Source organism: Kitasatospora sp. NPDC002551 (genome assembly GCF_040296005.1).
Classification (GTDB): domain Bacteria; phylum Actinomycetota; class Actinomycetes; order Streptomycetales; family Streptomycetaceae; genus Kitasatospora.
Window position 1 is genome coordinate 168,830 of record NZ_JBEOWI010000003.1, and the last position, 56,061, is coordinate 224,890.

The window sequence follows — 56,061 nt, forward strand, 5'->3', positions numbered from 1 at the left end:
CCCGCAGGTTGGACTTGTAGTGACCCATGGCCGTTATCTCCGGTTCGTCGCTTGCGGGACACCTCCGCGTTCGGGCGCCCGTACCCACCAGTAGGCCTCATGATGCTACCCAGCGGTAACTTGTTTCAAGCCCCCGTCGGCGAATCCTCCGCGGATTCCGGTATGAACGTGGTCACGTCCCACAAGGCGGGACGGCCCGCTCTTGTCAGGATCGGCGCCCGCGCGGCGGCCCGCGCTCCCGATAGCCTGTCCGTGTGTACGGCTATGACCAGAACGCGTACCCGGGCGATCCCTACCAGCAGGCGGGGCCGCAGCCGGGCATGAACGGCATGCCCGGCCCCGGCCCGTACGGCGAGCAGCCGCCGAGCGCGCAGCAGTCCCTCTACCCGGAGCCCTCGCCGCCGTCCCTGGCGGACGCGGTCAGGGCCTTCACCACCGGCTCGATGGCGGTGGAGGACTTCCAGGCCATCTTCATCACCTCCAAGGTGCACTGCCCGCGCGGCGACCGGCCGGGCTTCCTGGCCCTGCACAACACGCCGACGCCGGTCATCCCGATGTTCAGCTCGCTGAAGGAACTGCGCCGGTACGCCGGCAAGGACTCCAAGCACTTCACCGTCACCGGCGCCGAGGTCCTCGACCTGCTGCCGACCGGCTACGGCTTCGCACTGGACATGGAGGGCGAGCACCGGATGGTGTTCGACGCCAAGGCGGTCGAGCAGATGGTCGACTTCACCATGCGCCGGATGTACGGCTGACGGAGGATGGACGGGGGCCCGGCGGGCACCCCGTCCACGGGTCCACCGGTCGCACGCACGTTTGGTTCAATTTTCAACTTGCTTCTTGTTGAGCATTGAACTAATCTCGTGGACACAGGCCAGAGGAACATCCCCCGAAGGAGGCCGACATGCCCGCCGTGACCGTCGAGAACCCGCTGACCCTCCCCCGCGTCGCCACCCCGGACCCCGCCGCCTCGGCCGCCCGGCCGGTCCTCACCGTCGCGACCGCCCCCGAGGGCTTCGAAGGCGAGGGCTTCCCCGTCCGCCGCGCCTTCGCCAAGATCAACCAGAAGTACCTCGACCCGTTCATCATGATGGACCAGATGGGCGAGGTGGACTACGCGGCCGGCGAGCCGAAGGGAACCCCCTGGCATCCGCACCGCGGCTTCGAGACGGTCACGTACATCATCGACGGCACGTTCATCCACCAGGACTCGCACGGCGGCGGCGGCACCATCACCGACGGCGACACCCAGTGGATGACCGCCGGCTCGGGCCTGCTGCACATCGAGACCCCGCCGGAGTCGCTGGTGAGGTCGGGCGGCCTGTTCCACGGCCTCCAGCTGTGGGTGAACCTGCCCGCCTCGGACAAGATGATCGCCCCCAAGTACCAGGACATCCGCGGCGGCAGCGTCAAGCTGCTCAGCACCGGGGACGGCGGCGCGCTGCTGCGCGTCATCGCCGGCGAGCTGGACGGCCACCAGGGCCCGGGCACCACCTTCACCCCGATCACCATGATCCACGCCTCGGTCAGCCCCGGCGCCCAGATCACCCTGCCCTGGCGCTCCGACTTCAACGCCCTCGCCTACGGCCTCGCCGGCAACGGCTCGGCCGGCACCGAGCACCGCCCCTTCCACCGGGGCCAGGCCGTCGTCTTCGGCGACGGCGACTCCCTCACCATCCGCGCCGACGAGAAGCAGGACTCCCGCGACAACAACTTCGAGGTCGTCCTCCTCGGCGGCCTGCCGATCCGCGAGCCCGTCGCCCACTACGGCCCGTTCGTCATGAACAGCCACCGCGAACTCCAGCAGGCCATGGAGGACTTCCACGCCGGCCGCCTCGGCACCATCCCCGCCGACGGCCACTGATCCCCACCCGGCCGCACCCGCGCCGCCCTCCGGCGCTCCGCGCAGCGACGACGCCCCGGCCCTCCCCGTCCCTCCTGGAGACGGGCGTAGAGGGCCGGGGCGTCGTCGTACGTCGTGCCGCGCGGCCAGCGCTCGCAGGCGGCGTCCGCCCGCTCCACCGCCCGCACCCGGGCGGTCAGCCCGGCCGGGCCGGACTCCGCGAGCAGCCGCAGCGCGTCGCCCCAACTGCCCGGGCCGAAGCGCTCGGTGAACCGCGCGGCGCCGTCCGACAGGGCGGCCACCGCGCGCAGCCCGGCCGGCGGGACGAAGCCGGTCTCGGCGTGCCCGGCCGCCCGCGGGCCGGCGGCGGCGATCCACGGGCCGCGGCCGGAGTTGCGGGCCGCCCGGACCGCCGGCGCGTACCGCAGGTGCAGCGCGGCGCGCTCGGCGCGGCCGGGCACGGTCGCCCGCACCTGCCGGCGCGGCGCCTCCCCGCCCGGGAAGCGCCGGCTGTCGCCGATCGCCCGGGGCGGGCCCTCGGCCGGCTCCGGCACCGGCAGCGAGTCGCCGGGCACCAGGTACTCCAGCGCCGACCCGTGCCGACGGGCCGCGACCACCGTCGCGGCCGGTGTGTCGGGGTGGGCGAGGTCGCAGCGCCCGCCGTGCAGGGCGGCCGTCTCGGCGATCGCGTCGGCCAGGCACCCGGCGATCGAGCGGTCCGCGCGGTCGGTGAGCCGGGCCGGCCGGTGCACCCCGCGTCTGCGGACGTACCAGGCGGTGCCGTGGCGGCAGCCGGACTCCGGACCGGCCGGCGTGCTCGACCCGTCGAGCAGCACCGGCGCCTCGGAGGTGGATCCCGAGAGTGTGCGCGCCGGGTGCGGCGCACGCCCAGCCCCGTGCACGCGCCGCGCCGCCCGCCCCGGTGGCAGGGCGGGGGATCCGGCCCTACCGTCGGAGCACGAGCGGACGTTTCGGACGAAGGCGAGGAACGGGATGTTCTGGCAGTTCATCGTGGTGACGGTCGCCTCGTTCGGCTTCCCGACCGCCGCGCTGCTCTTCTTCATCGGCGGGCCCCGCTTCCCCGACGAGCGGCGCGAGGACCGGTAGACGGCGCGCGGCGGGGCGGGCGGTTCAGCGCGCCGCGACCGCCCAGGCCGTGTCGCGGCCCAGCAGGGCGAGCGCGCGCCCGAACGGCCCGGCCTCCCCGTCCACCGCCCGGACGGCGGCGAAGGCCCGCCCCGGCGCCCGGTCCGGGGCGGCGGCCGGCACGGCCCCGGCCACCGCGAGCAGCGCCTCGGCGAGCGGCGGTTCGCCCTCCACGGCGGCCACCAGCCGGTCCGGCGGGCCCAGCGCGACCGCCACGTCCCAGGCGTGCACCAGGGTGTCCAGCAGATGGAAGCCGACCGCGCGCTCGAACGGGACCGGAGCGCCGTCGCGGACCTCCGGCAGCCGGAGCGGGGCGGGCCGCGGCGCGGCGGCGGCGAGGGCGAAGGCGGCGGTCAGCCGCGCGGCCGAGTGCCGGAAGGCCCCGCCCGGATCACCGTGCACCGGATCACCGTGCACCGGGACGCCGTGCACCGGGACGCCGTGCACCGGGACGCCGTGCCAGAGCGCGGGGTCCGGCCCGGCCCCGGCGGCGGCCGCGGCGAAGCCCCGGTGCAGGCCGACCATGTGCTCCACCAGGTGCCGCAGCGACCAGCCGGCGCAGGGCGTCGGCAGCACCAGCTGCTCCGGCTGCACGGTGTCCACCACGGCGGCGGCCAACTCCAGGGAGCGGGTGTGCAGTTCGAGCAGGCTCATGCCGCGCCCAGCTCCGTCGCGGGATCCGCCGCCGCGCCGGCCGACGACGCCCCGGCCTGCGACACCCCGACCTCCGGCGCTGCGGCCTCCGGTGCCCCGGCCGCCGCCGTCCCGGCGGAGAGGAATCCGATCACGTTGTCGATCACGGTCGGCTCGGTCAGGATCCGCCGGTGGCCCAGCCCCCGGGTGGCCAGCAGCTCCAGCCGGTCCCCGTACGCGGCCCGCAGCCGCCGGGCCTGGGCGAACGGGACGACGTCGTCGTCCTCGTCGTGCGCCACCAGGATCGGCACATCGATCTCCTCGGGAGCGCGGGCGGCGTCGAAGTGCGTCCGCACGTCGCAGACCCCGGGGAACATCGCGCCGCTCTCCGCCCGGCGCCGCAACTCCCGTTCCACGGTGGCGTTGAGGCCGAGCACCGCGCAGAACCCGGCGGGCAGCCAGGACACCTCGGCGACGCCGGCCACGGCGACCAGCCGCCCGGCCCGCAGCCCCTCGCGCAGCGCCAGGAAGGCGGCGTTGACGCCCAGCGAGTGGGCGATCACCGCCTCGAAGGCGCCGTACTCCCGCTGGAGCCGCAGGGCGATGGCGCGGTGGTCCAGCACCGTGGCGGTCCGGCCGCCGGAGTCACCGTGCCCGGGGGCGTCGTAGCCGACGGCGCTCAGGCCGAGCGCGCGCAGCCGGGGCACGAAGTCCGCGAACCGGGAGGCCCGGGACTGCCAGCCGTGCATCAGCAGGACGGGCCGGCTGCCGTCGCCCCAGCGGTGGACGACCACCGGCACGCCGCCGTGGTGCAGCGTCCGGGTGACGGCCCCGGCGTGCGCCTCGCGCTCGCGGGTGCGGACGCGGGCGCGCCGCAGGGGGTGGCGGTAGAGCTCGAACGCGGCCCGGCCGGCGAGGCCGGGGGCGACCAGCGCGGTGGCGTTCAGGGTGGTGCGGATCAGTGCGACGGCCGGGTCCATGCGGAACTCCCTGTGGATGCCGAGGGGCAAGAGCCGAACTGGGCGGGATATTAGCACGACCGTTCGTGCTTTTTTATGTCCAGTACCGCCCGCCCGTTACCCTGGCCGCACGGACAGGGGCCGGAGAACTGGGGTGAGCGGTGGCCGGATCGAGCAGGTCGAGCACGGCGGGCAGGTCGGGCACGTCCAGGACGGACGGACGGGTGCTGCGCGGCGAGGAGACCCGCCGGACGGTCCTGCGCCGCGCCGTGGAGATCGCCTCCGTCGAGGGCCTGGACGCCCTGTCGATCGGGCGGCTCGCCACCGACCTCGGGCTCAGCAAGAGCGGGGTCTTCGCCGGCTTCGGCTCCAAGGAGGAGCTCCAGCTCGCCACCATCCGGGCGGCCCGGCGGATCTTCTCCGACGCGGTGCTCGACCCGATCGCCGCCGAGCCCCCCGGGCTTCGCAAGCTCCGCCTGCTCTGCGAGTCCTGGCTGGCCTACTCGCGCGCCCGGATCTTCCCCGGCGGCTGCTTCTTCTACGAGGCCAACGCCGAGTACGACGCCCGCCCCGGCCCGCTGCGCGACGCCCTCGCGGCCAACTGGCGGGAGTGGCACGCCACCGTCCTCGGCCTGCTGGCCGGGGCCCGCGACACCGGCGAACTGCGCGCCGACGCCGACCTGGAGGACATCGCGTTCACCCTGATCGCCGTCCTGGAGAACGCCAACCCGCAGGCCCTGCTGTTCGACGACCACACGCCGTACGAGCGCGCCCACCGCGCCGCGCTGCGCCGGCTGCGCGCGGACGCCGCCGATCCGGACACCCCCGCGCTGCGGGCGGACTGAGCCCGCGGCGCCCGGACGGCGCTCAGGCCGCGTCCAGCACCCGCTCCAGGACAGCCGCCCGGGCCAGCAGCAGCTCGTCCGCACCGGCCTCGCCGACCACCTGGAGGCCCAGCGGCAGGCCCCGCGCCGTCACCCCGGCGGGCAGGCTCAGCGCGGGCAGTCCCGCACAGCTCCACGGCAGCGACATCACGGCGCTGCCGGTGCTGTCCAGCCCCAGCGGGGCCGGACCGGTCGCCGAGGGGGCCAGCAGCAGGTCCACCCCGGCCCGCCGGCGCTGCTCGGCGAGCCGCTCCCGGAAGGCCGCGAGGGCGCGCAGCGCCGCCCGGTAGGAGGCCCGGTCGACGCTCCGGCCGTGCCGGATGCCCGCCACCGTCTCCGGCCGGTACAGGGCGCCGAAGCGGTCGAACCACTCGGCGTGGGAGGCCGCCATCTCGAACCGGTTGACCGTCCGCACCTGCCGCTCCAGCTCGCCGAAGTCCGGCAGCAGATCGACCTGGCGAACCGTCAGGCCCCGGGTGGACAGCAGCTCCAGCTGCCGGCGGAAGGCCCGCAGCGCCTCCGGCTCGACCCGCTCCAGGTACGGGCCGACCGGGACGCCGAGCACCGGCACGTCGTCGTCCCCGCCCCGCGGCAGCCCGCGCCCGGCGTCCCAGTCGTCGCAGAGCAGCGCGGCGGCCAGCGCGGCGCCCGCCAGGTCGGCGGTGAACAGGCCCGGGGTGTCGTAGCTCGGCGCGTTCGGGATCACGCCCGCCGCCGGGATCCGGCCGTGCGTCGGCCGGAAGCCCACCACCCCGCAGTAGGCCGCCGGGCGCACCACCGAGCCGATCGTCTGGGTGCCGATCGCGAGCGGCACCAGCCCGGCCGCGACCGCCGCCGCCGAACCGCTGCTGGAGCCGCCCGGGGTGTGGCCGCAGTGGTGCGGATTGCGGGTCGGTCCGGGGGCGCTGCCCGCGAACTCGGCGGTCACCGTCTTGCCCGCCACCAGCGCGCCGGCCGCCCGCAGCCGGTCCACCACGGCGGCCTGCGGCCCGGCCAGCACGCCCGGCGGCAGCGCCGAACCGGCGTGCGTGGGCAGGCCGTCCACGTGCACGATGTCCTTGACCCCGACGGCCACCCCGTACAGCGGCGGCGCCCGGTCGGGATCGGGGTGGCGGGCGGCGAGCGCCCGGGCCTCGGCGTGCAGCCGGTCGGCGCGGCCGGGCTCCGGCACGAAGGCGTGGATCAGCGGGTCCACCTGCTCGATCCGGGCGCAGAGCCGGTCGACGTGGACGGCCAGGGCGGGTACGCCCGCGCGCAGCGCGGCGGCCTCACGGGTCAACGACCGCGGCCGGACCGGGGATTCCTCCATGACGACCACGGTAGCCCCGGCCCCGCGGGCCCGGTCCACCGCATCACCGGTGGCGGGCGTTCACCCCGTCGGCCAGGCGGTCTCGCGCTGTTCGCCGGGCGGGCGCGGCCGGTGCTCCTCGGCCAGCCAGGGGGCCTCGCGCAGCAGGTAGGCCCCGCAGGTGTGGCAGCAGAGTTCGGGGGTTCGCCCCCAGTCCACCGCCTCCCGGGCGGGCGCGCGGGCGTCCAGCTCCCGGCCGCACATCGCCACGCTCCCGCCGCCGCGGACCAGGTGCCACAGCCGCACCCCGGCGGAGGCGCCGCCGGCACCGTACTCGGCACGCATCTGGTGCATCATCCCCCCATCGTCCGGCGGCCCGCCGGGCCCGGCAACCGGAAGGCCGGGCCCGGGGGCGCTCAGACCAGGGCGCCCCAGAGCCGCAGCCGGGCGATCCCGCCGTCCGGGAAGACGTCCAGCCGGACGTGGGTGGCCGGGCGCGGCGCGCCGATCACCAGGCGGTGCACGGCGTCCGGCTGCAGCCGGGTGCGCGGCACCAGTTCGAACCACTCCCCGGGGTCCGCGCCGTGCTCGTCCCGGCCGGACAGCGCCGCCCAGCCGGCCGCGTTGCCCACGTAGTAGCCGGTGTCGATCTCCACCGCCCGGACCGCGCCCCGACCGGCCAGCCGCAGCCGGACCCAGTCGTGGCCCGCGTCCCGGCGCCGGCGGTTCTCCCAACCGTCTCCCATCGCACGGGACTTGCCGGGAAGCACGAGGCCGACCGGAGAGGAGTAGAAGCGGTCCGAGGTGTCCTCGACGGCGCCGCCGTTCTCGGCCGCGGCCAGGTCGAAGGTGCCGAGCGCGGCCAGCCAGGCCTGGTCCGGGCGGGCATCGCCGTGCACCCGGAAGCGCGCGATGCCGCCGTCGGGGTACTGGCGCAGCCGCAGATGGGTGACGCGGCGGCGGTCGGCGACGGCGAAGCCGTTGGCGGCGTGGCCGCGCACCGGTGAGCGGGGGACCAGCGGGTGCCAGACCGTCCCCGCGGCCAGCAGCTCCTCCGGGCCCGGGGTGCCGGGGAGTTCGGCGCCCTCGACGCTGATCCGCTGCGGGTGGTTGCCCCGGAAGTGGGCGGTGTCGACGACCACGCCGTGCACGACGCCCGGCACGCCCAGGCGGACCAGGGCCCAGTCGTGGTCACCGTCGGCCGGGTGCGGGCGGTCGGCGGCGGCGCCCCGGCGCCGCCGGGTCTCCCAACCGTCCATGAGCTGCCCCTTGTTGCCGAAGGTGTGCGGGCGGAACTCGGCGCGCCGGGGCAGCAGGAGGTTCTCCCGCTCGGCGAACAGCTCGTCGTTGGCGGCGACGACGGCGCCGCCCAGCCGGCGGTCGGCGAGGTCGACCAGGGCGGTGAACGGGAAGTCGGCGGCGCGGTAGTCCGCGTACGGGTCGCCGCCCCCGTACGGCGGGGCGCCGGCGTCGGACACCCGAGCGGGGTTCGGGCTGGAGTTCGCTTCGGTGGTCATGCCCGTCACCCTCGCGCCGGGCGGCCGGCCGGGTCCATCGCGAAGAACCGGGCAAACCGTTCAGCCGGCCTGAACGGTGCGGGCCACCGCCGCCAGTTCGGCCAGTACCCGGCGCAGCGGCGGCGTGCGCTCCGTCCCGGCCCGTACCGCCGCCACCACCCGCCGGGCCGGCAGGTCCGCCGGCAGCGCCCGGACCACCGCTCCGGCGCACCGCCCGGCCGAGGCCAGCCGGGGCACCAGCGCCACCCCGAGACCGGCCGCCACCATGGCCAGGATCGCCGTCCAGTCGGCGGCGGTGTGCGCCCGCTCCGGTACGAACCCGGCCTCGGCGCAGGCCTCCCGGGTGATCTCCCGCCACGGCCCGGCCGCGCCGTAGATCCACGGCTCGCGCGCGAGGTCCGCCAGCCGCAGCCCCGGCGCCCCGGCCAGCGGGTGCCCGGGCGGCAGCGCGACGTCCAGCGGGTCGCTGAGCAGGTGCGTCCCGACGATGCCGGGGCCCCGGCCGAACGCGCCGACGGACAGCGACAGCGCCAGGTCGACGTCCCCCGCCGCCAGCAGCCGGAGCGTCCCGTCGGCCTCCGCCTCCACCACCCGCACCGCCAACTGCGGTGCGGCCACGCGCAATCGGGCCACCGCGGGGACGAGCAGCCCGCTGATCGCGGTGGGGAAGGCGCCCACCCGGACCTCGCCGGCCTCGCCGTGCAGATAGCCCGCCAGCTCGGCTTCGGCCCGCTCCAACTGTCCGAAAACCACCGCCGCGTGACGCAGCACCAACCGGGCCGCCGGGGTCAGCCGCACCCGCCGGCCGTACGGCTCCAGCATCGGCGCGCCCACCTGCCGGGCCAGCGCCGAGATCTGCTGGGAGACCGCCGACGGCGAGAGATGGAGCCGTTCGGCCGCCGCCGTCACCGTCCCGCACTCGTCGACCGCGCGCAGCACCCGCAGCCGCCGCAGGTCCCAGTCGCCCACCGCACCCGCCGCACCCATCGGGCCAGGGTAGGGCGTCCGGGGGCGCGATCCGGCCACCCCGGGGGAGACCCTTCGCCCACGTCCCGGTAGGGTGCCGCTCCTGCGACGCCACCGGACTTTCGGATCCGGTCGCCAAGTCGCCCATATTCGGACAGACTTCATCACAATACGCTGGAGCCAAAACCTTGCGCTCTTCCCGCCTCCTGGCCGCGTCCACGCTGCTCGCGCTGTCCCTCGGCGCGACCGCGGGCACGGCCACCGCCGGCGCCGCCGCCGTCTCGCCCACGCCGACCCCGCCGGCCACCGCGACCGCCGAGCCGAGCACCACGCCGACCCCGACCGGCACCCCGAGCGCCACCCCGACCGGCACCCCCTCGGCCACCGCCTCACCGTCGGCGAGCACCTCCCCGAGCGCCACCGCCAAGCCCAGCGGCACCGCCACGAAGCCGCCGGTCCTCCCCACCCCGTCGGCCCCCACGAACCGCTGCCAGGGCGGCGTCCACGGTGGCGACATCAAGGTGACCGGCACCGGCCTCTGGGACACCACCCTGGTCAAGGGCGGCCCCGCCCAGGAGGTGCAGGTCACCTTCGAGAACACCACCGGGGTCGACATCTCCACCTTCTCGTCCAGCATCTACATCACGGACGAGTACAACGACCATCCGCTGGACTGGCGGAACGACTTCTTCACGGTCCAGCTCCGCCTGCCCGGATCGGACTGGAAGGCCGCCGAATTGGTCGGCCGTCACCTCGACACCGGCACCCACAAGCTGGCCAAGGGCGAGAAGCTCACCATCCAGTTCCGGATCGCCGCGAACACCGCCCCGGTCGGTGCCTACGGCGGCAACCTCAGCGGTGGGTCGGAGCCCTTCGACAACACGCCGGCTCTCCCCAAGCCCGGCTCCGAGCTGAAGGACAGCTGCACCCAGTACCGCAACGAGTACCAGGGCGACTTCAAGGTCACCGACAAGGCCGGGGCCACCGCCGCCAGCAGCACGGCGGCGAGCCACTCCGCCTCGCCGACCGCGGTGAGCGGCCCGCACCTGGCCGAGACCGGCTCCAGCTCCACCACCCTGCCGATCGCCGTCGGCGGTGCCGTGGTGCTCGCGGCCGGCGCCGGGACGCTGCTCGCGCTGCGCCGCCGCAAGGCCGGCGCGCACGGCTGATCGCGGACCGGAAAAAGTGCGGGGGATACGCACAACCGTTCGCATCCCCCGCACGTCCACCTAACGAAGCACTGACCTACCGTCACCACCAACGACCGCCGGAGACCTGTATCGTGCGCACCTCCCGCCTCACCGCCGCAGCCGCCGTGCTGCTGCTCACCACCGGCGCGTCGATCGCCGGCACCACCGGCGCCTTCGCCGCCGACGTCACGCCGAGTGCCGCGGCCACCGCGACGGCCGAGCCCACCGCGACCGCCGACTCCACCGCGACCCCGACCGCCGAACCCACCGCCACCGCCACCGCCGGACCCACCGCGCCCCCGACCGCCGAACCCACCGCCACGGCGACGGCGACGCCGTCGGCCACCGCCACGCCGACACCGACCGGCACCCCGTCGGCCACGTCCACCCCCACCTCGACCGTACCGACCCCGATCCCGCCGTACGGCTGCCTCGGCATCTCGCAGTCCCCGATGCCCGTCACCGGCAGCGGCCCGGCCGGCGGCCTGGTCGTCGCCGGCGGCGCCCCGCAGGACTTCACCGTGGTGTTCGAGAACATCAGCACCACGAAGGTCCAGAAGCTCCTCGTCAACGCCTGGCTCGCCGCGCCGATGGGCCCCGACGCTCCCGGAGTGCAGGCCCGCGTGGGCGACTCCGACTGGCAGACCGTCTTCTACGGCGGCCACCCGACGGCCCTCGGCTCCTTCCCGGTCGAGCGCGGCGCGAAGCTCACCGTGAAGCTCCGGGTGACCGCCGGCGCGAAGACCCCGCTCGGTTCCTACGGCTTCACCCTCAGCGGCCAGTCCGAGATCCTTCCGCCCGGCTCGGCCCAGGCCTACAAGTACGACTGCCCCCAGCTCAACGGCTCGTACACGGGCAGTGTCAAGGTCACCGACAAGGCGCCGGCCACCACCGCGCCCCCGGCCACCGGCGAGCCCTCGCCCACCGCCACGCCCACCGCGACCGGCTCCCCGAGCGCCTCGGCCTCGCCGTCGCCGTCCCGGACCGCCGGCACCACCGGCACGGGCACCACCCGGAACTCCGGCGGCACCACCGGCGGCCGCCTCGCCGAGACCGGCGCGAGCTCCAGCACCGCCCCGCTCGCCGTCACCGGCGGCGTCGCCGTCCTGCTCGGCGCCGGCGCGGTCGTGATTGCCCGCCGCCGCAAGGCCGCCGCCCGCGGCTGAGCCATCGCCCCGTCCCGCCCGCGCGCACCGCCGCCCGGGCGGGACGCCGCGTTCCGGGCCCGCACCACGGCGCCCGGGGCTACGAGGCCCGGGGCAGCAGCGCGTCGTCCTGCCACTTGAGGATCTTGTCGAAGCTGACGATCGCGCCGCGCAGCGGATGGTTGCGCAGCCGGACGTGGTCGGTGAGGGCGTGGATGAGGAAGAGGCCGCGGCCGGACTCGGCGGTGAGGTCCGGGAGGGCGTCGAGGTCCAGCGGCCGCAGCAGGGGCGGCGGCGCCGGCTCGGCGCCCGGCGGCAGGACGTGGGTGTCGTACGGGCGGCCGTCGCGGCGCGGGCGGTGCGCGGTGAGCAGCGGCCCGGGGACGGTGGGCCGCCCGCGCCGTGCGCGGGGGCGGGGCTGCGGACGGCCGGCCGGACGGGCCGGCGGGGCCGGGGCGGGGGCCGGACGGCGGGCCGCCGGGGCGGCGGGGCCGGGCAGGCCGGGGCCCGAGTCGGTCACCTCGATCCGCAGCAGGTCCCCGCTGATCGACGCGGTGACCTGGTAGCCGTCGTCGGGCCCACCGCCCGCGCCGTGCTCGACGGCGTTGGCGCAGGCCTCGCTGAGGGCGACGCCGAGGTCGTGGGCGATCTGCGGGTCGACACCGGCGGTCGCCATCGCGCCCAGCAGTATGCGGCGGGCCAACGGCACGCTGGCCGGGTCGCGCTTGAGGTGCAGAGTCCACCAGATGTCCACGGGAGGTCCCTCCTGGCTGCGGCTCCACATATAACGAGGTATCTCCGGACGGTGCGCAGGTGAACCGTGCCGGGGGTGCGCCACCACCCGTTCGGCGGATGGACGGGGGGACGGGCATGTGCCGGGCGGCGCATGTCCGGGGTGGTGCGCGGGGCCGATCGGGGCATTCGTCGGGATTTCCCACCCTGCCGGTCCGGCGGGTGTGCGCGATGAGATGATGGCCCGGCCATGACTGCCCCAGCCGCCGCCCCGCACCCGGGCGCCCCCGCACCGGACGCGCCGGTGGGGGCCGCCGCCTGGGACCTGCGGCTTGCCCGGGCGGTCCCGTTCGCCCTGGTGTGCACGCTGATCGCGGCCGCCGGGCACGCGCTGGCGGGCGGCGGGGACGTCGCCCTTCCCGCACTCGCGACCGGGTTCGCCGCCGTCCTGGTGCTCGCCGCCGCCTTCGGCGCGCGGGAGCGCTCGCTCGGCGCGATCGCCGGGGCGCTGGCGGCGGGCCAGTTCGGGCTGCACTGCCTCTTCCACTCCTTCGGCGGCCACGCGGCCGCCGGCGCGGCCGGCGCGCACCACGGCGGTCCGCTGGGCTCCGGCCCGCTGACCCTGCCGCAGGTGGCCGGCCGGCTGGTCTGCAACGAGGCCCGGCCCGGCACCCTGATCGGACTGCCCGGCAGTCCGACCGCCGAGCAACTGGTCGCCGGCGCGGGGCTGGACCCGCAGGCCTACGCGGCCGCGCCCTGGTGGCAGGGCGGGGTGCTCGGGATGACGCCGACGATGCTGGCGGCCCACCTGGCCGCGGCCCTGGTGGCCGGCTGGTGGCTGCGGCGCGGCGAGGCGGCGCTCTGGCGGCTGGTGCGGATCGCCGCGTCGACCGCGCGCGCCCGCGGCCAGGCGCCGCTGCGCACCGCCTGCGCGCTGGCCGCGGTGCTGCTGCGCGGCCTGTTCGGCCTGCCCGCCGGCCCGGTGCGCCGGTCCGGCGGCCGCGGCGGGGACGACCCGCTGCCGGCCGGTGCCGCGCTGCGGCACAGCGTGGTGCGGCGCGGTCCGCCGCTCGGGGCGCTCGCGTACTGACCCGCGCCCGCCACGCCCCGGTGTCCCCCACCGGCGGTGGCCCGACGGACGGGTGTACGCGGCAGCAGCGCCGTACCCGCCGACTCGCGCGGTCCTGCGGCCTCCCCCACGTCCTCCCCGCCGCGCGGCCCCGCCGCGGCACGGATCCTCCCGTGCCCGGGAGCGGGCCTGCCCGCCGAGCCTCCGAACGGAGACACCAACCCCATGCGTTCCCTCTCCCCCCGCCGTACCGCCGCCGTCGCCCTCGCCGCAGCCGCCGCCGTGGTGGCGCTGGCCGGCCCCGCCTCCGCGCACGTCAGCGTGAACCCGGGCAGCGCCGAGCAGGGCGGCTACACCGCCGTCGACTTCCGGGTCCCGAACGAGAACGACACCGCCGGCACCGTGAAGCTGGAGGTCAACCTCCCGCTGGACCACCCGCTGGCCTCGGTGCGCACCCAGCCGCTGCCGGGCTGGACCGCCACCGTCGAGAAGGCCAAGCTGGACAAGCCGATCAAGGTGCACGGCAACGACGTCAACGAGGCCGTCTCCAAGATCACCTGGACCGCCGACGCCGGGGTGAAGATCGCCCCCGGCCAGTTCCAGGAGTTCCGCGTCTCGCTCGGCCCGCTGCCGACCGACACCGACACCATGGTCTTCAAGGCGCTGCAGAGCTACGACAACGGCGACATCGTCCGCTGGATCGACGAGGCCAAGGACGGCCAGCCGGAGCCCGCCAAGCCCGCTCCGGTGCTGAAGCTGACCAAGGCCACCTCCGCCGACGGCCACGGCGTGTCCGCCACCGCCTCCCCGTCGGCCGCCGCCGGCGGGCACGGCGACGCCGCCAAGGCCGAGGCCGCCTCCGACGACAAGGCCAGTGACTCCACCGCCCGGGTGCTCGGCGTCGTCGGCATCGTGGTCGGCGTGATCGGCACCGCCGTCGGCCTCCTCGGCCTGCGCCGCAAGAGCGGCGGCTCGGCCTCCTGACCCCCGCACCGGCGGGGGCCGCGCCCGGCACCCGCCGCGCCGCGCCCGCGTTCCGGGCGCGGCCCCCGCCGGTGATCCACCGCACACGATCGGACCTCTCCCATGCCCCGCTCCGCCCGTACCGCCCGCACCGCCCGTCCGGCCCGGCTGGCCGGCGCCACCGCCGTCGCGCTGGCCGCCGCGCTCGCCCTGACCGCCTGCGGCTCCGACGGCGGCGGTTCCGCCTCGCCCGCCAAGGTCGTCCAGCAGAAGTCGGACTCGCCCTACGAGGGCACCGTGCTCGGCAAGAACTTCGAGAAGCCGGACCTCCAGCTGACCGACACCTCCGGCCAGCCGTACGACCTGCGCCAGAAGACCAACGGCAAGACCACCCTGCTGTTCTTCGGCTACACCAGCTGCCCGGACGTCTGCCCGACCACCATGGGCGACGTCGGCGTGGCGATGAAGAAGCTCTCCCCGGAGGAGCGGCAGAACGTCAACGTCGTGTTCGTCTCCACCGACCCGCAGCGCGACACCCCGCAGGTGCTGCGCACCTGGCTGGACTCGATGGGCAGCGACTTCATAGGCCTGACCGGTGACCTGGAGAAGGTGAAGGCCGCCGCCAAGTCGCTGGGCATCCTGATCGAGGACCCGGTCGTCAACGGGGACGGCACCGTCACCTCCACCCACGGCGCCCAGGTGCTGGCCTTCCTGCCCTCCGACGACAAGGCCCACGTGCTCTACCTGAGCGGCACCGAGGTGAAGACCTACGAGCACGACCTGCCGCTGCTCGCCAAGGGGGTCGCCGCGTGAAGGGCACCCTCGGCTTCCGCCGGACGGCACTCGCGGGGGCGGCTGTGGCGACGGCACTGGGCGCCGGCGCGTTCCTGGTCGCCTGCGGGGCAGGCGGCCAGGACGGCGCCGGCGGCCCCTCCGGCGGCGCCGCGGCGAAGCTGAGCATCGCCGACTCCTACATCCCGATGCCGCCGGCCGGCGGGATGGCGGCCGGTTACCTGACGGTGCGCAACGACGGCGGCCAGGGCGACGAACTGCTCAAGGTCTCCAGCCCCGGCGCCTCCTCGGTGACCATGCACCGCTCCACCGCCGGCTCCATGGAGCAGGTCGAGAAGCTGGACGTCCCCGCGAACGGCACGCTGCAGCTCGCCCGCGGCGGCACCCATCTGATGATCATGGGATGGCAGAAGGCCCCCGCCCTCGGCGACGAGCTCGAACTCGATCTGACCTTCGCGCGGACCGGCACCGTCTCGGTCAAGGTACCGGTCAAGGAGCTCACCTACCGCCCCGGCCAGAGTTGAGGGACCCTCGCACCATGCTGATCGCACCGGGACTCATGGGACGGCGGATCGCCGGGCTGCTCGGCGTGCTCGGCGCCGTCCTCGCGCTGCTGCTCGCCGGCGCCGGGCCGGCCGCCGCGCACGCCGCCCTGCAGTCCACCGACCCCGCGCAGAACGCCGTCCTGCCCACCGCGCCGCCGTCCGTCACGCTGACCTTCAGCGAGGCCGTCTCGCTCTCCGCGGACTCGGTGCGGGTGCTCGACCCGGCCGGAAAGGCGGTGGACGCGGGCAGCCCCGCGCACGCCGACGGCAAGGACAACACCGCCCGCGTCGGGCTCGGCAGCGGGCTCGCCGACGGCACCTACACCGTCGCCTGGCGGGCCGTGTCGGACGACTCGCACCCGATCGGCGGGGCGTTCACCTTCTCCATCGGCGCCCCCTCGGCGACCACCGTCTCCACCACCGAGCTCCAGAGCGCCGAGGCGGACGGCCTGGTCGCCGCGCTCTACGGCACCGGCCGGGCCGTCGCCTACGGGGCCTTCGCGCTGCTCGCCGGCGCGGCCGCCTTCGTGCTGCTCTGCTGGCCGGCCGGGGCGGCCCGGCGCCCGGTGCAGCGGCTGCTGATGAGCGGCTGGGTGGCGCTGCTGGTGTCCACCGTCGCGGTGCTGATGCTGCGCGGCCCGTACGAGCGGGGCTCGGGGATCGGCAAGGCGTTCGACCTGTCGCTGGTCCGCGCCACGCTGGACGAGCGGATCGGCACCGCGCTGGCCGCCAGGCTGCTGCTGCTCGCGGCGAGCGGGGTGTTCCTGTCGCTGCTGGTCGGCCAGCTCGGACAGCAGCCGGCCGCCCGTGCCGCCGGGACCGGTACGGCCGGTACGCCCGGTGCGGCCGGGCCGGCGGAGGGCGACGCCGAGGAGGCCGAGCTGCGGGAGCTGGAGCGGCGCGCCGCCGAACGCCCGCAGCGCGATGCCCGGCTGGGCCTCGGGGTGGCCGGGCTGGTGCTGGCCGTCGCCCTCTCGGCGACCTGGGCCGGCGCCGACCACGCCTCGGTGGGCATCCAGGTCTGGCTCGCGCTGCCGCTCGGCATGCTCCACCTGGTCGCGATGGCCCTGTGGCTGGGCGGCCTGGCCGCCATGCTGGTCGGGCTGCGCGAGGGGATCGGCGCGGACGTCGCCGACCGCTTCTCGAAGATCGCCTTCGGCGCCGTCGTGGTGCTGGCCGGCACCGGCCTCTACCAGTCCTGGCGCGGCCTCGGCACCTGGGGCGCGCTGACCGGCACCGACTACGGCCGGATGCTGCTGGTGAAGACCGGCTGCGTGATCGCCATGCTCGCCGCCGCCTGGATGTCCCGCGGCCGACTGGCCCGGCTGCGGGCCACCCCGGAGGAGGCGGCCGAGGTCGTCCCGGCGGCGGTCGCCGTCGCGGCCGGTACCGGTCCGGACCGCGGAACCGTCACCGACGGGGACGCCACGGGCGGGGACGTCACCGACGGGGACGCCACGGGCGGGGACGTCACGGGCACGGACTCCGACGACCCGGTCCGGCGGGCCCAGCTGGCCCGGCAGCGGGCCGCCCGGGAGAACGCCGACCGGGACCGCGGGCTCACCCCGGCCCGCGCCGCGCTGCGCCGTTCGGTGCTGATCGAGGCGGCCGTGGCGGTGGCCGTCCTGGTCGCCACCACCCTGCTCACCAACTCCCCGCCCGGGCGGGTGGCGGGCGAGGTCGGGGCCGCGGCGGCGAACGGCACCGCCCCGGCGGCGGCCGGCGGCACCGGCGGCGCGCCCGCGCCGCAGACGGTGCCGGGCCGGACCGTGGAGCTCACGCTCCCGTACGACACCAAGGGCCGCACCCCGAACGCCAAGGGCACCGCGACGGTCACCCTCAACCCGGCGGGCACCGGGTCGAACGAGGTGCACCTGAAGCTGGACGGCACGGACGGACAGCCGGTCGAGGTGCCGGAGGTGGAGCTCGCCTTCACCCTGCCGGACCGCGACCTCGGCCCGCTCACCGTCCCGCTCACCGCCGAGGGCACCGGGCGCTGGGCCGGGACGGCGCAGCTGCCGCTCACCGGGAACTGGGTGGTGTCGGTGGTCATCAGATCCTCCGACATCGACCAGACCACGGAGATCAAGCAGCTGAAGATCGGATAGGGCGGACCATCCCCATGGAGACCAGCACCGACAGCACCGGCGCCACCGGCGCCACCGACGCCACCGCCGCGCCCGGGGGCACCACCGGGGGCACCGCCCCCGGCTTCACCCGGCGGGCCCTGCTGGGCACCGCCGGGGCCGGCCTGGTGGTCGGCGCGGGCGCCGGCGCCGCCGCCGCCCTGACCGCGGAGCGGCGCGACCCGCCGGCCCCGGCCGGCGGCGCCGCGCCCGGCCCGGCCCTCGGGCTCGCCCGGGTGGACTTCCACGGCGAGCGCCAGGGCGGGATCCTCGAACCCCAGCAGGCGCGGGTCCAGCTGGCCGCCTTCGACCTGGCCGGCGGGGCCGGCCGGGACGGCCTGCGCACCCTGCTCCGGCGCTGGTCGCGCACGGCCGCCCGGATGGCCGCGGGCGAGCCGGCCGACGAGTTCGACGACCAGGTCGCCCTGGACGCTGGCCCCTGCTCGCTCACCGTCACCTTCGGCTTCGGCGCGGGCCTGTTCGACAAGACCGGCCTGGCCGACCGCCGGCCGGCCGGACTCGAACCGCTGCCCGCCTTCCCGGCCGACGCGCTGGACCCGGCGCGCGGGGACGGCGACCTGTTCGTGCAGGTCGGCGCGGACGACGCGCTGGTGGCGGTGCACGCCCTGCGGGTGCTGCAGCGCCAGGCGGCCGGCACGGCGGCGCTGCGCTGGCAGATGTCCGGCTTCGCCCGGACGCCCGGCGCCACCGCCACCCCGATGACCGGGCGCAACCTGATGGGCCAGATCGACGGCACCAACAACCCGCGGCCCGGCGAGGACGGCTTCGCGGCCAAGGTGTTCGTCGCCGCCGGGGGAGAGCAGCCGGCCTGGCTGGCGGGCGGCTCGTTCCTGGTGTTCCGGCGGATCCGGATGCTGCTGGACAACTGGGAGGCGCTGCCGGTGGAGCGCCAGGAGCGGGTGATCGGACGGCGCAAGGCGGACGGCGCCCCGCTCGGCGCCCCCGCCGGCGCGGGCGAGCGGGCACCGGTGGACCTCGCGGCCCAGGGGCCGGACGGCTCGCTGGCCATCCCGGCGGACGCGCACGTCCGGGTCGCCGCACCGGCCGCCAACGGCGGGGCGGCCATGCTGCGGCGCGGGTTCTCGTACCACGACGGGCTGCTGGCCGACGGCTCGCCGGACGCCGGGCTGCTCTTCCTCGCCTTCCAGGCCGACCCGCGCACCGGGTTCACCCCCGTGCAGCGCAAGCTGGCCCGGGGCGACGGGCTCTCCCGCTTCCTGCGGCACGAGGCGAGCGGCGTGTACGCCGTCCCGCCGGGCGCGCCGCAGGGCGGGTACGTCGGGCAGCCCCTGCTCGACTGACCCGCCCGGCCCGTCCGGTTGTCCACCGGTCGTCCGTCCTCCTCCCACGGATCGGAACGCGGTCACGGGAGGGGGACGAAGTGGCTAAGGTGACTTCTTTCGGCGATCCGCCGTTGTTCCCACCGGTCCCGTTCCCCTTGGAGGCGTCATGTCGGCCACCCGCTACACGTACCTCGGGCCGGCGGGCACCTTTACCGAGGCGGCCCTGCGCACCCTGCCGGAGGCGGCGACCCGGGAGCTGGTGCCGATGTCCTCGGTGCAGCTGGTGCTGGACGCGGTGCGCGCCGGCGAGGCGTCCGGCGCGTTCGTGCCGATCGAGAACTCGGTCGAGGGCGCCGTCACGGCGACCAACGACGAGCTGGCCTCCGGCGCGCCGCTGATGATCTACCGCGAGGTGCTGCTGCCGATCACCTTCGCGCTGCTGGTGCGGCCGGGCACCGCGCTGGCCGACGTGAAGACCGTCACCAGCCACCCGGTGGCCCAGGCGCAGGTCCGCCGCTGGCTGGCCGCCAACCTGCCGGACGCGCACTGGGAGTCCGCCGCCTCCAACGCGGACGGCGCCCGGCTGGTCGCCGAGGGCCGCTACGACGGGGCGTTCGCGGGCGAGTTCGCGGCGCCGATCTACGGCCTGGACCCGCTGGTCAAGGACATCGTGGACGCGCAGAGCGCGACCACCCGGTTCGTGCTGACCGGCCGGCCCGGGCGGGTCTCCTCGCCGACCGGGACGGACAAGACCTCGATGGTGGTCTGGCTGCCGGACGACCACCCGGGCGCGCTGCTGGAGCTGCTCCAGGAGTTCGCGGTGCGCGGGGTCAACCTGATGCGGATCGAGTCCCGGCCGACCGGGGAGGGGCTGGGCAACTACTGCTTCCTCATCGACTGCGAGGGGCACCTCAGCGACCGCCGGGTCGGTGAGGCCGTGATGGGGCTGAAGCGGATCTGCCCGCAGGTGCGATTCCTCGGTTCCTATCCGCGCGCCGACCGGCGGGCCTCGGAGCACCAGCGGCCCGGCACCTCGGACGCCGATTTCGGCGCGGCCGCGGACTGGCTCTCCCGCTGCCTCGACGGGCGCGGGGACATCTGAGTCCACCCGGGCAGCCGGAGGCCCGGACAGCCGGGCGCCCGGCCGGACATCCGGACTCCGGGCACCCGGGCACCCGGACATCCGGGCGTCATTCGGAAGTCGGCTGTCCTTTTCGAACCGTTTTCCACCCCGCCGGGCGGCCGTCCACAGGGCGGCCGACCCGGTGCGGGGCTTGTCCACAGGGGTGGGCACTGTCCACAGGCCCGAGTTATCCACAGGTCTGGGGATGAGTCGACAAACCGCTATAGCCACTGCGCGTTTCGGTCGGATCATCGGTTTGCGTCGCAGAGATGACCAATCGGACCAGAGTCACCCGGGTGCCAGCAAATCACCCGTCCGAGTGCTTCAATTCCCTCACCCGGGAAGGTCAAATCAGGTTTGAAACCTGAATTCCATGGTTCTTCTCCTCGCCCACCGGCGCGGCCCCACGATCCACAGCCCGGGCGGAGCGCCTGTGGATAACCGGCCTCCGGACGGTTTCCCACCTGGGTTATCCACAGGCTGGGGCGAGTTATCCCCAGGCGAAAACCGGTACCGGTGGACAGGCCCCCGCCCGGTAGGCTTGGGCCCGTGATTGACCTTCGCCTGCTCCGTGAGGACCCTGACCGAGTGCGCGCCTCGCAGCGCGTCCGTGGCGAGGACGTCGACCTGGTCGACGCCCTCCTCTCCGCCGACGAACGCCGCCGGTCCTCGGGCACGCGCTTCGACGAACTGCGCAACGAGCAGAAGTCGCTCGGCAAGCTCGTCGCCAAGGCCCAGGGCGAGGAGAAGGCCGCCCTGCTCCAGCGCACCAAGGAGCTGGCCGCCGAGGTCAAGGCCGCCGACGCCGAGCAGACCGGGGCCAAGGAGGAGGCCGAGCGCCTGCTGCGCTCGCTGGCGAACCTCATCGACCCGGCCGCCCCGGTCGGCGGCGAGGAGGACTTCGTCACCCTGGAGGAGATCGGCACCCCGCGCGACTTCGCCGCCGAGGGCTTCGAGCCCCGCGACCACGTCGAGCTGGGCCAGCTGCTGGGCGCGATCGACACCGAGCGCGGTGCCAAGGTCGCCGGTGCCCGGTCGTACTACCTGACCGGTGTCGGCGCGCTGCTGGAGCTCGCCCTGGTCAACATGGCGATCGCCCAGGCCACCGCCGCCGGCTTCATCCCGATGATCACCCCGGCCCTGGTCCGCCCGGCCGCCATGGACGGCACCGGCTTCCTCGGCCAGGCCGCCGAGAACGTGTACTTCCTGGAGGGCGACGACCGCTACCTCGTCGGCACCAGCGAGGTCCCGCTCGCGGCGTACCACATGGACGAGATCCTCGACGCCGAGAAGCTGCCGCTGCGCTACGCCGGCTACTCGTCCTGCTTCCGCCGCGAGGCCGGCACCTACGGCAAGGACACCCGCGGCATCATCCGCGTCCACCAGTTCGAGAAGGTGGAGATGTTCGTCTTCACCACGCCCGAGGACGCCGAGAACGAGCACCGCCGCCTGCTCCAGTGGGAGAAGGACTTCCTCAACGCGCTCGAACTGCCCTACCGGGTGATCGACGTCGCGTCCGGCGACCTCGGCGCCTCGGCCGCGCGCAAGTTCGACATCGAGGCCTGGGTCCCCACCCAGGGCAAGTACCGCGAGGTCACCTCGACCTCGAACACCACCGAGTACCAGTCCCGCCGCCTCGCCATCCGGATGCGCGAGGAGGGCAAGGTCCGCCCGCTGGCCACGCTGAACGGCACCCTGGTCGCGATCCCGCGCACCATCGTGGCGCTCCTGGAGAACCACCAGCAGGCCGACGGCTCGGTCGTCGTCCCGGAGGCCCTGCGCCCCTACCTCGGCGGACGCACCGTCCTGGACCCGGTCAAGTAGCACCGGCACCGGCCACCACCGCGGCGACGCGGCCGCAGCAACGAAGCAACTCCCGGGAGACCACGGCCCATGAGCACCACCAGCCCCAGCCCCGTCTCCCCCGCGGACGGTGGCGGCCTGCCCTTCAGGCTGGTCGCCACCGACCTCGACGGCACTCTGCTGAACACCGCGGAGAACGTCTCCTCGCGCACCCGCGCCGCGCTGGCCGACGCCACCGCGGCCGGGGCGCTGCACATCATCGTCACCGGCCGCTCGGCCGCCTGGGCCCGCCCGGTCTTCGACGAGATCGGCTACCGGGGCATAGCCGTCTGCGGCCAGGGCGCCCAGGTCTACGACGCGGGCGCGCACAAGCTGCTCACCTCGCTCACCCTGGACCGCCGGCTGGCCGCGCTCGCGATCGAGAAGATCGAGGCCGAGACCGGCCCGCTGGCCGTCGCCGCCAACCAGGACGGCCTGGAGGGCCAGGTGCTGGCCGGCCCCGGCTACGAGCTGCTGATCGGCTCCGACCTGCCGGTCGTGCGCACCGCCAAGGACGAACTGCTCACCGCCCCGATCAGCAAGCTGTACATCCAGCACCGCGGCCTGACCGACGACGCGCTCGCCGAGGCCGCCCGCCGCGCGGCCGGCGACCTGGTCGGCGTGGTGATGGCCGGCGCCGGCATCGTCGAGCTGCTGCCGCTCGGCCTCTCCAAGGCCACCGGGCTGGCCGTCGCCGCCCGCCGGCTCGGGGTGAAGGCCGCCGACACCATCGCCTTCGGCGACATGCCCAACGACGTGCCGATGTTCGGCTGGGCGCGGCACGGCGTCGCGATGGCCAACGCGCACCAGGAGCTGCTCGCGGTCGCCGACGAGGTCACCCTGAGCAACGACGAGGACGGCGTGGCGGCCGTGCTGGAGCGGCTGTTCCCCGCCGGGCTGGTCTGACGGCGCCCCGATCCGCCTGCGCCGCGGCCGGGTGAACCGGCTTTCCGGGTCACCCGGTTCAGCCGTTGGAGTGACAGTGCGCCGAGCCCCGGCGGCGAAGCCGCGGGTCGGCGGGGGTGCGGCCGTCTTCGGCGGCCGGGCGGCCCCGGAGGAGTTTGTATGCTCCCAGGGTTGCCCGCTTCCGCCGCTGAGAGGTGCGCGCCATGTCAGTCCAGTGGGGCGAGAGCCCGCCGGATCCGGCCGGATGGCGGCATGCCGAGGGCGGCGTGCGGACCGGACCGCCCGAGGACGCCCCCGGCCGGTTCCCGGTGCCGCGCACCGGCGGCCGGGCCGAGGCCCGGCACGCCGCGCAGGGCCGGGCCGGACAGAGCCGCGGCGCACAGAACCGGACGGCGCAGGGCCGCACACCCCAGAACCGCACCGTGCAGGGCTGGCTCGTGCAGGACCGCCCCGCCCCGCCCCGGCCGGGCCGCGGCCGGGCCGACGGCCGGCGCCGACCGCGCGCGGGCCTGCGCGGCGCCCGGCGGCTGCTCGCCTGGTCGGTGGCCGGGGTGCTGGTGATGCTGGCCGGCGCCGGGGGCGCGGTGTACTACCGGCTGAACGGCAACCTCCGGTCCTTCGACGGCGATGCCATCGCCCCCGACCGCCCGCCCGAACCGACCGCCGACGCGCACGGCCACCGCCCCGTCAACGTGCTGCTGATCGGCTCCGACTCCCGCTCCGGGCACAACAGCGACCTCGGCGGCGGCGACGAGGGCGGTGCCCGCTCCGACACCACGATCCTGCTGCACGTCTACGCCGACCACCGGCACGCGGTCGGCGTCTCGATCCCGCGCGACGCCCTGGTGACCGTCCCCCGGTGCAAGCTCCCGAACGGCACCTGGACCCGGGAGCAGCCCGGACAGATGTTCAACTCCGCCTTTTCGGTGGGCAATTCCGAGTCCGGTAACCCGGCCTGCACGCAGAACACGGTGGAGCGGCTCACCGGCATCCGGATCGACCACACCATCGAGGTCAACTTCGCCGGCTTCGCCGCGATGACCGGCGCCGTCGGCGGCGTCGACGTCTGCCTGCCGAACGCCGTCCACGAGGGGAACATCAACCCCAACCTGGGCCGGAAGGGCAAGGTGGTGCTGCCCAAGGGCCGCCAGCGGGTCTCCGGCCAGCAGGCGCTGGACTACGTCCGGCTGCGGCACGGCATCGGCGACGACTCGGACGTCGGGCGGATGAAGCGTCAGCAGGCCTTCCTGGCCTCGCTGCTGTCCCGGATCAAGAGCAAGGGGCTGAACCCCGGCACGCTGCTGCCGCTGGCCGACGCCGCCACCCGGTCGATGACCGTCGACCCGGGCCTCGACTCGGCCGCCAAGCTGATGGACTTCGCGCTGACGCTCAAGGAGATCGACCTGCACGAGGTCAAGTTCCTGACCACGCCCTGGCGTTACAACGGCGCGCGGATCGACCTGGTGCACCCCGCGGTCGACACCCTGTGGCGGACCCTGCAGGCCGACCGGACCATCGACGGCCAGGACGCCACCGGCCACCAGCCGGACGCGGCCGCCGCGCCGTCCCCGCCGCCGGCCTCCCCGCCGGCACCGCCGTCCCCGCCGGTCTCCCCGCCGGCCACGCTCGGCGCCGACGGCGCGCCGATCCGGGTCACCGTCCAGAACGGCACCGGCACCCCCGGTCTGGCCGCCCGGGCCGCCGAGACGCTCCGGGCGGCCCGGGTCACCGTCGCCGGGACGGCCACCGCGCGCGGCGGCGCCCGGGCCGCGACCACCGTCGAGTACGGGGCCGGACGGCGGACCGACGCGCAGAAGGTCGCCGCCCTGTTCCCCGGCGCCTCGGTGGCCCCGGGGCGGGGGGCCGGGATCAGCGTGCGGCTCGGCCTGGACTACGCCGCGGGGGCCGCCGGGGCCGCCCGCGGCGCCGCCGCACCGGCCGCCGCGGTGCCGTCCGGCGCCCCGGCCCCGCTGCCCGCCGAGGTGGTCAACGAGGCCCGGTCCGCCGACGACGACATCTGCAGCAACGTCTCCTACGGCTGAACGGCGACGGCCGACCGGCGGAGGCCGAACGACGACGGCCGACGAACCGGCGGCGGACGGCGGGCGGACGCCCGTCGGCTCAGAGCGCGGCGCGGATCCAGCCGTCGACGAGCTCCGTGAGGTCCTCGCCGGCCTGGCCGTGGTCGACCACATGGGTGCGGATGACGTCCCCGCCGCCGCCGAACAGGCCGCCGCGCCGGTCCGCCTCCAGCACCACCTCGACCTTGCCCGGGGTGGTCACGAAGCTGACCTCCAGCGAGTTGCAGGCGTGCGCGTACTGCGGCGCCGAGGAGAACTCGATCTCCTGGTAGAACGGCAGCGTCTGCCCGGTGCCGCGGATGTGCCCGGCCTCCAGGTCCGCCGAGCGGAACCGGAAGCCCAGCTGGAGCAGGGTCTCCAGGATCCGGTGCTGCACCGGCAGCGGCTCGACCCCCAGCGGGTCCGAGTCGCCCTTGTCCAGCGCGCCCGCGATGTCGACCTCGGTGCGCACGCCGAGCTGCATGCCGTGCAGGTGCTGCCCGGCGATGGAGGTGACCGGCGCCTCCCAGGGCACCTGGACGGCGAACGGGATCGAGCGGTTCTCGCCCGGGGCCAGCTTCAGCGGCGCGGTCACCGAGAAGCGCGCGAACGGGTAGAGGCCGGTGCTCTCGCCGTCCTCGTGCTCGATCTCGACCCGGGCGACCAGGGTCAGCGTGATCCCCCGGATGTCCGCCTCGACCGTCCCGCCGGTCAGCTCGACCGTGCCGGCCATCGTCCCGCCGGGCTGCACGACGGGCGTGCTCAGGACGGTGTCGACAGCGGGACCGCCGACGCCCAGGGCACCGAGCAGCTTCTTGAACACCATGCGGACGCTCTCCTCGCATCAGGGGGTGTGGACCGGGGCCCCGTCCTTTGGGGACGACCGGTCGACCGGAGGAACGCCAGGCCGCCCCGGACGGTTCCCGGGCTGTTCACCGCCAGTTGTAGGATGACCGGACAAGTAGTTGTAGGATGACCGACGACCGAGGCCGCAGAGCGGCCGCAAGAGGCCGCAGAGCGCCCGAACAGGGCCCGGCCGGGGCCCGCGCACGGCTGCGGCACCCGGGGGAGGAGACCGCCATGAGCAGCGCGCACAGCGGCCAGGACACGCTGCAGACCGCCGGGCGGCGCTCCCTCGTCGACACCGCGATCGAGCAGCTGCGCGAGCAGCTGAGCGCCGGCGTCTGGCCGGTCGGCTCGCGGATCCCGACCGAGCACGAACTCGCCGAGCGCCTCGGCATCGGACGCAACACCGTCCGCGAGGCGATCCGGGTGCTGGCGCACGCGGGCATGCTGGTCTCCCGGCAGGGCGAGGGCACCTTCGTGCGCTCCACCAGCGACCCGGCCGCCGTCCTGCGCGGCGTGCAGCGCTCCGGGGTGCGGGACGTCCTGGAGGTCCGGGCCGCGCTGGAGACCGAGGCCGCCCGGCTGGCGGCGCTGCGGCACACCCCCGAGGACATCGAGCGGATGCGGGCCGCGCTGGCCCGCGAGGCCGAGGTGATCGCGGCGCACCCCGAGCGGGCCGGCCGCGAGGCGACCGTCGAGCACGACCTGGAGTTCCACACCGCGGTCGTCGAGGCCGCGCACAACCCGGCGCTGACCGAGGTGTACCGCTACTTCGGCGCCTCGGTCCGCGAGTCGATGCGCACGGCGTTCGGCGACCACGACATGCCCGAGGTGGTCGTGGCGACCCACGAGGCCCTCGTCGACGCGATCGAGAGCGGCGACCCCGAGCGGGCCGAGCGGGCGTGTCGCGCGCTGCTCGCCGAGCCGACCGCCGCCGTCGAGCAGCTCCTCGCCGCCATCGCCGCCCGGAAGTGAGCGGGCCCCAGGCCCCCTTCCGTCGTCCGTGCGCCCGAACCCGCACCTGAACTCCACGAAAGCAGCACCACCCATGGCCGTCACCCGTGCCCAGCAGCCGGTTGTCACCACCTCCTCCGCCCCGCTGCCCGTCCGCGGCCGGCTGGCCCACCCCGCACTGCTGCTGACCGGCATCGTGCTGGTCGCCCTGAACATGCGCGCCTGCCTGGCGGCGGTGTCGCCGATGGTCGGCGAGATCCAGCACACCTTCGGGCTCTCCGCCACCGCGAGCGGCCTGATCACCACCGTGCCGGTGCTCTTCCAGGGCGTCGGCGCCCCGCTCACCCCGCGGCTGACCCGGCGGTTCGGCACCGAGCGGGTGGTGCTGGGCGCGGTGCTGGTGCTCGGCGCGGGCGTGCTGCTGCGGGTGCTGCCCTCGGTGGCGGCGCTGTACGCCGGGTGCGTGGTGATCGGCGTCGCGATCGCGGTGCTGAACGTCTCGATGCCGGGCCTGGTCAAGCGCGAGTTCCCGGGCCGGGCGGCGGCGATGACCGGCGTCTACTCGACCACCATGCTGGTCGGCGCGACGATGGCGGCCGGTCTCTCGGTGCCGCTGGAGCACGCGCTCGGCGGCGGCTGGCAGGCCTCGCTCGGCTCCTGGTCGGTGCTGGCGCTGGTCGCGACGGTGGCCTGGCTGCCCCAGGTGCTGCGGACCCGGGCCGGTCTCGGCGGCGCGGGCGCCCCGGCCGCCGCCCCGGCGGCCTCCACCCGGCCGATCGAGGGCCTCTGGCGCTCGCCGCTGGCCTGGCAGATCAGCCTGTTCATGGGCATCTCGTCGCTGCTGGTCTACACCCTGGTCGCCTGGATGCCGACCATCCTGGCCGACCACGGCATGGACCGCGGCGAGGCCGGCCTGGTCTTCGCCTTCTCCAACCTGGTGCAGGTGGCCGGCGCCTTCCTGGTGCCGCTGTTCGCGGGCCGGATGACCCGGCAGCGGGCGCTCGCCGTCTCGATGGCCGTGCTCAACGGTCTCGGCATCGCCGTCCTGCTGATCGCCCCGGTGCCCGGTGCCTGGGTCTCGGCGACCATCCTCGGCGTCGCCCAGGGCGGTTCGCTCGGCCTCGGCCTCGCCTTCATCGTGCTGCGCACCGACAGCGCCGCCGGCGCCGCCCAGCTGGGCGGCATGTCGCAGGCGATCGGCTATCTGGTCGCGGCGGCCGGCCCGGTCGGCGCCGGCGCCCTGCACCAGCTGACCGGCGACTGGACCACGCCGCTGGCGCTGATGCTGGCGCTGGCCGCCGTGGTCGCCGTCGCGGGCTGGGGCGCCGGGCGCGACCGGACGCTCTGACCCCCCGCCGACGCACGCCGGGCGCGCCCCCGACCCGCGGGGCGCGCCCGGCTCGTCCGCGACGCCGGCGGCCGACCCCTACTCGTCCGAGGCCAGGGTGAGCCCGCCCAGCCGCACCGAGGCCAGCGCGGTCGCCGCCACGGCGACCACCAGCAGCAGCGGCACCGCCACGCCGAGCGAGACCGCCGAGGTGATCGAGCCCTCGGCCGCGACCGTCTCGGCCACCGCGAGCCCCCACTGCTGGACGCTGAGCGTCTTGGCGCCCGAGGCGAAGTTGCCGATCAGCGACTCCCACACCAGCGCGTACGCCAGCCCGGCCACCACCGCGTGCCGGGTCACCACGCCGAGCAGCAGGAACAGCGCGCTGTACGCCGCCCCGGAGACCAGCGCGGCCACCGTGTAGGCGAGCGCCAGGCCCTCCTTCGTCCCGTACAGCAGCAGCCCGGAGAGCAGCACCGGGAGCGCCGAGAACGCCCAGGTGATGCCGATCGCGACGGTGAGCTTGGTGGTGATGATCTTCCAGCGCGGCAGCGGCTTGGCGAGCAGGTAGACGATCGAGCCGTCGTCGATCTCGGTGGCGATCGCGCCGGTGCCGACGACCAGGCCGAAGATCGGCAGCAGGGTGCCCAGCGCGAGCTTGCCGAGGATGTTCACGACGAGGTCGTGCTTGTCGCCGCTGGACCCGGCGGCGATCGCCGAGACGACCAGCAGCAGGGCGGGGACCACCAGCAGCAGCAAGCCGCGGCGGCGGCCGAGCAGGCCGCGCAGCGTCAGCCTGGCGACGGTCGGGTTCATGGTGGGTCGGCCTTCCTGAGGTCCTGGTGGTGGGTGCCGGTGGGCGGGCGGGGCGGTGCCGTCGCTAGGCGGAGACGAGGTAGGAGAACACGCTCTCCAGCGACTCGTCCGCCGGGGCCACGGTGTACAGCCGGATGCCGGCCCGCTGGGCGACCTTCGGCAGCAGGGTGGTGAACCCCTGGAAGTTCACCGCCTGGACGCGCAGCGCCTGCTCCTGCCGGTCCAGCTCGATGCCGGACGTCGACCCGTCGGCGATCAGCGCCGCCGCGAGCCGCCGGTCGTCGCTGGAGCGGACCAGGTAGCGGTGCGGGCGGTCGGTCATCAGCCGGCGGATCTTCCGGAAGTCGCCGGAGGCGGCGTGCCGGCCGGCCACCACGACCTCGATGTGCCGGGCCAGCTGCTCGACCTCCTCCAGGATGTGCGAGGAGAACAGCACCGTCCGGCCGTCCGAGCCGAAGCGCCGCAGCAGGTCCATCAGCTGGATCCGCTGGCGCGGGTCCATGCCGTTGAACGGCTCGTCGAGCAGCAGCACGGCCGGGTCGTGGACCAGCGCCGAGGCCATCTTGACGCGCTGCTTCATGCCCTTGGAGTAGGTGCCGGTCCGCCGCTCCTGGGCGTACTCCATCTCCACCAGGGCGAGCGCCTTGCGGGCGGCGGCGCCCGGGTGCGGCAGGCCGTGCAGCTCGGCGTTGGCCAGGACGAACTCCCAGCCGGTCAGGTAGTCGTACATCGACTCCCGCTCGGGGACCAGGCCGATCTGCCGGTACACCTCCTGGTTGCGCCAGATCGGCGCGCCGTCCAGGGTCACCGTCCCGGTGGACGGCGCCAGGAAGCCGCTCATCATGTGGATCAGGGTCGACTTGCCGGCCCCGTTCGGCCCCAGCAGGCCGGTGATGCCGGGGCCGATCGCCATGCTGACGTCGTTGACGGCGACCACGTTCCCGAACCAGCGGGAGACCTTGTCGATGGTGATGGTGGCCATGACGCCCTCTCAAACGTTGCGGTAGCGGCGCAGCAGCAGCCGGTACGAGCCGGCCACCATCGCGACGGCGACGGCGGTGAACACCAGCAGGCCGAGCCCGCCGGGCGGGTGCAGGCTCCCGGCGTCGCCGAGGTCGAACAGCCCGTTGCTCAGGCTCTCCACCATCCCCACGGGCGACAGCAGCGCCGTCCACTGCGTGGCGTCCGGGAGCTCCTCGCCGGGGCCCATGCCGTCCAGGCTCGTCCCGACGATGCCCCCGAGCAGCGCGGTGGTGACCGCGAGGTAGCCCATGATCGCGGCCACCCCGAAGCCGCGCCGCGGCGTGGCGGCGGCGATCAGCACCGCGACCGAGGTCGGCACCAGCGCGTACATCACCGCGGCCACCAGGCCGTAGAAGAAGTGCTCGGTCTGGTCGCCGAAGTCCAGCTTGATGAGCAGCGAGCCGACGTAGAGCACCACCAGCGGCGCGACCATCAGCAGCAGTTGGGCGCAGGCCATCGCCCCGAACTTGGCCCGCACGTAGTCGGCGCGGGTGATCGGGCGGGAGAAGTACAGCGGCACGGTGTGGTGGCGCAGGTCCCGGGAGAGCAGCACCGGTGCCTGCGAGGCGAGGAAGATCGAGACGACCAGCCCGATCGAGCTCAGGTACTGCGCGTAGTCGACCGGCAGGTCGTCGGACGCGGACATCACCGCGATGGCCACGATGATCACGGCCGGCACGACGGCCGCGCCCAGCACGATCATCGGCAGCACCTTGGACTTGCCGGACCGCCCGAGGCCGTACGCGGCGCGCAGGCTCTGGGTGAACAGCGAACGCGCGGCGTACGCCCGGCCGAGCCGGGGGCCGCTGTAGCCGCGGTAGCCGATGTCGTGGATGACGCCGGTGTCGGCCGGGCGGAACTCAGGAGGCAGCGACATCTGCGGTACTCCCCTCGTTCTCCGTGTTCTGCGACCGCTGCGACTGCTCCGTGCCCTGTGTGAACAGCTCCGCGACCCGGTGCCGCCGCTGCTCCAGCCGGACCAGCCCGAGCCCGAGGTCGGCGACCGCGTCCCGGATGGCGTCGTACGTGCCGTCGCCCGCCAGCTCCACCAGCAGGATCCGCGCGCCCTCGGTCTCCACCGAGACCCCCGCCGCCGCCAGCCGCTCGCGCACCGCGGCGCTCGCGTCCAGCGCGTGGTCCTGCGGATGGTCCGTCACCTCGACCGCCAGGGTGGCCGTCGTGCCGGTGAAGGAGGCGGTGGAGGAGGAGCGCAGCAGCTTGCCGCCGTCGATGACCACCAGGTGGTCGCAGGTGCGCTCCAGCTCGCCCAGCAGGTGGGTGGTGACCAGTACCGAGATGCCGAAGTCGGTGTACACCCGGCGGATCAGCGCCAGCATGTCGTCCCGGCCCACCGGGTCCAGCCCGTTGGTGGGCTCGTCCAGCAGCACCAGCTTGGGGTCGTGCACCAGTGCCTGGGCCAGCTTCACCCGCTGCTTCATGCCGGTCGAGTAGCCGCCCATCGGGCGGTAGCGCTCCTCGTACAGCCCGACGTGCCGCAGCGTGTCCGCCGTCCGTTCACGCGCCGCGGCGGCCGGCAGCCCGGCCATCCGCGCCATGTGCACCACGAACTCGGTGGCCGAGACGTCCGGTGGCAGGCAGTCGTGCTCCGGCATGTAGCCGACCTGCTCGCGGATCTCCGACCCCTGGGTGGCGATGTCCAGCCCGAGCACCCGCCCGGTTCCGGAGGTCGCCGGGGCCAGCCCGAGCAGGATCTTGATGAGTGTGGACTTGCCCGCTCCGTTGGCCCCCACCAGACCGACCACCCCGGGCTCGACCTCAACGGTCAGCTGATCGAGGGCGGTCACCCGGGGGAACCTCTTGGTGAGGCCGTCCGTCTTGATGACAGTGGACACGAACCACAACGTAGCGTCCGTGCCCGCAAACGGCCATGGGCTGCGATGAGGACCCCGCCTGCTGCTCCGGTATGACTCCGTCCCTCCCGTCCCCTAGGGGATCACCGCGCCCCGCCCGGGGACGGCGGCCGTGCCGCGCCGCCCCCGGCCCGGTCTCAACTCAGCTGGGAGAGACCGTCGGTGACGATGCGTTCGAAAACGGCGAGGTCACCGGCGAAGACCGAGTCCGGGACCGGCCAGTGGATCACCAGCTCGGTGATGCCCAGCTCCCGGTACGTCCCGGCCCAGTCCACGAAGGCGTCCACCGACTCCAGCGGACGCTCCGCCGTCGAGCCCTGGAGCAGCACCTTCTCCAGCTCGCCGGCGTCCCGGCCGCGCTCCTCGCAGGCCGCCGTCAGCTTCGCGATCTGCCGGGCGATCACCGCGGGCGCCTGCTCGGCCGGCACGTCCGCCGGGCCCTTCGGGTCGCCGTAGGTCACCCAGCCCTGCCCGTACTCGGCGGCCAGCCGCAGCCCGCGCGGACCGGTGGCGGCGACGTAGAACGGCACCCTCGGGGTCTGCACGCAGCCGGGGATGTTCCGGGCCTCGACCGCCGAGTAGTGGGCGCCCTCGCGGGTGGTGGCGTCCTGGCGCAGCAGTTCGTCCAGCAGCGGCACGAACTCCGCGAACCGGTCCGCCCGTTCCTTCGGCGACCAGGCCTCCTGCCCCAGCGCGGTGGCGTCGTAGCCGGTGCCGCCGGCGCCGACGCCGAGCGTCAGCCGCCCGCCGGACACGTCGTCCAGCGTGATCAGCTCCTTCGCCAGCGTCACCGGGTGCCGGAAGTTCGGCGAGGACACCAGGGTGCCGAGCCGCAGCCGCTCGGTGGCGGTGGCGGCCGCCGTCAGGGTCGGGACGGCGCCGAACCACGGCTCGTCGCGGAAGGACCGCCACGAGAGGTGGTCGTACGTGTAGGCGGCGTGGAAGCCGAGGTCCTCGGCCCGCCGCCAGATCTTCTGTCCCTCGCCCCACCGGTGGATGGGGAGGATCACCGTGCTCAGTCGCATGGCCCGACCCTACGCGCGCAGGTGCCGCCCGGCCTTCCGCGGCCTGCCGGCGGGGGAGGTCAGGGGTGGGGGCGCTGGGCGGGGAGGCGCGGGAGGTGGGCGGGGGCGCCGCGGCGGGCGAGGTCGGCGAGGGTGTCGAAGAGGATGTCGCCGAGCAGGACGGGTTCGCGGGACGGCGGTGGGGCGTCCTCGGGGAGGGAGGCGTCCTCCGGGATGGTCGCGGGGCTCTCGTCTCGGACCTGGCGAGTTCGCATGGCTCTTCCTGCCGACGGGGTGGCCGAAGGAGTCCTGCCCGGTCAGGGGCGCGGGACACCCCGCAGGCGGACGGATCGGCCGGAACTGGCGCCGCGGGGGCCGAAACGCGCCGCAGTGATCGCCACGGCCGGGGACCCGCGCCGCTGACCTCCGGACCGGGGTGGGCGAAGATGGAGCGGTGACCATACCGCGCCCCGCCTCCCCGACCCGGCTGATCGCCACCGACCTGGACGGCACGCTGCTCTGCGCCGGCGGCACCGTCAGCGAGCGCACCGCCGCCGCCCTGGCCGCCGCCGAGGCCGCCGGGATCCAGGTGGTGTTCGTGACCGGCCGGCCGCCGCGCTGGATGCAGCAGGTGAGCGCGCACATCGGCGGCCACGGGGTGGCGATCTGCTCCAACGGCGGCGCCGTGGTGGACGTGCGGCGCGGCGCGCTGCTGGAGTCCTTCCCGCTGGCGGCCGAGGACGCGCTCGCGGTGGTGGAGCGGCTGCGGGCCAAGCTCCCGGGCACCGCGTTCGCCTTCGAGTACCCGGCCGGTTTCGCCCGCGAGCCCGGCTACGAGGTGCGGATGTGGGGGCAGGACGAGAACCACCCGGTCGGCCCGGCCGAGGAGCTGCTCGGCCCGGGCGGCCCGGTGCGCGGGCTGTTCAAGCTGCTCGCCAAGCACCCGGACCTGGACCCGGACAAGCTGCTCACCGAGGCCCGGGAGGCCGCCGGGGAGCTGGCCGAGATCACCCGCTCGGCGCCGATACCGCTGCTGGAGATCAGTGCGCCCGGCGTCACCAAGGCCAGCACGCTGGCCCGCTGGTGCGCCGGGCGCGGGATCGACCGGAGCGAGGTGGTGGCCTTCGGCGACATGCCGAACGACCTGGAGATGCTGGCCTGGGCCGGCACCGCCTACGCCGTCGCGAACGCCCATCCGCAGGTGCTGGCGGCGGTGGCGCTGCACACGGTGAGCAACGAGCAGGACGGCGTCGCCGCGGTGCTGGAGGAGATCCTCCGGCACCGCGGCGAGTGAGGGGCCCGTGCGGGCCGGTCAGCCGAAGCGGCCGTTGACGTAGTCGGAGGTCCGCTGGTCGCGCGGGTCGTGGAACACCTGCTCGGTCGGCCCGGCCTCGACGATCCGGCCGGGGGTGTCGTGGGTGGCCAGGAAGAACGCGCAGGTCTGCGAGACGCGCTGGGCCTGCTGCATGTTGTGGGTCACGATCACGATGGTGAGCCGGCCGCGCAGCTCGGCGATGGTCTCCTCGACCCGGCGGGTCGAGGTCGGGTCGAGCGCCGAGCAGGGCTCGTCCATCAGCAGGATGTCCGGCGAGACGGCCAGCGAGCGCGCGATGCACAGCCGCTGCTGCTGGCCGCCGGAGAGCGAGCCGCCGGGGGCGTCGAGGCGGCTGGCCACCTCGTCCCAGAGGCCGGCCTGGCGCAGGCTGGTCTCCACCAGGTGCTCGCGCTCGTCCCTGGCGACCTTGATGCCGGCGAGCTTGAGCCCGCTGGAGACGTTGTCCTTGATGGACATCGCCGGGAAGGGGTTCGGCCGCTGGAACACCATGCCGATCCGGCGGCGCACCTCGGCGGGGCGCCGGCCGGGCCGGTAGACGTCGTCGCCCTCCAGCAGCACCTCGCCGGAGAGCGCGGCGCCGCGGACCATCTCGTGCATCCGGTTGAGGATCCGCAGGTAGGTGGACTTGCCGCAGCCGGACGGGCCGATCAGGGCGGTCACCTCGCCGGCGGGCATGGCGAGCGAGACCCGCTCCAGCACCTTGCGGGAGCCGAACCAGGCGGAGACGTCCCGGGTCTCCAGTCCGGCCAGGACGGGCTCCTGGTCGTCACCCTCGTAGTGCGCGTCCTGCGGGTACAGCAGGTGCCGCCCGTCGGGTTCGGCGTAGCCGTCGTGGACGGGGTGGCCGGCCCGGTCGACGGCGGGCAGCGTCATGGTGGTCTCGTCGGCCCCCGGGGCCTGGTCGGGCGGCAGGTCGGTCATCGGTGCATCCGTCATCGGTACGGTCCTCCGGGCGCGCTTCAGTAGAGGTTGGGCAGCAGGGCGGCGGCGTTCTCGTAGACCGCCCAGAGCAGCGCGCCGATCACCGGCGCGAGGCTGAGGTAGGCGGCCGAGCGGTGCCAGTACCGGGCCAGCACGACGGCGGCGACCACCGCGCCGAGCAGGCCCAGCGCCCACATCTGCAGCGTGGCCAGCGCGCCCTTGTCGGCGGCCAGCGCCTTGTCGTACGGCACGGTGGCGGGGCGCCCGCCGGGGTTCACCACCGGGTCGCCGTCCAGACGGGCGCCGATCAGCACCGTCGAGCTCGCGATCCAGTTGGAGTCGCTGGTCACCAGCACCAGCCGGTTGCGCACCGGGTCCACGATCGGGTGGTCCTCGTCGCCGTACACGTTGACGGTGTAGGTGAACTTGCCCTGCCCGGTGGTGGCCTCGATCTTGTCGCCCACCCGCAGCTTGGTCAGCTCGGCGAACGGCGCCCCGAAGGTCGCCCCGCGGCCGAACAGCACCGCCACCCCGGTCTGGCCTGGCAGCGCGGTGTCCCGGCGGTGGCCGGGTCCGCGCATGAGGTCCCGGCCGGTGGTGCCCTCCACCACGACCGCCTGGTGCAGCCCGATCGCCGGGATGTCCAGCAGCGCGACGGGCGCGCCGTCCGCCGCCTTTCCGGTCGGCGCGGTCGCCTTGCCGAGCTGGTCCCGGAAGGACTTGTAGGCGGTGGACTGGAAGTGCTTCTGCTGCACGTGCGAGAGGGTGAACAGGTAGCCGACGAAGCCCGTGGTGAGCGCCGCCAGCAGGCTCACCGCCCAGGCCGCCTGCAGGAAGCGGACCCGCTTGGCCGTCCGGCCGGTGCCGCCGGCGCCCGGCCCGGCCGGAGCGGACTCCGGCGCGGGCGCGGGGGCCGCCGGGGCCGGCGCGGGCCGCGCCGTCCCGACCGGCTTCTCCAGGGCGGGGGCCGTCATGACCGGCCACCCGTCTGCGAGCGGCGGCGCAGCAGACGGCGGCCGAGCAGCGGCGGGACGATGACGACGGCGAGCAGTTCGAGCGCGGTGAGGGTGGTCAGGGTCCAGTCCTCGGGCCGGCCGCCGACGTTGACCACGTCGGCGGCGACCTCGGTGGTGCCGCCGGAGCCGCGGCCCCGGGCGACCACCTGGCCGGTCTGCGGGTCGACGACCTCCTCGGCCGTGCCGTCCGTGCCCGTGCCGTCGCCGGCGGGCGCGTTCGGGTCGGCGACGGGCGCGTTCGGGTCGCCCGCCGCGGCACCGCCGGTGCCGGCCGTGCCGCCCGTTCCACCCGTGCCGGTGCCGCCGGTACCGCCGCCGGAGGCCGCGCCACCGGTGCCGCCCGTGCCGCCGGCACCCGGCGTCTGGCTGTTCTTGCCGTTACCGGTCTTGGCACCGGTGCCGCCCGAGCCGGAGGCCGCGCCGGCGGTGCCGCTCGCGCCGCCGCCGGAGGCCGCGCCGCCGGTGCCGCCGGTGTTGCCGCCGCCGGAGGCCGCGCCGCCGGCGCCGCCCGTGCCGCCCGTGCCGCCGGTGCTGCCGGCGCTCACCGGCTTGCCGTTCCCGTCGAGCTTGCAGTCCAGTGGCTGGCCCTTGGCGTCGCAGGGGCTGGGCTGCGGGGCGTTCTTGAGGAGGGTCAGCTCACCGGCCGAGTTGAAGGTCGGGTTGCCGCAGTTGGAGAGGGTGTTGGGGTCGACCGGGCTGGCGTTGCCGGGGATGTGCTGGGTCTGCAGCAGACCGCCGCGGACGAGGTTGCGCGGGATCGGCGAGTAGCCCAGCTCGTCCGCCTCGCCCTGCCCCTGGCAGAGCACGTAGGAGAGGAACTTGCTCAGCGCGGCGCCCTTGTCGTTGTTGAACCGGGGGAGCGCCTTGAGCGAGTTGGCGCGCGGCACGATCAGGTAGCTGTAGCTGGAGAGCGGGTACGAGCGCGGGTCCGCGTTGGTGTAGACGCCGTCCAGCTTCTGCTGGAGGTAGTTCGGGTCGTCCGGCGGGGTGTTGTCGTCGACGCCGCGGATCTGGGCGGCGGTGAGCGCCACGGCCACGTTGGACGCGGTCGGCAGGGTGTAGTACCCGGCCGGGTTGAGGACCTTCACGACCGGGATGTCACTGCGCTTGGCGAAGGCGTACTCGTCGTAGCCGATGGTGCCCTCGCCGGAGCTGGCCTTGATGTAGCCGGCGACGACGTCGGAGCCGCTCTGCGCGGTCATCTGGCCGGACTTCGGGTAGAACTCGGTGTACTCGCCGCAGGGGATGCCGTTGACGGACTTGCAGTAGTCGTCCCACTGGGCGGGGAAGGAGCGGCCCATCCAACGGGTGAACTGGGCGGTCGCACCGGAGCCGTCGGAGCGGACCACCGGGGTGATCGGCAGGTTCGGCAGCGCCTTGCCGTAGTCGGCGGTGATCTTCGGGTCGTTCCAGTTGGTGATCTTCTTGGTGAAGATGTCCATGATGGTCTGGGCGGACAGCCGCAGGTCGCGGACCTGCTTGCCGCCGACCGTCAGGTGGTACATCAGCGCGGTGCCGCCGGCGGTGATCGGCACGTAGGAGTAGCCGTAGATCACGTTCTCGATGCCGCCGTCGCCCTTCTGGCGGACATCGGCGCTGGCACCGTTGTCCACCTGGCTGCGGAACGGCACGTCGGAGGCGCTGAAGTCGTTGCGCCCGATGTTCCACTCGGTGCGGCCGCGGGCCGAGCCCACCGCGTTGAAGTCGATCTGGATGCCCTGCGGACCGACGTCCTGGCGCCACTGGTCGATCGCCGGGAAGGCCCAGCTGGAGCCGCTCGCGGTGAGCGCGACAGCGGCGTGCGCCGGGACGGCCTGGCCCAGCAGCAGGGAACCGGCCGCGAGCAGGGTGGACATCAGCACGCCCAACGGACGTGCCAGGGGGCGGCGTTCGGCCTCCCGCGACATGGGAACTCCTCTGGTGCGGAGGGTGGTGGGTCGGAACATCAGTGCCCCCCGACGGAGACGGCCGGGTGGCCGGTCGGTGCCGGTGCCGCGGCCGTCCGGGCGGCGGCGCGCGCGGCGCGGTCGAGCTTGCGCTTCTGACGGCGGCTCATCTCCCCGGCGGCGCGGCCGCCGAGGACGCGGGCGGTGACGAACAGGATGAGCACCACCGCCATCAGGGTCAGGGCGGCGGCGAAGCCGCGGGCGATCATCTCGTCGTACGGGAGCTTGACGTAGCTCCAGATGTACAGCGGCAGCGAGATCTGCGGGCCCTCGAAAGGGTTGCCGTTGAGCCGGGAGGTGAAGCCGGCGGTCAGCAGGACGGGCGAGGTCTCGCCGACGGCGCGCGCCATACCGAGCACCACCGCCGTCATCAGACCGCGGCGTGCGGTCGGCAGGACGACGTTCCACACCGTCCGCCACTGACTGCCGCCGAGCGCGTACGAGGCCTCCCGCAGGGTGCCGGGGACGAGGCGGATGACCACCTCGGCGGCCCGGGTGACGATCGGCATCATCATCACGGTCAGCGCCAGCGAGGCGGCGAAACCGCTCTTGTCGAAGCCGAAGGTGAGGATGACGACGCCGAAGACGAACAGGCCGGCGACGATCGACGGCAGCGCCGTCATCGCCTCGACCAGGGTGCGCACCGGGCGGGCCATCCGGCCGCCGATCTCGGACATGAAGACGGCGGCGGCGATGCCCAGCGGAACGGCGAACAGCGTGGCCAGGCCCAGCTGTTCGAGCGAGCCGACGATGGCGTGGAACGCGCCGCCGGAGGTGATCGGCGACAGCGAGGCGGTCTTCTCCATCGACTCGGTGAAGAAGTTGAGGTGCTGGGCCGCGTCGTAGCCGCGCGAGGCGACGTAACCGATCTGGTCGGCGATCAGGGCGACCACCAGCAGACCGGAGGTCCAGGCGACCACCGACACCAGACGCTCGCGGACCATCGGCCCGCCCCACTGGACCTGGCCGAGCAGGTAGTAGCCGGCCAGGAAGAGCACGTACCAGCAGATCAGGAAGCCCAGCACGCCACTGAACGGCAGCACGCGCTCGAACAGGACCCAGACCAGGCCGAGCGAGCCGGCACCGGCGCCGAGGATGGTGAAGACGTCCTCGCGCGTCACCCCGCCGAGCTTCAACTTCCGTTCCGGGAGCTGGGGTTCCGGTGGCGGTGCGGTCGTGGACGCCGGGGTCGGCCCGGGCGCCGGGGCCGACCCCGGCGCGAGCGCCTCGGCCGGCGGCTTGTCGAGGGTGGTCATCGGGGCGTCCCTTCACAGCGGAGCGAAAGCGGTCGGCGGGCCGGGCGGGCGGTGGCCCGGCCGTCCTGGCGGCGGATTCTCAGAGCGGCCACGGCTCAGTCCGCCGTCGCCGCGCCGGAACGGGAACGGCTGATCACGAAGCTCGCGGCCACGTTGACCAGCAGCGTGATCCCGAAGAGCACCAGGCCGGCCGCCATCAGCGCGGACAGCGACAGCGCGTCCGACTCGCCGAACCGCAGCGCGATCAGCGCGGAGATCGAGTTGGCGCCGTTCTCCAGCACGTGGCCCATCACGTCGAAGCTCGGCGAGATGATCAGCGCGACGGCGATGGTCTCGCCCATCGCGCGGCCGAAGCCGAGCATGATCGCGCCGATCACGCCGCCCTTGCCGAAGGGCAGGACGACCGTGCGCACCATGCCCCACCGGGTCGAGCCCAGCGCGTACGCGCCCTCGCGCTCGCCCTGCGGTGCCTGGGAGAAGACCTCGCGGCTCAGCGAGATGATGATCGGGATGATCATCAGCGAGACGACCACGCCGGCGATGAAGGTCGACGAGGTGTACGAGGTGCCGATGTCTCCGGTGCGCACCTTCAGGAAGGGGATCACCTCGCCCAGGTGGTTCGACATCCAGCGGACGGTGCCGATGATCTGCGGCTGGAGGAAGAACAGGCCCCAGAGGCCGTAGACGATGCTGGGGATCGCGGCCATCAGGTCGACGAGGGAGATCAGCGTCGCGCGCAGCCTCACCGGCGCGTACTCGGAGATGAAGACCGCCGCCGCGATCGCCACCGGAACGGCGATGACCAGCGCGATCACCGCGATCAGGATGCCGTTCGGCAGCACGGAGGCGATGCCGAAGTTGTGTGCCTGGGTCTGCCACTTCTTCTCGGTGAAGAAGTCGAAGCCGACCGCGCGCAGCGCCTGGGCGCCGCGCAGGATCAGGAAGAACGCGATCAGCCCCATGATCGCGAAGACCGAGAGGCCGGCCGCACGCAGCAGACCGCGGAACACCCGGTCGCCGTTGGTGGCGGGGGCGGTGATGGTGCGGGGTACATCGGGATCGGGCTGGCGTGGAGCCTCGGCGTACGGTGCCGCGGGCTCGGCGGCGGCTGTCATGGTCTGCTCTCCGGCGCGCTCGGTGGAAGGTGCTCGGTACAGGGATCGGTGGACGAACACCGCCGCCCCGGCGTGAGACGCCGGAACAGGGGGACCCGCCCCCGGGAAGCGGACTCGGCGGGGCCGGAACGGCGGCCCCGCCGAGTCACCGGCGGTCGGGCGGGGTCAGGGGCGGCGGCGGATCCGCGCCCACAGGGACTGGGCGGTCGCGGTCATCCGCGCACCGGCCGGGGTCCCGCCCAGGACGAGCGCCGCCGGGCCGCCGACCAGCAGCACCAGGCCGGCGATCAACGCGACCGGCAGCAGCAGCCGCGCACCGCCGGAGCGGTCCGGCAGCGGCGAACCCGCGGCCACCGGGGCCGCCGCGAGCGGGCCCGCGCTCTGGCCGGAGGCCGCGGCCGGCTTGGCACCGGGCTGCGTCGCCCCGCCGGCCGCCGGAGCGGTGCCGCCGGCGGTGCCGGTGCCGCCCGCGGCGGCGCTGTCCGAACCGAGGCCGCCGGACGAGCCGACCCCGCCGGAGGAGGAGGAATCGCTCCCGCCGGACGAGCCGGAGCCGCCGCTGCTCCCGGAGCCGGAGTCGCCCCCGGTGGAGCCGGTGCCGCCGGAACCCGACGTGCCGCCGGTCGTCCCGGTGCCGCCCCCGGTCGTCCCCGGGTCGACGCCGGAGCCGCCGGTGGTGCCGGAGCCGTTCCCGCCCCCGGTCGTGCCGGGCTCGGTGGGCTCGGAGGGCTCGGAGGGCTCGGTGGCCGGCTTCTGGTTGCCGGGCAGCTTGCCGTCCTGCGCCTCCAGATGGGTCACGGCCTCCTGGGCCTGCGCCTTCTGCTCCTTGGTGAGCGCGAGGAAGCCCTCGGGCAGCCGACCCGCCTCGATGCCGTACAGCTGACCGGTGCCGGTGACCGTGTTCAGGAAACGGCTCACATCGGCGGTCTTCTCCGCCGACAGCTTGGCGGTCGGCACCATCGCGTACTGCACGACGGTGAGCGGGTACGGCCGCTGGTCGAGGGAGTAGGGGGTGTTGGGCTGTCCGTAGGGCAGCAGTTGGGTACCGGTCACCGGGTCGACCGGCATGTCCCCCACCGCGGCCTGGAAGGCGGTGAGCGTGGGCGGGACGAAGGCTCCGGCCGCGTTCTGCAGCGAGGCCTCGGGCAGCCGGTAGGCCTTGGCCTGGCCGCTGTCGAGGATCGCGAAGCTGAAGCGGGTACCGGGCGCCCGCGAGGCCATCCTCGGGTAGGTCCCGTTCACGTCGGTCCGGCTCCGCGCGGTCGACTGGCCCTCCTGGATGTACCGGAGCACCTCGTTGAGGCCGGTCTGCAGCGGGTTCCACTCGAACCGCTTCCAGTACTTGACGTCCTCGGGCTGCGGGTTCGTGTCGTCCGGGGCCCGGATCAGGCCGCTCTCGTCCTCGCGGACGAGCTGGTCGGTCGGGTAGAGCCCCGGCCGCAGGTAGCTGAGGCTGATCCGGGTGCCCCACGGGTCGCGCTCGCCCTCCAGGAAGCGCGCCGCGTCGGGATCGCCGGCGATCCACGAGGTCAGCTGATAGGTGAGGTCGGTCGAGGTGCCCAGCACCACCGGGCTGGGACCGTCCGGCCCGGTGTCACAGCTCGGCCAGCTCAGCCCGCTGCTCTCCGGCAGCGTGTTGAGCCGCAGGAACTCCTTGTCCTCGAAGATGCAGGCGGGGTTGCCCTCCACCGTCGGCGTCCTCGCGCCCCAGGCCTGGTAGGTCTGGGTCAGCATCTTGGCGACGAGCCGCGGGTTCAGCCGCATGTCCCGGATCTGCCGACCGGTCACCGGGTCGTCCACCCAGAAGGCGACCGAGATCCCGGTCGTGGCGAGCGGCGCGTACACGTACGGCCGGGTGGGGGTCCCCCGGTCCGGCAGAGCCGTGAGGCCGACATCGATCCGGGAGCCCCCGAGGAACGACTTGCGGGCCGCCGGCTCGCCGCCGGCCGAGGTGTACTGCACCGTCAGCGGCTTCGTGTCCCCGCAGAGTCCGACGATCCACTGCTGCATGGCCCGGTTGAGCATCTCCAGGCCCGTGGCGATCACGTCCGGGTTCGCACTCCCGCACTCCTTGGGCGTGGCGGCGAAGGTGATCGGGACGACGGTCCGGTTCTCCCAGGCGCACATCTCACCGGAGCGGGTCCCCTTCCGCCGGTTGACGTGACCGTTCGGCCAGGAGTCCGTCGCCGAGAGCTGGATGCCGAAGTCGTCGTAGTCGTACAGGTGCCTCGAACAGTCGGGCTGCCCGCCGTACTTGTTGAACGGGTCGTCCGTGTCGCCGCCCCAGTTCGGCTCGACCACGATGGAGCAGGGGTTCTCCGCGTCGCAGCCCAGGTGCGGGCTCAGACGGCTCGACCAGACCTCCAGGCTGACGCTGCCCGAGCCGTCCGCCCCGGTCACGCCGAGCCGCATGTTCGACGGGAAGTCCGGCACGGTCGTACCCGGCTCGGGCGGGGGGTTCTCGAAGCCCTTGGCCGGATCCGCCTCGAACAGGCTGCTTCCGTAGCAGTCCGTGACCTTCGGGTCCTTGCCGCGGCACTGGTAGACCCGCACGGGGAAGAGCACGTCGTCGCCACCCAGCGTCGCAGAGGTCGCGGGGGTGCTGAGGTCGTACCTGCTCACGCTCGGAGTGAAGCCCGTCCAGGAGACGTCGATCACCTGGTCCTGCAGGTTCTCGGTCTGCGAGACGGTGACGGTTCCCTCGGACCCGTAGGTCCCGCCGCCCTGGAAGTCCGGAATCCAGACCGGCTTCGCCGTCACCGTCTTCGACGAGGCCGCGTGCGCCTCGGTCACGGCGCCGAGCCCGACCGGCACCGTCACCACCGCGCCCACCACGGCCAGGACGAGGGTCAGCGGAGGTAGTCGCCGACGCCACCGCCCTCGTTCTCTCGGATCGGGTACGCGGAATCTCATGGCGGGCACCTCCGGGATGTGCGAGCCGCCGGGGGCGGCACGAGGGAATGGTCGCGCTCAGGCTGACGGCTCCGGTTGCCTACTATTCGGCCAGCCCGACATGGCCGAGTCCGGTCGCCAGGGTGTACGAGAACACAACGCGACGACTCCGTAGCGGAGTTGGGAACTCCGCATGCGAGCGGACCCGCGCCGTGGCGCGGGTCCGTCGTGATCTCCGAGGGCCATCTGACCAGAAGTCAGCTGCCCTGGTTGAACTTCAGGGAGAACGAGCCGACCGACTGACCGGCCTTGAAGAAGTCGGTCTTCAGCTTGGTGTCCAGGTAGGTCGCGGCGGCCGCGTCCAGCTGGAGGTCCGAGGAGGTCAGGCTCGCGTTGGCGCTGGTGCCGCTGAGCTGGAGACGGCCCTTCGGGTCCAGCAGCTGCACCGCGTCGGTGGAGCCGACGGGAACGCCCGTCAGCGACCCGGCGCCGACGTTGTAGTGGAGCTGGTTGAAGGTGACGCTCCTGCCCGTGAAGATGTTGACGAAGAGCAGGCCACCGCCGAGCTCGATGTCACCGTAGAAGTTGAACAGGTCGGCTTCGCCACCGGTCACCTGGAAGGTGGTGTTGATGCCGGTGGTGCTGTCGTACGAGGGGGTGGCGGACGGCAGCGGGATGACGATGATGCCGTTGAGCGCCTGGTCCCTCAGGAAGGTGGTGCTGGAGTTGACCACCGCGCTGCCGGTGGACGGCGTGCTCGCCGGGGCCGTGTCGGCGACGGCCGCACCGCTCATACCGGTGACGGCGAGGACGACGGCGGTGCCGGTCGCGGCGAGGCGGGCGCGGGTACGGGACATGCTGTGCTCCTTGGGAGAGGTGTGTGCTGGGTGGTGCAGGCGACCCGAGAAGGTCGCCCCCGCGGCCGGCCGCCCCGCACTGCCCGGCGGGTGACGGCGGCCGAAGATTCCGGCGCCTGGAATCAGGCGCTCCAGAAGGTGACTCCGCACGCCTGGGCCGGCAGCTGCGCGAAGCCGTGGCTCCTGACCGTCGCCCTCGCCACCGGATTCGTGCAGAGCCATCCGGCCTGCACGGCCGGGTCGGCGGCGGCCGGCCCTCCCACCATGACGGGGGAGGCCGTGAGGGCGGTGCTCGCCGTGAGCCAGGCAAAAGCCTCGCGCATGCTGGGGGTCCTTCGGTGTCGGTGAGGGTTGGTGACCGTCGGCTCAGCTGGTGCTGCCGCAGGCACCGCCCGGAAGGGGCAGGAAGCCGTGGCTCTTGAGGTCGGCGATGGCCGTCGCGCTGCGGCAGATGAAGCCGTTGGGGGCGAAGATGTTCCGCAGCGCCGCCCCGTGCGCGTCCGTCGCCGTCCACTCGGCGCCCCGGACCACGTTGTGGAGCACCCTGCCGTAGGTGCTCGCGGCGAACGGGGAGTTGATGCTCTGGTTCGCCGTGTTCACCGCCGCGATGCCGTTGACGCCGCGGACGGTCAGCGTTCCGGGCGCGTCGGAGCCGGTGCTGCGGCCGAAGAAGGCCTGGCCGACGTAGTGGCCCACCGAGTACGGGACCAGCGCGTCGGCGTCGTGCAGGACCGGATCGGTGCCCTGGTTGTCCTGGACGCCGCTGGTCACACAGGCACCCGGGATGATCGGCGTACCGCCTCCGAGGGCCTTCAGGAAGAAGTCACGCAGGCCGGAGCCGGACTGGGGGAGGAAGGGCTTGATCGTCGCGTTCGGCAGCGACGGGTCGAGCTGCTGCCAGGTCGTCCGGACACAGGTGTAGACGTCCTTCAGCTGCGCCGTGGTCAGGTTCGCCGGGGCGTGGCCCCCGAGCTGCGCGGCCCAGGAGACCGCGTCCTTGGCGAGCGCCACGAAGGTGTCGGACGCCAGGTCGGTGGGCAGCCGGCCCCGGTCCATGCGGACGAAGTCCACCTGGCTCGGGACGGCGTGCAGGGCGCCCAGGCCGGCACCGCTGCCCGTAGGCCGGGCGACGGGGCCGCTCCCGGCCTTCAGCACGATCGGCGAGGGGCCGATCGCGTCGAAGCTGTACAGCCGCGGCGACGTCGTGTCACCCGCCGCGGTCAGGGCGGCGTTGTAGTCCGTGGACAACTGGTTGAACAGCGGCGCGGTGGTCTGTGAGCCGACGCCGACGATGTCGCCGGGGTTCGGCACGACGGGCGGGTCGGCGAGTGCGGCACCACCGGTCAGACCGACCAGCGAGGCGGCAAGCGCGGCGACGGTGAGCGGCTTGCCCATGGTCTTTCGCATCGTTTCTCCTTGCGCCTGTGCGGCGGTGACGGTGCCTCGGCGAGCGCTCCCGGTGGATCACCGGGCCGGCGGCCACGGGCACGAGGCCCGTGGCCGCCGGTTGTTACGGGTGGATCAGATGGGGCGGGGTGGCTCAGACCGGCGAGATCTCGGTGCCGCAGTTGCTGCCCAGGCTGCCGAAGCCGTAGTTCGTCAGGATGGCGGTACCGGCGGTGCCGCAGATGTAGCCGCCGTTGCTGGCGGTGCCGAAGATCTTCCGCAGGGCGACACCGTGGGCGTCGGTGGCGGTCCACTCCGAGCTGCGGACCACGTTGTAGACGTTGCGGCCGTACGCGGTGCCCGAGAAGGAGGGGTTGATGACCGCAGCCGGGCTGGTGGTGACCGGAGCGATGCCGTTGATGTTGCGGATGGTGACCGGGCCCGCGGCGTCGTTGGCGCTGGTGTGGCCGTAGTAGACCTGGCCGATGTAGTGGGCGACGGAGTAGGGAACGAGCGCGTTGTTGTCGGTCAGGGCCGCCTCGGTGCCCGTGTTCTCCTGGAGACCGGAGACGACGCAGGCACCCGGGGTGACGGGGGTGGCACCGCCGATGGCCTTCAGGAAGAACGCACGGGTGCCGGAGGCGGTCTGCGGCAGGTACGGCTTGATGGTGGCGTTCGGCAGGGCCGGGTTGATCTGCTGCCAGTTGGTCTTGGCGCAGGTGTAGATGTCCTTCAGGTTCGCGGTGGTCAGGTTGGCCGGGGCGTTGCCGCCCGTCTTGGCCGCCCAGGAGACCGCGTCCCGCGCGAAGGCGACGAAGACGTCGCTGGTGAGGTCGGTGCCGTTGGCCGGGCCGCGCGAGGAGCGGGCGAAGTCGACCTGGGTGCTGGTGCGGGTCTCCAGGGCCTTGATGCCGGCGCCGGAGCCGTTCGGACGGTCGAACGGGGAGGTGCCGGCCTTGGAGGTGATCTGGGCCGAGCCGGTGGCGTCGAAGCTGTACAGACGCGGGGAGGTGGTGTCGCCCGCGGCGGTCAGTGCGGCGTTGTAGCCACCCGACAGGCCGTTCAGGACCTCCTGGGTGGTGTCGGAGCCGACACCCACGATGTCCTGGGTGGCGGGGACGACGCCGGCGGCCGGGTCGGCGACGGCAACGCCGCTGGCGACGGTGGCGACCGAGGTGGCGATCGCGGCGGCGGCGAGCAGCTTGGCAGCGGTCTTGCGCATGTTCCTGTTCCTCCGGTGGGAGAGACGTACATCGCTTGCCCGGGTACTGGTCGTCAGTCCCGGGGCCGTGAGCCGCGTCCGCGGCGGCCCGTTCCGGCAGTGCCGATCCTGTCGGTCGGCCCGGTTCCGTCGAAAGGGCGGACGGTCGCCCCGGGCGATTGTCGATTTCTCGGTTCGGAGAGGTTTAGCAACAGGTCAGCACGGCCGCGGAGGGGTGGAAATCCGCAGGTCAGAGGCCGGTGACGTTCTTCTCCAGGTGGCGGCTCGGGGGTTTGCCGGATACCTGCGCTTCACCGGAAGAGGGGGAAGGGCCGGTCCGCGCCGCGGGGGCAACGCGAGAAGCCGCCCGAAGGCGGCTGGGGGCGGCGGCGGACGGATCGTCAGAAGGGCCAGGCGTCGTCGCGCCCCGGACGGCGCAACTCCTGCCCCAGGCGCTGGAGTCCGGTGAGGAAGCCGGTGACGCCGGCCTGGCACTGGTCGCGCCGCAGGTACCCGCGGGCGCTGCGGGCCACCGGTCCGGCCGCGTCGGCGGCGCCCGGGCGGGTGCTGCGCACCGGCAGGTACGCCGTCCACACCCACAGGCGGGCCTCGGACTGGCCGACGGTACATCGCAGCGCGGCCCGCTCGATGATCAACTCTCGGACGGCTTCGGCGAGTTCCGCCTCGCCCCGGTAGGTGCGCACGCCGACGCCGAGCTGCCGCCCGTTGGCCGCGCGCAGCGTCCAGGACAGCGAGCGGTCACCGACCGGGACGGTCAGCAGGCGCGGCCCGCGCCGGTCAGCGGACATCGGACGTTCTCAACGACGGCCCCCGTTCGGAGAGTTCGGGGCGCTCCAGGGCCGGCTGCTTGGCCAGCAGCACGACGAAGCGCCGGAAGGCGTTCTGGCAGGTGGCGTACCGCTCGTAGGCGCGACTGGACCGCACCTCCGGCAGGCTGCGCGACCCGGGGACCACCCAGATCCAGCCGATGCCGTCCCGCACGTGCGTGATCCGGGCGGTGAGCCCCTCCGCGCCGACCCGTAAGCCGTCGAAGCCGCGCTCCGCCTCCCCGGCCGTTTCGTACGCGGCCGGAGTGACGGCCACGACGCGGCCGTTCGGCGCCTTCAACTGCCAGCGATACCGCCCGTCCGGTGCCCGTTCGGCCCGGAATCCCCCTCGACTTGCCCCTGCTGCGGTGTGACCGCGGCCCGACGCGTCCACTGCTCCCCCACAGTCCGGTACCTCTCCGAGACGGGAGTAAAGCTATGTGTGCACACGAGAGCGCCGGAAGGCCACGAAATGCACAACTTGCTCCGTTGGCCGGGAAGTTCTCCCTCGTTAAACTTTCACCGAGTGCACACCAACCGCGCGCCAACCAATCCCGGCGTGGATCCTCCCCGTTCACGAACCGTTCGAAGACGGGTGGGTTTGACCCGATCATCCCACCGGACGTTCAGAGCCGCGCCGTCCACCGCACCCGGGTGCCCCGGCCGTGCGGCCCGGGCTCGTGCCAGGCGTCGCCGCCGAGCGCCTCGGCGCGCCGGGCCAGGTTCCGCAGACCGCTGCGCCGCCCGCCCTCGGGGATGCCGATGCCGTCGTCGGTGACGGTCAGCAGGACGCCGGGGCGCCCGCCCCGGTCCAGCGACTCCGGGTCGCCGCCGACCGGACGGCCGCCGTCGTCCAGGTGCACGGTCGCGTCCAGCTCGACACCGACCCGGGAGGCCCGGGCGTGCCGCGCCGTGTTGGAAAGCATCTCCCGCAGCGCGGCCAGCAGTTGACGGCTCGTCTTCTCGCCGACCAGGCTCTCCACCGGGCCGACGAAGGAGACCGAGGGCTTGAATCCGAGCGCCGCCGCGGTCTGGCTGCACTCGCGCAGCACCCTGGTCCGCAGGGTGTCGGGCGCGTCGCCGTGGTTGTCGTGCTGCAGCGCGTAGATGGTGGTGCGGACCTCCTGGATGGTGGCGTCCAGCTCGTCCACCGCCTCGCCGATGCGGACCTTCACCTCCGGGACGATGGCGCGCCGGGCCGCGCCCTCCAGCATCATGCCGGTGGCGAAGAGCCGCTGGATGACCAGGTCGTGGAGGTCCCGGGCGATCCGGTCGCGGTCCTGGAAGACGGCGAGCCGCTGCTGGTCGCGCTGGCCCTCCGCGAGCCGCAGCGCGAGCGCGGCCTGCGAGGCGAAGGTCTCGGCGAGCTGCTTCTCGGCCCCGGAGAACGGCACGGCGCCGCGCGGGCGCCAGACGCAGAGCCCGCCGAGCACCCGGCCGGCGGCGACCATCGGCACGGCCAGCGAGGGGCCGAAGCTGCGGGCGAGCCGCATCACCACGGTCGGGTCGGTGGACATGTCGTCGAGGTGGACGCTCTCCCCCTGGAGCAGCCGGGAGGCGAAGCTGGCCGGCGGCAGCAGCTCGCCGCGCACGAACTCGGCGGCCTCCCCGGAGGCGTGGGCGACCCGCATCCGGACGGTGCCGGCGTCGCCGTCCGCGACCGGCAGCAGGATCATGCCCAGCGCGGCGTCCGCCAGCTCCCGGACCTGCTCGGCGGCGACGGTGAGCGCCACCTGCGCCTCGTCGGTGGAGAGCAGCGCGGTGGTGACGGCGGACGCGCCGGCGATCCACCGCTCCCGGCGCCGGCCCTCCTCGTAGAGGCGGGAGTTCTCGATCGCGACCCCGGCCGCGGCGGCGAGCGCGTGCACCACCTGCTCGTCCTCCGGGGTGAAGGCGCCGCCGCCGCGCTTCTCGGTGAGGTAGAGGTTGCCGAACACCTCGTCGCGGATCCGGATCGGCTCGCCCAGGAAGGTCCTCATGCACGGGTGGTGCGGGGGGAAGCCGTAGGAGCGCGGGTCGGCGGTGAGGTCGGTGAGCCGCAGCGGCTCGGGCCGGTCGATCAGCGCGCCGAGGATGCCCCGGCCGACCGGCAGTTCGCCGATCTCGGCGGCCAGCGCGTCGTCCACCCCGACGTGGATGAAGTCGGAGAGGCCCTGCCCGCCCGGCGCGATCACCCCGAGCGCCGCGTAGCGGGCGTCCACCAGCTCGGCGGCGCCGGTGGCGATCCGGTGCAGGGTGGCGTGCAGGTCCAGCCCGGCGCCGACCGAGACGACCGCCTCCAGCAGCCGCTGCATCCGGTCGGTGACGGCGGCGGCGGACTGCAGCCGCTCGGACACCTCGGTGACCAGCGTGTCCAGCCCGAGCGAGGAGATCTCGGGCACCCGGTGCGGCGCCGGGTCGGGCTCCGGCTCACCGGGGGTGGCGGGGTCGGGCAGGTCTGGCGTGGGGTCCATGAGGAAGAGCGTAGTTTGTACGGTTTTCGACAGAAGTAACGACGCGACCGGCCGGCGGGGCTCCGGGCGGCCCGGCTAACCGACCGCGAGCGGCAGCCCGTCGGTCTCGCGCTCGCGGTCGTGCATCGCGCGCAGCCGGCCGGCCGGGCGGGCCAGCAGCTCGGACCAGCGGCCGCGCTCCACCACCCGGCCGGCGTCCAGGACGAGCACCTCGTCGACGGTGGTGTCGTCGAGACCGGCCAGGCGGTGGGTGATGAGCATGGTGGTGCGGCCCGCGGTGGCGGTGAGCAGGTCGGCGGTGAGGGCGTCGGCGGTCGGCAGGTCGAGGTGTTCGGCGGGCTCGTCCAGGACGAGCACCGGGAAGTCGGCGAGCAGCGCCCGGGCGAGCGCGAGCCGCTGGCGCTGGCCGCCGGAGAGGCGGGCGCCGTGCTCGCCGACCATGGTGTCCAGGCCGTCCGGCAGAGTCTCGGTGAAGTCCAGCAGCCGGGCGGCGGCGAGCGCGGCGCGCAGCTCGTCCTCCCCCGCGTCCGGCCGGGCGAGGCGGAGGTTCTCGCGCAGCGAGCTGTCGAAGACGTGCGCGTCCTGGGCGCAGAGCCCGACCACCCGGCGGACGTCCTCCCCGGCGAGCTCCCGGCTGTCCACCGCCTGTGGGCGGCCGGCGGCGAGCACGACGCTCCCGGCGTCCTGGTCGAGGAAGCGCAGCAGCGTCTGCGCGAGGGTGGTCTTGCCGGAGCCGGACGGGCCGACCACGGCGATCCTGCGGCCCGCGACGAGGTCGAGGTCGACCCCGGCCAGTGCGGCGGCGTCCTGTCCGGGGTGGCGGGCGGTCAGCCCGCGGACCGCGATCGGCAGCGGCTGCTCGGGCAGGGCCTTCGGTGCGGTGGGTTCGGCGACGGCGGCGGGCGCGTCCAGCACCTCGGCGAGCCGCGCCGAGGCGGCCTGGCTGCGCCGCCGGGCCTGGACCGCGAGCGGCATGCCGGTGACGGCCTCGAAGGCGGCCAGCGGGGTGAGCACGACCACGGCCAGGCAGACCGGGGCGAGGGCGCCGGACTCGACGCCGCGCAGGCCGACGGCCGCGGCGGCGGCCACGGTGAGGCCGGTGAGCAGGGTGATCAGCCCGGTGCCGAGCGCGGCGGTGGCGGCCGAGCGGGCGGCCAGGGCGGTCAGCGCGGTGTCGGCGGCGCGGACGGCGGCGAGCCGGCCGGGCAGCGCGCCGGCCACGGTGAGCTCGGCCGTCCCGCTGAACGCGTCCAGCACGGTGGTGGCGAGCCGTCCGCGCGCCGGGGCCTGGCGGCGTTCGTCGGCGGCCGACCAGCGGGCGGCCAGCGCGGGCACCACCAGGCCGGCGAGCAGCAGGCCGGCGCCGAGCACCAGCCCGGCGGCGGGCAGGAAGGCGCCCATGGCGACGGCGGCGGCCAGCGAGACCACCGCGGCCACGGCGGCCGGCAGGCGCCAGCGCAGGTAGTGGTCCTGGACGGCGTCGACGTCGGCGACCAGCCGGGAGAGCAGGTCCCCGCGCCGGAACGCGGGCAGCGCGGCCGGGGCGAGCACGGCGAGCCGGCGGTACACGGCGGCGCGCAGGGTGCCGAGGGTGCGCAGCACGGCGTCGTGCGAGACCAGCCGCTCGGCGTAGCGGAAGACGCTGCGCCCGATGCCGAAGGCGCGCACCGAGGTGACGGCCATCATCAGGTAGAGGACCGGCGGCATCTCGGAGGCGTAGGAGATGAGGTAGCCGGAGGTGGCCATCAGCGCGACGGCGCAGCCGAGGGCGAGCGCGCCGAGCAGGACGGAGAGGGCGAGGCGGGGCCTGACCGCGTCCGGGCCGGGCGCCGGACCGTCCTCGGGCGCCGGCGGCGTGGGTCGGCCGCTGTGCGCCGGGAGCGGGGCGGGGACGGCCGCCGGGGCGGCCGGGGGAGCGGCGGGGCCGTCCAGCCGGACCCGCCGGTCGGCGGCGGCCAGCAGCGCGGGCCGGTGGGCGACCAGCAGGACGGTGCGCGCGGGATCGGCGGCCAGCGCCCGGACGGTGTCCACCACGGCCGCCTCGGAGGCGCCGTCCAGGTGGGCGGTGGGCTCGTCGAGCAGGACGAGCGGTCGGTCGTCGGCGAGCAGCACCCGGGCGAGCGCGAGCCGCTGGCGCTGGCCGGCGGAGAGCCCGGCGCCGTCCTCGCCGAGGACGGTGTCCAGCCGGGTGACGAAGTCGAGGGCGTGCGCGGAGCGCAGCGCCGCCCACAGCCGCTCGTCGGTGGCGTCGGGCCGGTAGAGCCGCAGGTTGTCGGCGACGGTGCCGGCGAACAGGTGCGGGTGCTGCGGCACCCAGGCGATCTGCCGCCGCCAGCTCTCCCGGTCCAGGTCGGCCAGGTCGTGGGTGCGCCCGTCGGCGGCGGTGATCCGGACGGTGCCGGCGTCGGGGGCGGTGAGGCCGAGCAGGACGCCGAGCAGGGTGGACTTGCCGGCGCCGGACGGTCCGGTGAGCGCGACGCTCCCGCCCGGCTCCAGCACCAGCGCGGCGCCGTCGAGGGCGGGCCCGGTGCGGCCGGGGAAGCGCACGGTGAGGCCGTCGGCCGTCACGGTGGCCCCGGCGAGGTCCGGCGCGGGCACCGTGCCGGCGGCCGGCAGCGGGGTCTCCAGCACCTCGAAGATCCGGTCGGCGGCGGTCAGGCCCTCGACGCTGGAGTGGTAGAGCGCGCCGACCTGACGGATCGGGAAGTAGACCTCGGGGGCGAGGATCAGGATCAGCAGCCCGGTCTCCAGGTCGAGGCTGCCGTTCACCAGCCGGAAGCCGATCGAGACGGCGACCAGGGCGACCGAGAGGGTGGAGAGCAGTTCCAGGGCGAAGGAGGAGATGAAGGCGATCCGCAGGGTCCGCAGGGTGGCCCGGCGGTAGTCGGCGGTGATCCGGGCGATGGTCGCGGCCTGGGCGCGGGCCCGGTTGAAGACCTTGAGCGTGGGCAGCCCGGCGACCACGTCCAGGAAGTGGTGGGAGAGCCGGGCGAGGGTGGTCCACTGGCGGTCCATCCGGGCCTGGGTGGCCATCCCGATCAGCACCATGAACAGCGGGATCAGCGGCAGGGTGCCGGCGATGATCGCGGCCGAGGTGGCGTCGGCGCCGACGATCCGCAGCAGCACCGCGACCGGGACGACCACGGCGAGCGCCAGTTGCGGCAGGTAGCGGGCGAAGTAGTCGTCGAGCGCGTCCACGCCGCGGGTGGCGAGGGCGGTGAGTTCGCCGGTGCGCCGGCCCGCCGGGTGGGCCGGGCCGAGCGCGGTGGCGTGGTCGAGCAGCCGGCGCCGCAGGGTGGACTTCACCCGGGCGACGGACCGGTGCGCGGTGAGTTCGGTGAGCCAGCCGACCAGCCCGCGCCCGATCGCGGTGAGCGCCAGCAGCGCCAGCGGCGCGGTGAGCTCGTCGAGCCCGGCCCGCTGCTGGAAGCCGCGGACCACGATCTCGGCGATCAGGCCCGCCTGGGCGACCACCAGGGCCGCGTTCGCGGTGCCCAGGAGGACGGTCCCGGCCAGGAAGGTCCGGGTGGTGCGGGCGTACCCGAGGAGTCGGGGGTCGACCGGCTTCACGGCGTCAGGCCTTGTCGAGGGCGGCGGCCGGGTCGTGCCCGGGGATGTGCTGGACGCCGATCCGCTTGCGGAACACCCAGTACGTCCAGCCCTGGTAGAGCAGCACGATCGGGGTGAAGACCGCGGCCACGATGGTCATCAGCTTGAGCGTGTACGGCGAGGAGGCCGCGTTGCCCACGGTCAGGCTCCAGTCCGGGTTCAGCGTGGACGGCATGACGTCGGGGAAGAGGGCGAGGAAGAGCATGGCGACGGCGGCCACGATCGTCGCGCCCGAGAGGGCGAACGCCCAGCCCTCACGGGCCCGCTGGTTGGCGGCGAGCGCGCCGACCAGGGCGAGCACCGCGGTCACCAGGGCGGCGAGGCTCCAGCCGTTGCCGTGGTCGGCCTGGGTCCAGATCAGGAAGACCGCGGCGAGCACCGCCGTCACCAGTCCGGTCCGCAGCGCGGTGGCCCGGGCCCGCTCGCGGATGTCGCCGACCGTCTTGAGCGCGGCGAACACCGCGCCGTGGAAGGTGAACAGGACGAGCGTCACCAGGCCGCCGAGCAGCGCGTACGGGTTGAGCAGGTCCCAGAGGGTCCCGACGAAGTTCTTCTGCGCGTCGATGTCCACGCCGCGCACGATGTTCGCGAAGGCGACGCCCCAGAGGAAGGACGGGATCAGCGAGGTCCAGAAGATCGCCTCCTCCCAGTTGCGCTGCCAGCGCGGCTCGGGCCGCTTGGCCCGGTACTCGAAGGCGACGCCGCGGACGATCAGGCAGACCAGGATGACCAGCAGCGGGATGTAGAAGCCGCTGAACAGGGTGGCGTACCAGTCCGGGAAGGCCGCGAAGGTGGCGCCGCCGGCGGTCAGCAGCCAGACCTCGTTGCCGTCCCAGACCGGGCCGATGGTGTTGATCAGCACCCGCCGCTCGGAGGTGCCCCGGGCCAGCGTCTTCGTGAGGATGCCGATGCCGAAGTCGAAGCCCTCCAGGAAGAAGTAGCCGATCCAGAGGACGGCGATCAGGACGAACCAGACGTCGTGAAGTTCCATGGTGTGTCGGTCCTATCGATCCTCAGGGGCCTCAGTAGGCGAAGGCGAGCGGCTTGTCGGCGTCGTCCTCCGAGGACGGGCCGCGCAGGGACGGGTCCTTGGCGGGCGGCTGCTCGTCGGTGGCCGGACCGGCCTTGGCGTACTTGACCAGCAGCTTGACCTCGATGACGGCGAGGATCGCGTACAGCGCGGTGAAGGTGGCCAGCGCGCCGATCTGGGTGCCGACGCTGACGTTGGGCGAGACGGCGCTGGCCGTGGTCATCAGGCCGAAGACCGCCCAGGGCTGGCGGCCCATCTCGGTGAAGATCCAGCCGAAGCTGTTGGCGATCAGCGGGAAGCCCATGGTGAGGATGCCGATCCGCCAGCTCCACTTGGTGAGGAACGGGCCCAGCTCGCGCTTCGGGGTGAGCATCAGCCTCGGCACCTCGTCGTCGCCGGTGCGGAACTCCGGTGCCAGGAAGCGCCTCTTGCGGGTGGTCCAGAGGCCGATCAGACCGGCCACGAAGGACGTCATCCCGAAGCCGATCATGAGGCGGAAGCCCCAGTAGGTGACGAAGATGCTCGGGATGTAGTCCTTGGGGTCGCCGCCGTACTTGGCGGCCTCGGCGGCGGCGGTGTCGTTGATGCCGGGGACGGAGGAGCTGAAGTCGCTGTTGGCGAGGAAGGACAGCGCCGCGGGGATCTCCAGCTCGACCGAGTTGTGGCCCTTGCCGACGTCGCCGACCGCGAAGATCGAGAACGGCGCGGGGGCCTTGGTGTCCCAGAGCGCCTCGGCGGCGGCCATCTTCATCGGCTGCTGGCGGAACATGACCTTGGCGAGCTGGTCGCCGCTGAGCGCCGTGCCGAGGCCGGCGATGACGGCGAGGACCAGGCCCAGCCGCAGCGAGGTGCGCATCGCGGCGACCCGCTTGGGGTTGGCGCTCGCGGGCTTGCGCTTGGCCTTCCACAGGTGGAAGGAGGCGATGCCGACCACGAACGCGGCGCCGGTGAGGAAGGCGGCGGTCAGGGTGTGCAGGACGACGGTGACGGTGGTGTCCTGGAACAGCACCCGCGCGATGTCGTTGAGCTGCGCCTTCCCGGTGACCGGGTCGATCGCGTAGCCGACCGGGTGCTGCATCCAGGAGTTCGCCGCCAGGATGAAGTAGGCGGAGAGCACGGTGCCGAGCGCGACCATCCAGATGCAGGCGCAGTGCAGCTTCCTGGGCAGCTTGTCCCAGCCGAAGATCCACAGGCCGATGAAGGTCGACTCGAAGAAGAAGGCGATCAGCGCCTCCATCGCGAGCGGGGCGCCGAAGACGTCACCGACGAAGCGGGAGTAGTCGGACCAGTTCATGCCGAACTGGAACTCCTGCACGATGCCGGTGACCACGCCCATCGCGAT

Annotated in this window: 50 protein-coding genes (2 of these 50 only partly in view); 18 read left to right on the forward strand and 32 right to left on the reverse strand. The window is 74.3% G+C overall.

Annotated features, from left to right (window positions below; translation table 11 throughout):
- Positions 1-28, reverse strand: the start of a protein-coding gene (locus ABT093_RS04715) for an acyl-CoA dehydrogenase (protein ID WP_350560358.1). The gene continues 1,802 nt to the left of window position 1, outside the view; 28 of the gene's 1,830 nt are visible here — the first part of the coding sequence; its start codon is at positions 26-28; its stop codon lies off the left edge, out of view.
- Positions 29-254: 226 nt separating this feature from the next.
- On the opposite strand from ABT093_RS04715, the gene ABT093_RS04720 reads away from it, so the two are divergent.
- Positions 255-755 carry an SseB family protein gene (locus tag ABT093_RS04720; RefSeq protein ID WP_380290475.1) on the forward strand — a complete coding sequence of 167 codons (501 nt, stop codon included), beginning with the start codon at positions 255-257 and terminating at the stop codon, positions 753-755.
- Between the two features lie 149 nt (positions 756-904).
- On the forward strand, positions 905-1,864 hold the full coding sequence (locus ABT093_RS04725) for a pirin family protein (RefSeq protein WP_350560360.1): 960 nt from the start codon (positions 905-907) through the stop codon (positions 1,862-1,864).
- On the opposite strand, the gene ABT093_RS04730 is transcribed toward ABT093_RS04725, so the two are convergent.
- The 3 genes from ABT093_RS04730 to ABT093_RS04740 form a co-directional block, all read right to left on the reverse strand.
- The gene (locus ABT093_RS04730) at positions 1,765-2,679 is read right to left on the reverse strand and encodes an integrase (RefSeq protein WP_350560362.1); all 915 of its coding nucleotides are present in this window, start codon (positions 2,677-2,679) and stop codon (positions 1,765-1,767) included. The two genes, ABT093_RS04725 and ABT093_RS04730, sit on opposite strands and share 100 nt — an antisense overlap.
- Before the next feature lie 295 nt (positions 2,680-2,974).
- Complete coding sequence (locus tag ABT093_RS04735) at positions 2,975-3,643, reverse strand: TIGR03086 family metal-binding protein (protein WP_350560364.1); 669 nt, start codon at positions 3,641-3,643, stop codon at positions 2,975-2,977.
- Positions 3,640-4,602 carry an alpha/beta hydrolase gene (locus tag ABT093_RS04740; RefSeq protein ID WP_350560366.1) on the reverse strand — a complete coding sequence of 321 codons (963 nt, stop codon included), beginning with the start codon at positions 4,600-4,602 and terminating at the stop codon, positions 3,640-3,642. Before ABT093_RS04740 ends, ABT093_RS04735 begins: the two co-directional genes overlap by 4 nt.
- Positions 4,603-4,805: 203 nt before the next feature.
- On the opposite strand from ABT093_RS04740, the gene ABT093_RS04745 reads away from it, so the two are divergent.
- Complete coding sequence (locus ABT093_RS04745; RefSeq protein WP_350560368.1) at positions 4,806-5,426, forward strand: TetR family transcriptional regulator C-terminal domain-containing protein; 621 nt, start codon at positions 4,806-4,808, stop codon at positions 5,424-5,426.
- Between the two features lie 22 nt (positions 5,427-5,448).
- On the opposite strand, the gene ABT093_RS04750 is transcribed toward ABT093_RS04745, so the two are convergent.
- The 4 genes from ABT093_RS04750 to ABT093_RS04765 form a co-directional block, all read right to left on the reverse strand.
- Positions 5,449-6,774 (reverse strand): amidase, encoded by a 1,326-nt coding sequence (locus ABT093_RS04750; RefSeq protein WP_350560370.1) that lies wholly within the window; start codon positions 6,772-6,774, stop codon positions 5,449-5,451.
- Between the two features lie 60 nt (positions 6,775-6,834).
- Positions 6,835-7,098, reverse strand: a complete 264-nt coding sequence (locus ABT093_RS04755) for a hypothetical protein (RefSeq protein ID WP_350560372.1) — start codon at positions 7,096-7,098, stop codon at positions 6,835-6,837.
- A gap of 71 nt (positions 7,099-7,169) precedes the next feature.
- Positions 7,170-8,270, reverse strand: a complete 1,101-nt coding sequence (gene alc / locus ABT093_RS04760) for an allantoicase (RefSeq protein ID WP_350560374.1) — start codon at positions 8,268-8,270, stop codon at positions 7,170-7,172.
- A gap of 60 nt (positions 8,271-8,330) precedes the next feature.
- Entirely contained in the window at positions 8,331-9,257 is a 927-nt protein-coding gene (locus ABT093_RS04765; RefSeq protein ID WP_502884122.1) for a LysR family transcriptional regulator, read from the reverse strand.
- 167 nt (positions 9,258-9,424) lie between these two features.
- Here ABT093_RS04765 and ABT093_RS04770 point away from each other — a divergent pair, with 167 nt between their 5' ends.
- Together ABT093_RS04770 and ABT093_RS04775 are read left to right on the forward strand one after the other, a co-directional pair.
- Positions 9,425-10,405, forward strand: coding sequence for an LAETG motif-containing sortase-dependent surface protein (locus ABT093_RS04770; protein ID WP_350560376.1), 981 nt, complete (start codon positions 9,425-9,427; stop codon positions 10,403-10,405).
- Between the two features lie 113 nt (positions 10,406-10,518).
- Positions 10,519-11,592: an LPXTG cell wall anchor domain-containing protein gene (locus ABT093_RS04775; RefSeq protein ID WP_350560378.1), complete on the forward strand. Its 1,074-nt coding sequence runs from the start codon at positions 10,519-10,521 to the stop codon at positions 11,590-11,592.
- Positions 11,593-11,671: 79 nt separating this feature from the next.
- On the opposite strand, the gene ABT093_RS04780 is transcribed toward ABT093_RS04775, so the two are convergent.
- Positions 11,672-12,325 (reverse strand): ATP-binding protein, encoded by a 654-nt coding sequence (locus ABT093_RS04780; RefSeq protein ID WP_350560380.1) that lies wholly within the window; start codon positions 12,323-12,325, stop codon positions 11,672-11,674.
- A 228-nt stretch (positions 12,326-12,553) separates the two neighbouring features.
- Between ABT093_RS04780 and ABT093_RS04785 the strand changes: the two genes are divergently transcribed.
- The 10 genes from ABT093_RS04785 to ABT093_RS04830 all read left to right on the forward strand — a co-directional run bounded on the left by ABT093_RS04785 (position 12,554) and on the right by ABT093_RS04830 (position 25,015).
- Entirely contained in the window at positions 12,554-13,393 is an 840-nt protein-coding gene (locus ABT093_RS04785) for a hypothetical protein (RefSeq protein WP_350560382.1), read from the forward strand.
- A 204-nt stretch (positions 13,394-13,597) separates the two neighbouring features.
- Positions 13,598-14,356: a YcnI family copper-binding membrane protein gene (locus ABT093_RS04790; RefSeq protein ID WP_350560384.1), complete on the forward strand. Its 759-nt coding sequence runs from the start codon at positions 13,598-13,600 to the stop codon at positions 14,354-14,356.
- 102 nt (positions 14,357-14,458) lie between these two features.
- A complete protein-coding gene (locus tag ABT093_RS04795) occupies positions 14,459-15,148 on the forward strand; it encodes an SCO family protein (RefSeq protein ID WP_350560386.1) in 690 nt (229 codons plus the stop codon).
- Complete coding sequence (locus tag ABT093_RS04800) at positions 15,145-15,651, forward strand: copper chaperone PCu(A)C (RefSeq protein ID WP_350560388.1); 507 nt, start codon at positions 15,145-15,147, stop codon at positions 15,649-15,651. Before ABT093_RS04795 ends, ABT093_RS04800 begins: the two co-directional genes overlap by 4 nt.
- Before the next feature lie 14 nt (positions 15,652-15,665).
- Complete coding sequence (locus ABT093_RS04805) at positions 15,666-17,780, forward strand: copper resistance CopC/CopD family protein (RefSeq protein ID WP_350560390.1); 2,115 nt, start codon at positions 15,666-15,668, stop codon at positions 17,778-17,780.
- Positions 17,781-17,794: 14 nt separating this feature from the next.
- Positions 17,795-19,120: an iron uptake transporter deferrochelatase/peroxidase subunit gene (efeB, locus tag ABT093_RS04810; RefSeq protein WP_350560392.1), complete on the forward strand. Its 1,326-nt coding sequence runs from the start codon at positions 17,795-17,797 to the stop codon at positions 19,118-19,120.
- Positions 19,121-19,268: 148 nt separating this feature from the next.
- The gene (pheA, locus tag ABT093_RS04815) at positions 19,269-20,204 is read left to right on the forward strand and encodes a prephenate dehydratase (RefSeq protein WP_350560394.1); all 936 of its coding nucleotides are present in this window, start codon (positions 19,269-19,271) and stop codon (positions 20,202-20,204) included.
- Positions 20,205-20,774: 570 nt separating this feature from the next.
- Positions 20,775-22,049, forward strand: coding sequence for a serine--tRNA ligase (gene serS / locus ABT093_RS04820; RefSeq protein WP_350560396.1), 1,275 nt, complete (start codon positions 20,775-20,777; stop codon positions 22,047-22,049).
- 69 nt (positions 22,050-22,118) lie between these two features.
- Positions 22,119-22,973 (forward strand): HAD family hydrolase, encoded by an 855-nt coding sequence (locus tag ABT093_RS04825; RefSeq protein WP_350560398.1) that lies wholly within the window; start codon positions 22,119-22,121, stop codon positions 22,971-22,973.
- A gap of 203 nt (positions 22,974-23,176) precedes the next feature.
- The gene (locus ABT093_RS04830; protein ID WP_350560400.1) at positions 23,177-25,015 is read left to right on the forward strand and encodes an LCP family protein; all 1,839 of its coding nucleotides are present in this window, start codon (positions 23,177-23,179) and stop codon (positions 25,013-25,015) included.
- A gap of 79 nt (positions 25,016-25,094) precedes the next feature.
- On the opposite strand, the gene ABT093_RS04835 is transcribed toward ABT093_RS04830, so the two are convergent.
- Positions 25,095-25,859 carry a sporulation protein gene (locus ABT093_RS04835; protein WP_350560402.1) on the reverse strand — a complete coding sequence of 255 codons (765 nt, stop codon included), beginning with the start codon at positions 25,857-25,859 and terminating at the stop codon, positions 25,095-25,097.
- 254 nt (positions 25,860-26,113) lie between these two features.
- Here ABT093_RS04835 and ABT093_RS04840 point away from each other — a divergent pair, with 254 nt between their 5' ends.
- On the forward strand, positions 26,114-26,854 hold the full coding sequence (locus ABT093_RS04840) for a FadR/GntR family transcriptional regulator (protein ID WP_350560404.1): 741 nt from the start codon (positions 26,114-26,116) through the stop codon (positions 26,852-26,854).
- A 73-nt stretch (positions 26,855-26,927) separates the two neighbouring features.
- Entirely contained in the window at positions 26,928-28,181 is a 1,254-nt protein-coding gene (locus ABT093_RS04845) for a CynX/NimT family MFS transporter (RefSeq protein ID WP_350560406.1), read from the forward strand.
- A gap of 78 nt (positions 28,182-28,259) precedes the next feature.
- On the opposite strand, the gene ABT093_RS04850 is transcribed toward ABT093_RS04845, so the two are convergent.
- The 6 genes from ABT093_RS04850 to ABT093_RS04875 form a co-directional block, all read right to left on the reverse strand.
- Entirely contained in the window at positions 28,260-28,976 is a 717-nt protein-coding gene (locus tag ABT093_RS04850; protein ID WP_350560408.1) for an ABC transporter permease, read from the reverse strand.
- A gap of 64 nt (positions 28,977-29,040) precedes the next feature.
- The gene (locus ABT093_RS04855) at positions 29,041-29,958 is read right to left on the reverse strand and encodes an ABC transporter ATP-binding protein (RefSeq protein ID WP_350560410.1); all 918 of its coding nucleotides are present in this window, start codon (positions 29,956-29,958) and stop codon (positions 29,041-29,043) included.
- Between the two features lie 9 nt (positions 29,959-29,967).
- Positions 29,968-30,876 (reverse strand): ABC transporter permease, encoded by a 909-nt coding sequence (locus tag ABT093_RS04860; protein ID WP_350560412.1) that lies wholly within the window; start codon positions 30,874-30,876, stop codon positions 29,968-29,970.
- The gene (locus ABT093_RS04865; protein WP_350560414.1) at positions 30,860-31,852 is read right to left on the reverse strand and encodes an ABC transporter ATP-binding protein; all 993 of its coding nucleotides are present in this window, start codon (positions 31,850-31,852) and stop codon (positions 30,860-30,862) included. The genes ABT093_RS04860 and ABT093_RS04865 overlap by 17 nt, the downstream gene beginning before the upstream one ends.
- Positions 31,853-32,007: 155 nt before the next feature.
- Positions 32,008-32,895, reverse strand: a complete 888-nt coding sequence (locus ABT093_RS04870; RefSeq protein WP_350560416.1) for an LLM class flavin-dependent oxidoreductase — start codon at positions 32,893-32,895, stop codon at positions 32,008-32,010.
- A 59-nt stretch (positions 32,896-32,954) separates the two neighbouring features.
- A complete protein-coding gene (locus ABT093_RS04875) occupies positions 32,955-33,149 on the reverse strand; it encodes a hypothetical protein (protein ID WP_350560418.1) in 195 nt (64 codons plus the stop codon).
- Between the two features lie 179 nt (positions 33,150-33,328).
- Here ABT093_RS04875 and ABT093_RS04880 point away from each other — a divergent pair, with 179 nt between their 5' ends.
- Entirely contained in the window at positions 33,329-34,168 is an 840-nt protein-coding gene (locus ABT093_RS04880) for an HAD family hydrolase (protein ID WP_350560420.1), read from the forward strand.
- An 18-nt stretch (positions 34,169-34,186) separates the two neighbouring features.
- On the opposite strand, the gene ABT093_RS04885 is transcribed toward ABT093_RS04880, so the two are convergent.
- The 16 genes from ABT093_RS04885 to ABT093_RS04960 all read right to left on the reverse strand — a co-directional run.
- Positions 34,187-35,146, reverse strand: coding sequence for a phosphate ABC transporter ATP-binding protein (locus ABT093_RS04885; RefSeq protein WP_350560422.1), 960 nt, complete (start codon positions 35,144-35,146; stop codon positions 34,187-34,189).
- Between the two features lie 23 nt (positions 35,147-35,169).
- The gene (locus ABT093_RS04890) at positions 35,170-36,105 is read right to left on the reverse strand and encodes a sortase (RefSeq protein WP_350560427.1); all 936 of its coding nucleotides are present in this window, start codon (positions 36,103-36,105) and stop codon (positions 35,170-35,172) included.
- Positions 36,102-38,054 (reverse strand): phosphate ABC transporter substrate-binding protein PstS, encoded by a 1,953-nt coding sequence (locus ABT093_RS04895; protein WP_350560429.1) that lies wholly within the window; start codon positions 38,052-38,054, stop codon positions 36,102-36,104. Before ABT093_RS04895 ends, ABT093_RS04890 begins: the two co-directional genes overlap by 4 nt.
- Positions 38,055-38,092: 38 nt before the next feature.
- Positions 38,093-39,349, reverse strand: a complete 1,257-nt coding sequence (gene pstA, locus ABT093_RS04900) for a phosphate ABC transporter permease PstA (RefSeq protein WP_350560431.1) — start codon at positions 39,347-39,349, stop codon at positions 38,093-38,095.
- 95 nt (positions 39,350-39,444) lie between these two features.
- Positions 39,445-40,464, reverse strand: a complete 1,020-nt coding sequence (gene pstC, locus ABT093_RS04905; RefSeq protein WP_350560433.1) for a phosphate ABC transporter permease subunit PstC — start codon at positions 40,462-40,464, stop codon at positions 39,445-39,447.
- A 165-nt stretch (positions 40,465-40,629) separates the two neighbouring features.
- The gene (locus ABT093_RS04910; protein WP_350560435.1) at positions 40,630-43,377 is read right to left on the reverse strand and encodes a hypothetical protein; all 2,748 of its coding nucleotides are present in this window, start codon (positions 43,375-43,377) and stop codon (positions 40,630-40,632) included.
- A gap of 236 nt (positions 43,378-43,613) precedes the next feature.
- Positions 43,614-44,213, reverse strand: a complete 600-nt coding sequence (locus ABT093_RS04915; protein WP_350560437.1) for a hypothetical protein — start codon at positions 44,211-44,213, stop codon at positions 43,614-43,616.
- 122 nt (positions 44,214-44,335) lie between these two features.
- Positions 44,336-44,536 (reverse strand): hypothetical protein, encoded by a 201-nt coding sequence (locus ABT093_RS04920; RefSeq protein WP_350560439.1) that lies wholly within the window; start codon positions 44,534-44,536, stop codon positions 44,336-44,338.
- A gap of 43 nt (positions 44,537-44,579) precedes the next feature.
- Positions 44,580-45,620 carry a PstS family phosphate ABC transporter substrate-binding protein gene (locus ABT093_RS04925; protein WP_350560441.1) on the reverse strand — a complete coding sequence of 347 codons (1,041 nt, stop codon included), beginning with the start codon at positions 45,618-45,620 and terminating at the stop codon, positions 44,580-44,582.
- 133 nt (positions 45,621-45,753) lie between these two features.
- A complete protein-coding gene (locus ABT093_RS04930; protein ID WP_350560443.1) occupies positions 45,754-46,821 on the reverse strand; it encodes a PstS family phosphate ABC transporter substrate-binding protein in 1,068 nt (355 codons plus the stop codon).
- A gap of 380 nt (positions 46,822-47,201) precedes the next feature.
- Entirely contained in the window at positions 47,202-47,609 is a 408-nt protein-coding gene (locus ABT093_RS04935; protein WP_350560445.1) for a hypothetical protein, read from the reverse strand.
- Positions 47,599-47,928: a hypothetical protein gene (locus ABT093_RS04940; protein WP_502884123.1), complete on the reverse strand. Its 330-nt coding sequence runs from the start codon at positions 47,926-47,928 to the stop codon at positions 47,599-47,601. Before ABT093_RS04940 ends, ABT093_RS04935 begins: the two co-directional genes overlap by 11 nt.
- A 325-nt stretch (positions 47,929-48,253) precedes the next feature.
- Positions 48,254-50,080, reverse strand: coding sequence for a sensor histidine kinase (locus tag ABT093_RS04945; protein WP_350560449.1), 1,827 nt, complete (start codon positions 50,078-50,080; stop codon positions 48,254-48,256).
- Between the two features lie 75 nt (positions 50,081-50,155).
- Entirely contained in the window at positions 50,156-53,650 is a 3,495-nt protein-coding gene (gene cydD / locus ABT093_RS04950) for a thiol reductant ABC exporter subunit CydD (RefSeq protein ID WP_350560451.1), read from the reverse strand.
- Positions 53,651-53,654: 4 nt separating this feature from the next.
- Positions 53,655-54,680 (reverse strand): cytochrome d ubiquinol oxidase subunit II, encoded by a 1,026-nt coding sequence (gene cydB, locus ABT093_RS04955; RefSeq protein WP_350560453.1) that lies wholly within the window; start codon positions 54,678-54,680, stop codon positions 53,655-53,657.
- A 31-nt stretch (positions 54,681-54,711) separates the two neighbouring features.
- Positions 54,712-56,061, reverse strand: partial view of a cytochrome ubiquinol oxidase subunit I gene (locus ABT093_RS04960; protein WP_350560455.1) — the 3' portion only. The gene runs 195 nt beyond the window's last position; the window shows 1,350 of its 1,545 coding nt (coding positions 196-1,545); the start codon falls outside the window, past its right edge; its stop codon occupies positions 54,712-54,714.

What these genes read in the sequence shown, in the direction of transcription:
- ABT093_RS04830 (WP_350560400.1), top strand. Translation starts at nt 23,177, where the DNA reads ATGTCAGTCCAGTGGGGCGAGAGCCCGCCGGATCCGGCCGGATGGCGG.
- ABT093_RS04875 (WP_350560418.1), bottom strand. Translation starts at nt 33,149, where the DNA reads ATGCGAACTCGCCAGGTCCGAGACGAGAGCCCCGCGACCATCCCGGAG.
- ABT093_RS04925 (WP_350560441.1), bottom strand. Translation starts at nt 45,620, where the DNA reads ATGCGAAAGACCATGGGCAAGCCGCTCACCGTCGCCGCGCTTGCCGCC.
- ABT093_RS04845 (WP_350560406.1), top strand. Translation starts at nt 26,928, where the DNA reads ATGGCCGTCACCCGTGCCCAGCAGCCGGTTGTCACCACCTCCTCCGCC.
- ABT093_RS04835 (WP_350560402.1), bottom strand. Translation starts at nt 25,859, where the DNA reads ATGGTGTTCAAGAAGCTGCTCGGTGCCCTGGGCGTCGGCGGTCCCGCT.
- ABT093_RS04855 (WP_350560410.1), bottom strand. Translation starts at nt 29,958, where the DNA reads ATGGCCACCATCACCATCGACAAGGTCTCCCGCTGGTTCGGGAACGTG.
- ABT093_RS04725 (WP_350560360.1), top strand. Translation starts at nt 905, where the DNA reads ATGCCCGCCGTGACCGTCGAGAACCCGCTGACCCTCCCCCGCGTCGCC.
- ABT093_RS04935 (WP_350560445.1), bottom strand. Translation starts at nt 47,609, where the DNA reads ATGTCCGCTGACCGGCGCGGGCCGCGCCTGCTGACCGTCCCGGTCGGT.
- ABT093_RS04890 (WP_350560427.1), bottom strand. Translation starts at nt 36,105, where the DNA reads ATGACGGCCCCCGCCCTGGAGAAGCCGGTCGGGACGGCGCGGCCCGCG.
- ABT093_RS04785 (WP_350560382.1), top strand. Translation starts at nt 12,554, where the DNA reads ATGACTGCCCCAGCCGCCGCCCCGCACCCGGGCGCCCCCGCACCGGAC.
- ABT093_RS04740 (WP_350560366.1), bottom strand. Translation starts at nt 4,602, where the DNA reads ATGGACCCGGCCGTCGCACTGATCCGCACCACCCTGAACGCCACCGCG.
- ABT093_RS04805 (WP_350560390.1), top strand. Translation starts at nt 15,666, where the DNA reads ATGCTGATCGCACCGGGACTCATGGGACGGCGGATCGCCGGGCTGCTC.
- ABT093_RS04790 (WP_350560384.1), top strand. Translation starts at nt 13,598, where the DNA reads ATGCGTTCCCTCTCCCCCCGCCGTACCGCCGCCGTCGCCCTCGCCGCA.
- pstA (WP_350560431.1), bottom strand. Translation starts at nt 39,349, where the DNA reads ATGACCACCCTCGACAAGCCGCCGGCCGAGGCGCTCGCGCCGGGGTCG.
- ABT093_RS04910 (WP_350560435.1), bottom strand. Translation starts at nt 43,377, where the DNA reads ATGAGATTCCGCGTACCCGATCCGAGAGAACGAGGGCGGTGGCGTCGG.
- ABT093_RS04870 (WP_350560416.1), bottom strand. Translation starts at nt 32,895, where the DNA reads ATGCGACTGAGCACGGTGATCCTCCCCATCCACCGGTGGGGCGAGGGA.
- cydB (WP_350560453.1), bottom strand. Translation starts at nt 54,680, where the DNA reads ATGGAACTTCACGACGTCTGGTTCGTCCTGATCGCCGTCCTCTGGATC.
- ABT093_RS04840 (WP_350560404.1), top strand. Translation starts at nt 26,114, where the DNA reads ATGAGCAGCGCGCACAGCGGCCAGGACACGCTGCAGACCGCCGGGCGG.
- efeB (WP_350560392.1), top strand. Translation starts at nt 17,795, where the DNA reads ATGGAGACCAGCACCGACAGCACCGGCGCCACCGGCGCCACCGACGCC.
- ABT093_RS04895 (WP_350560429.1), bottom strand. Translation starts at nt 38,054, where the DNA reads ATGTCGCGGGAGGCCGAACGCCGCCCCCTGGCACGTCCGTTGGGCGTG.
- ABT093_RS04920 (WP_350560439.1), bottom strand. Translation starts at nt 44,536, where the DNA reads ATGCGCGAGGCTTTTGCCTGGCTCACGGCGAGCACCGCCCTCACGGCC.
- ABT093_RS04915 (WP_350560437.1), bottom strand. Translation starts at nt 44,213, where the DNA reads ATGTCCCGTACCCGCGCCCGCCTCGCCGCGACCGGCACCGCCGTCGTC.
- ABT093_RS04735 (WP_350560364.1), bottom strand. Translation starts at nt 3,643, where the DNA reads ATGAGCCTGCTCGAACTGCACACCCGCTCCCTGGAGTTGGCCGCCGCC.
- ABT093_RS04860 (WP_350560412.1), bottom strand. Translation starts at nt 30,876, where the DNA reads ATGTCGCTGCCTCCTGAGTTCCGCCCGGCCGACACCGGCGTCATCCAC.
- alc (WP_350560374.1), bottom strand. Translation starts at nt 8,270, where the DNA reads ATGACCACCGAAGCGAACTCCAGCCCGAACCCCGCTCGGGTGTCCGAC.
- pstC (WP_350560433.1), bottom strand. Translation starts at nt 40,464, where the DNA reads ATGACAGCCGCCGCCGAGCCCGCGGCACCGTACGCCGAGGCTCCACGC.
- ABT093_RS04930 (WP_350560443.1), bottom strand. Translation starts at nt 46,821, where the DNA reads ATGCGCAAGACCGCTGCCAAGCTGCTCGCCGCCGCCGCGATCGCCACC.
- ABT093_RS04795 (WP_350560386.1), top strand. Translation starts at nt 14,459, where the DNA reads ATGCCCCGCTCCGCCCGTACCGCCCGCACCGCCCGTCCGGCCCGGCTG.
- ABT093_RS04825 (WP_350560398.1), top strand. Translation starts at nt 22,119, where the DNA reads ATGAGCACCACCAGCCCCAGCCCCGTCTCCCCCGCGGACGGTGGCGGC.
- ABT093_RS04885 (WP_350560422.1), bottom strand. Translation starts at nt 35,146, where the DNA reads ATGACGGATGCACCGATGACCGACCTGCCGCCCGACCAGGCCCCGGGG.
- ABT093_RS04755 (WP_350560372.1), bottom strand. Translation starts at nt 7,098, where the DNA reads ATGCGTGCCGAGTACGGTGCCGGCGGCGCCTCCGCCGGGGTGCGGCTG.
- ABT093_RS04945 (WP_350560449.1), bottom strand. Translation starts at nt 50,080, where the DNA reads ATGGACCCCACGCCAGACCTGCCCGACCCCGCCACCCCCGGTGAGCCG.
- ABT093_RS04765 (WP_502884122.1), bottom strand. Translation starts at nt 9,257, where the DNA reads ATGGGTGCGGCGGGTGCGGTGGGCGACTGGGACCTGCGGCGGCTGCGG.
- ABT093_RS04750 (WP_350560370.1), bottom strand. Translation starts at nt 6,774, where the DNA reads ATGGAGGAATCCCCGGTCCGGCCGCGGTCGTTGACCCGTGAGGCCGCC.
- pheA (WP_350560394.1), top strand. Translation starts at nt 19,269, where the DNA reads ATGTCGGCCACCCGCTACACGTACCTCGGGCCGGCGGGCACCTTTACC.
- ABT093_RS04850 (WP_350560408.1), bottom strand. Translation starts at nt 28,976, where the DNA reads ATGAACCCGACCGTCGCCAGGCTGACGCTGCGCGGCCTGCTCGGCCGC.